The sequence below is a fragment of the Variovorax sp. genome (assembly GCF_035634955.1).
Taxonomy (GTDB): Bacteria; Pseudomonadota; Gammaproteobacteria; order Burkholderiales; family Burkholderiaceae_C; genus Variovorax.
In genome coordinates, this window is sequence record NZ_DASQBZ010000015.1 from 1 (window position 1) to 54257 (window position 54257).

Below are 54257 nucleotides of genomic sequence, written 5' to 3' on the forward strand. Positions count from 1 at the left end.
CTTGACGCTCTCGACGATCTCTTCCATGGTCCGGCCGGCTTCCGCCACCTGGCGGCTGCCCTCCTCGACCTTGCCGACCGAGTCGTCGATCAGCTGCTTGATCTCCTTGGCCGCCGAGGCCGAGCGCTGCGCCAGGCTGCGAACCTCCGAAGCCACCACCGCGAAGCCGCGGCCCTGTTCGCCGGCGCGGGCGGCTTCCACCGCCGCGTTGAGCGCCAGGATGTTGGTCTGGAACGCAATGCCGTCGATCACGCCGATGATGTCCACGACCTTGCGCGAACTGGCGTTGATCGAGCCCATGGTGCCGACCACCTGCCCGACCACGTTGCCGCCGCGCACCGCCACTTCGGACGCCGACGCCGCCAGCTGATTGGCCTGGCGTGCGTTGTCGGCGTTCTGCTTGACGGTGCTGGTCAGCTCTTCCATGGAAGCGGCGGTCTGCTCGAGCGAGCTGGCCTGCTCCTCGGTGCGCGACGACAGGTCCTGGTTGCCGCTGGCGATCTGGTTCGACGCGGTGGCGATGGTGTCCGTCGACGACCGGATCTCGCCGATGGTGTGCACCAGGTTCTGCTGCATCTGCCGCATTGCATGGAGCAGGCTGGTGCGGTCGTCCGGACGGACGTCCACCACGACGCCCAGGTCGCCTGCGCCGATCTGCCGCACGACCGACGACGCGTAGTCCGGTTCGCCGCCCAGCTGGCGGTACAGGTTGCGGGCCATGCTCCATCCCAGGCCGCCGATGACCAGCAGGAGCACGCCGCCGAGGGAGAGCAGCACGGCGGTGCTGCGCCAGAAGGCGTTGTCGATGTCGTCGATGTAGTCGCCGAAGCCGACGATCCAGTCCCATGGCTCGAACTTGATGATGGCGTAGAGCTTGGGCACTTCGCTCTTGGCGCCCGGGCGGGTGCCCAGCGCGGTGACGGTACCGACCGTCTTGCCGGCCAGCGCCGCCCGGTAGCGCTCGCCGGCCTCCTTGCCGACCTTCGGATCGACGATGCCGATGCGCTTGGGGTTGGGGTGCACGTAATTCACGTCGTTGGTGTAGCCGCGGACGAAGAAGTAGAGCTCGTCCTTGCGCAGGCTGCCGATGAGCTTCTTCGCCTCGGCCTGAGCCTGCTCGCGCGTCAGCGTGCCGGCCTTTTCCTGTTCGTGGAGCCGCTCGAGCGAGGCGTGAGCGAGCACCACCAGCGTGGACAGCTGCGCCGTTCGCTCCTTCATCATCGACCGGTGCAGCGTCGACAGCGAAACGGCAGCCAGGACAACCATGCCGACCAGCGCGGCGGTGCAAAGTAGAAGGATTCGGGTCTTGAGTTTCATGGGATCGATCGGGCCGAAGGAATGGGCCCACCGATCACTATCGGCAGCGGCGCGGAAAACTTGAGGGGCGCGCCCGCCCGCTGGCGAAGCCGGCCTACGGCGGGCAGCAGGCGCAGCGCGCCGGGTGCCGCAACCTCGGATAGGCGCCGCCCGAAGGCGCGTCGTCCTGGCGCGATGCGCGGCCCAGCACCGCGGGCACGCTCAGGGCGCGTTCGGACGGGGCGCCGCACGCGGGGCACGGCACCGGCCGGTCGAACTCCCGCAGCGGGCGCATGGCGCTGAACCGGCCGCAGGCCTGGCAGGCGTAGTCGTAGAGGGGCACGGCCGTCGCCTACCAGCCGCCGGATTCCCCGCGCGGGATGTACTGGCCGGCGCCGGTGCGGCCGAGCCACTGGTCGCCGTCGACGATCAGCTCGCCGCGCAGCAGCACCTTGCGCACCGTGCCGGTCACCTCGCGGCCCTCGAACAGCGTGAAGTCGCAGTTGCCGTGCTGCGTCGCGGCGCTGATCACGTGCGGCTGGCCGGCGTCGAACAGCACCACGTCGGCGTCGCTGCCGACGGCGATGGTGCCCTTGCGCGGATAGAGCCCGAACAGCTTGGCCGGCGCGGTGGCGGTCAGCTCGACCATGCGGTTGAGCGAGATGCGGCCGGCGCGCACGCCGCCGTCGTGGATGGTGGTCAGGCGCGTCTCGACGCCCGGAATGCCGTTGGGAATCTTCGAGAAGTCGTTGCGGCCGTACGGCTTCTGGTTCACCCGCCCGAGGTGCCCTTCCTTCATGCAGAACGGGCAGTGGTCGGTGGACACCAGCTGCAGGTCGTCGGTGCGCAGCGCGGTCCACAGCGCGTTCTGCGCCTCCTTGGAGCGCAGCGGCGGGCTCATCACGTAGCGGGCCAGGTCGAAGTCCTCGCTGTCGTAGACGCTTTCGTCGAAGAACAGGTAGTGCGGGCAGGTCTCGGCGAACACCGGCACGCCCATGTCGCGCGCCTCAACCACGTGCTTGAGCGCCTCCTTGGCCGACAGGTGGACGAAGTACACCGGCGCCTGCGCCAGCTCGGCGAGCTTGATGCCGCGGTGCGTGGCCTCGCCCTCCATGATGGCCGGGCGGGTGAGCGCGTGGTACTTGGGCGCGGTGTGGCCCTGGGCCAGCGCCTCCTGGATGAGCAGCTCGATGATGGTGCCGTTCTCGGCGTGCAGCGCGATCATCCCGCCGTGCTGGCCGACCATGCGCATGGCCTGGAAGATGGCCGCGTCGTCCACCATGACCGAGCCCGGGTAGGCCATGAACATCTTGAAGCTCGACACCCCTTCGTGCCGGATCGCGTGCTGCATGTCGGCCAGCGTCTGCTGGTTCACCGACGTGACGATCACGTGGAAGCCGTAGTCGATGCACGCGCCTTCGCGGCCCTTGGCCTGCGCGCGCTCGATGGCCTCGAGCACGCTCACGTCGCGCCGCTGGAAGGCGAAGTCGACGATGGTGGTGGTGCCGCCGAACGCGGCCGAGCGAGTGCCCGACTCGAAGCTGTCGCAGGTGGTGGAGTCGCCGAAGGTGTTGTCCATGTGCGTGTGGCAATCCACACCGCCGGGCAGCACCATCAGGCCGCTGGCGTCGATGACCTCGGTGTCCTCGCCCACCGCGAGCCGGCGGCCGATGGCGGCGATCTGGCCGTCCTCGATCAGGATGTCGGCGACGTAGTCGTCGATGGCGGTGACGATGCGGCCGTTGCGGATGATCTTGCGGGACATGGGCGGGGCTCCTCGTGGCTTCGGGGTTCGGTCAGGCGGTGACGCCGGCCTGGACCAGCGCACGCTCGAGCGCCGCCACCTCGGCGGCGGGCAGCGGGCCGATCGGCAGGCGCATGGTGTCGTCGGGAATGCGGCCGAGCAGCTTCAGGCAGGTCTTCAGGCGCGCGGTGGCCCAGCCGCCGGGCGCGGTGCCGTAGATGGCCTTGGCCAGGGGGTAGATGCGCTCGTTCAGGGCGCGGGCCTTGTCCAGGTCCTTGTCGCGCACGGCCTTGTCCAGGTCGATGACCAGCTCGGGCGTCACCGCCGCGAGGCTGACCAGGCTGCCCTCGGAGCCCACCATGAAGCAGGTGAACAGGTGCTCGTCGCCGGACGCCATCATCGCGACGTGGGGCGCCACCTGCTTGACCAGCCGCAGGTTGGCCTCGTAGGCGGCCGCTTCCCAGCTGCCTTCCTTGATGCCCACCACATTGGGCAGTTGCGCCAGCGCGGCCAGCACCTCGGGGCGGTAGGCCATCGTGCCGGCGTTCACGCCGGCCTGGTAGAGCATCAGCGGCATCTGCGCGTTGGCGTTGGCCACGGTGTGGTGCGTCAGGGCCATCTGCGCGTCCTGCGACAGGGCCCAGGAAAACGGCGGGAACACCAGCACCGCGTCCGCGCCGGCGGCCTTGGCGTCGTCCACGTGGCGCTGCGCCTCGCGGCTGTCTTCGGCATTGATGCCGCTGACCAGCACCGAATGGTGCCCGCAGACTTCCGCCGCGATCTGCGTCACGCGGCGCTTTTCCTCGCGCGACAACGTGAAGTTCTCGCCGGCATGGCCGTTGATCAGCAGGCCCGCCATGCCGGGCGCGAAAGCATTGGCCTCCAGGTGCCTTGCCAGTGTCTGCTCGTCGATGCTGCCATCGGCATGCAGCGGGCAGAGCGTGGCGGCGTAGATGCCGTGGAAGGGGTTCGGTCGGGAGGGGATCATGTGTTGCTGCGGCAGTGGTCAGGCACCCGGCATCGGCATGCCCAGCAGCCGTGACGGATCGAACAGGGGAAGGTCGGGGGTCTGGCCCAGCATCCGCTGCGCCAGGATGCGGCCCATGAAGGGGCCGCTGGTGTAGCCGGAGTGGGCGCTGCCCACGACCCAGGCGTCCGGCACGCCGGGGACTTCGCCGATGATGGGCATGGCGTCGGCGGTCTCGGCCTCGAGCCCGAGCCAGATGCGCGCCACGCGGGCCTCGGCCAGGGCCGGCACGGCGAAGGCGGCCAGGCGCATGTTGCCCACCAGGTTCTGCGGGCGGGCCTCGACGCCGCCGCGCTCGCGGTCGCCGTCGCCTTGCCAGCCGCCGCCGATGAGCACGGTGCCGTTGGCGAACTGCTTGAGCGACAACAGGCCGTTGGCCACGCTCAGCACCGTGCGCATCACCGGGCGGATGCGCTCGGTGACCACCAGCTGGTTGATCAGCACCTTGATCGGGATGTGCACGCCCAGCATGGCCAGCATGTTCTCGATCCACACCCCGCCGGCGAGCACCACGCGGCGGGTCTGCAGCGGCGACAGGCCGGTGGCCCCGGCCAGCACCACGCGGTGGCCGCCGTCGCCGGAATCGATCGCCTCGACCGGCGCGTTCTCCAGCACCGTGACGCCCGCCTGCGTGAGCGCATGCCGGAAGGCGCGGCCGGTGAGGTAGGCGCTGGCGAAGCCGTCGATCTCGCAATAGCCCGCCTTGAGCAGCGAGCCGTTGAGGCCGGGTTCGATCTGGCGCGCGCGCTGCGGCGAGATCACCTCGATCGGGGCGCCGAACTCGCGCCGCGCCTTGGCCCGGATCTCGACCAGCTCGCATTCGGCTTCGGTGAACGCGAGCGTCAGGCCCGGTACGTGCGTGGCCAGCACGCCCATGCCGAGCCAGCGTTCGGCGTCCATCCACATCTGCCAGGCACGCATGGCGTAGGGAACGAGCGCCGCGCGCGTCATGTGCAGCGTGAGCGTGCCGGCGTTCACGCCCGAGGCTTCGCGGCACAGCGCGCCGCGGTCGACCAGGGCGACGCGCATGCCGCCCTGCGCCAGGTGCAAGGCGGTGGAGCACCCCATGACGCCGCCGCCGATGACGACGGCGTCCCAGGGCCGGGCGCTGGTGGCTGGTGTGTTCATAGCGGCGCCGCCTTGGGGATCGGGATGTCGGCGTAGGTGTAGTCGCCGGCCACCTCGGCCAGCGACACCGGCCGCAGCGGCGCGCGGCCGGTGAAGCAGCCCACGGCCTCGCGGCTGCCCACCTGCGCGGCCACGAGCGCCGCGGCCACGTCGCCACAGGTGCGGCCCTGGCACGGGCCCATGCCGCAGCGGGTCCACGCCTTGAGCTGGTTCATGTCGCGCGCACCGTCGCGCACGGCCGCGTCGATCTCGGCGCGGGTGACGTCCTCGCAGCGGCACACCACGGTCTGCGGCGCAATGCCGGACACCGCGCCGTCGCGCAGGGCCATCAATCCGGCCATGGCATGGCCGAAGCGGGCGCTGCGTGCCCAGCGGGCCGCGAGCGGAGCGCGCTCGCGTGCATGCTTGGCTTCGTCGATGGTGCCCTGGTCGCGTGCGCAGGCCAGCGCGGCGATCTCGCCGTGCGCGCCGGCTGCGGCAGCGCCTGCAATGCCGGCGCCGTCGCCGGCGATGTACAGCCCGGCGATGCTGGTGCGGCCGTCGTCGTCGGCATCGGCGATCCAGCCGCCGCGCTCGCGCTCGAAACGGTGGCGCGCGCGCAGCAGGCGGGTGATGTCGGTGCCGGGCACCAGCCCGTTGCCGACCGCGACCGCGTCGGCGTGCAATTCGAGCGTGGCGGTGTCCGGCGCCGTGGGTGCGCCGTCCGCATCGACCGGGCCGATGCGGATGCGCAGATCGCCGTCGACGCCCGTGACCGAGCGGATCGCGTGGCGGTAATGCACCGGCACGCCGGCCGAGCGCAGCCGCCATTGCCATTCGAGGCCCTGGCGCACCAGGTCGGGCCGGCCGAGCAGCGAGGGGATGGTCCGCAGCCATTCGCCGCGGCTGGACAGGTCGACGACCGCCGCCATCTCCCCGCCGGCCTTGAGGATGCCGTTGGCCACCGCCAGCAGCAGCGGGCCGCTGCCGGCCACGACCGTGCGGCGGCCCGGCAGCATGTTCTGCGACTTGAGCAGGATGGTGGCCGCGGCCAGGCCGATCACGCCGGGCAACGTCCAGCCGTCGAAAGGCACCACGCGCTCGGTGGTGCCGGTGGCGACCAGCAGCGCGCGCGGATGCAGGCTGACCGAGCCGCCCGGACCGATCACGTCGGTGCGCAGGTCCGAGCCGATGTTCCACACCTTGTGGCCGAACAGGCAGGCGATGCCGGCGTCGCGCAGGTCGCGGCGCAGCATGTCGCCCTCTCGCGCCTCGGGCGTGGCCGCGGCGTCGCTGCGCCGCGCAAACGCGGAGGGCAGCGGCCGCCAGACCTGGCCGCCGGCGTCGGGGTTCTCGTCCACCAGCTGCACCGACAGGCCGCATGCCTTGGCGCGCAGTGCGGCGCGGCCGCCGGCAGGCCCGGCGCCGATGACGAGCAGGTCGGGGCGATCGGGGGCGCTCATCGGGCCACCCCGGTGGCGGGCGCGACAGCGCTAAGGCAGCCCGTCATGGCCGGGCCTCCCGCCATGCCAGCGACTCGACCTCCAGCCCTTCGCTCACGACCACCTGGCACGAGGGCAGCTTGCGCGCGCCGACCCACACCAGGCATTCCTGGCACGAGCCCATGAAGCAGAAGGCGCCGCGCGGTGCGCCGTCGCGCGGACTCTGGCGCAACGTGCGGTGGCCGGCCGCCATCAGCGCCGCGGCCACGCTTTCGCCGGCGAAGGCCTGCACGCGCTGGCCGTCCATCACGAAGTGCAGGGCTTGGCCACGCCGGACCGACGCGTCGCTGCGCAGGCTGGCGAGGGAAGAAGTCGCTGTTGAAGTCATTCGGCCGGGTCCTGGGGCGGGCCTGCAGCCAAGGGAAATGCCTGACTGGACCGCATCGGGTTTATTGTATACATTCTATATATCGATGTTATTTTATTTGCAGGCATCGCCGCGAACTGGCATCTGTCTTGCGTTCGTTCCCTGAGTGCGCGAGCGGTCCTGCAGGCCGCCGCACGTTCCCTTCAACTGTCAGGAGTTCCCTCATGAAGCAAATCAGGAATGCCAGCCGCCGCCGCGTGCTGCTTGCCGCCTCGGCGACGCTCGGTGCCACGCTGCTGGGCCTGCCCGCCGGCGCCTGGGCCCGCACGCTGGACGAGATCATCGCGAGCAAGAAGATCGTGTTCGGCGTCAACCCGACGCTGCCGCCGCTGGGCATCTTCAACGACAAGAACGAGATCGACGGCTTCGACGTCGAGGTGGCCAACAAGATCGGCGAACTGCTCGGCGTGAAGACCGAGATCGTCCAGGTGGGCTCGCCCGACCGCATTCCCTTCGTGAGCAGCGGCAAGATCGACGCGGTGCTCGGCGCCATGACCATCACGCCCGAGCGCCAGAAGGTGATCGACTTCACCGTGCCGGTGCACACCGAGGTGCTGGGCGTGTTGACCACCAAGAGCAAGACCTACAAGGACTGGATGGAGCTCAACGATCCGTCCGTGCGGCTGGTGGAGGTGCGCGGCGCCACGCCGGTCAAGCTGGTGCAGGAAAAGCTGCCCAAGGCCCAGCTGCTGCTGCTGGACAACTACCCCGACGCCGTACGCGCCATTGCGCAGGGCCGTGCCGACGCCATGATCGACGTGATGGACTTCATGACCGAGCACACCCGCAAGCACAAGGTGGACTGGCGCATCGTGGACGCACCGATCGAGGTGTACTTCTGCGCCATCGGCGTGCAGAAGGGCAACGACGCGCTGCGCGAAAAGCTCAGCGGCGCGATCAAGCAGCTGCATGCCAACGGCTTCATCGACGAGCGCTGGAAGAAGTGGTTCGGCGGCCCCATGCTGCACGACCCGCGCACGGCGCCCGGCTACAACAGCAAGTAGGCGCCCGGCCAGCCCGGGCATGCAGCGCGGCCCCGCCCTGTGCGCCGGGGCCGCGCTGCCAACTGACGCGACGCTTTCTCAATGCAGTTCGACTTCACCCCCGTGCTCGAGCGCCTGCCTTACCTGGCGGCCGGCGCCTGGCTCAGCCTGCAGATTGCCTTCCTGGCGTTCGTGCTGGGCATGCTGATCGGCCTGGGCGGCGCCTCGGTGCGCGCCTACGGCCCGCGCTGGGCGCGCCGCCTGGTTGGCGTGTATGTGGCCTTCTTCACCAACACGCCGCAGCTGGTCCAGATCTTCTTCATCTTCTTCGCGTTGCCCGATGCCGGCATTCTGCTGTCGCCCTACCAGGCGGTGCTGATCGGCATGACGCTCAACGCCGGTGCGTACCTTACCGAGATCCAGCGCGCGGGCTTCGAATCGGTGCGCCGGCCCGAGCTCGAGGCGGCCGAAACCCTGGGCTTCTCGCGCCTGCAGACCATCCGCTACGTGATCCTGCCGCACATCGTGCGCGTGCTGTTCCCGCCGCTGTCGAACCAATACATCCTGATGACGCTGGGCACCTCCATGGCGGCCGTGTTCGGCGTTGAGGAACTCACCGGGCGCGCCTACAACATCAACTCCGAGACGTTCCGCTCGATCGAGGTGTTCTCGGTCGCGGCCGTGCTGTACGTGATCATCACGCTGGTGGCGACCTTGTCGCTCGCGTTCGTGGGCAAGCGCTTCTTCCGCGCCAAGATGAGGTGGTTCTGATGCTGGACCAGATCATCGAGGAGCTGCCGCGCTTCTTCAGCTATTACAACCTGCTGTTCTTCGCCAAGGCGCTGGGCGTGACCTTCGCGCTGTCGGCCATCGGCTGCGTGGTGGGCTTCACGCTCGGCTTTGCGCTGGCGGCCATCCGGCTGACCACGCGGCCCGCGGCCGCGCCGCTGCGCGTGGCGGTGACGCTGTTCGTGGAGCTGTTCCGCCGCATTCCCTTCCTGGTCACGCTGATGCTGATGTTCTTCGTGTTCCAGGCCATGAACGCAGACCTGAGCATGTTCACGGTGGCGCTCATCAGCGTGTGCGTGATCGCCACGGCCTTCATCGCGGAGATCGTGCGCAGCGGGCTGGAATCGGTCCACCACAACCAATGGGACGCGGCCGCCACGCTCAACTTCAGCTACTGGCAGACGCTGCGCCTGGTCATCATTCCCCAGGCATGGAAGATCATCCTGCCGCCGGCGTTCGGCTTTTTCGTGCTGTTCATCAAGGACACGGCGCTGGCATCGCAGATCGGCGTGGTCGAGCTGGCATTTGCGGGCAAGACCATGAACAACAAGGGCTTTTCGGCCGCGCTGGTGTACGGCACGGTGCTGGTGCTCTATTTCGCGCTGTCGTATCCGCTCGCGCGCTTCGGCAAATACCTGGAGACCCGACTTGCCCCAACTCGAGATCGTTGACCTCAAGGCCAACTATGGCGCCCACACGGTGCTCGAACGCATCAACCTCAATGTCGAGAAGGGCGAGATCGTCAGCCTGATCGGGCCGTCCGGCTCCGGCAAGAGCACCCTGCTGCGCGTGCTGATGGGCCTGCTGCCGCCCATCTCCGGCGAGGTACGCATCGACGGCCGCAGGCTCGACTACAACAACCGCGCCCAGCTGCGCGACATCCGCTCGCAGATGGCCATCGTGTTCCAGCAGTACAACCTGTTCCAGAACATGACCGTGCTCGACAACGTGACCGTGGCGCCCATCAAGGTGAAAGGCCGCGCGCGCAAGGAGGTCGAGGACTACGCCACGCGCCTGCTGGAAAAGGTGGGCATGGGTGCCAAGCTCGGCGCCTATCCGGACCAGCTTTCGGGCGGGCAGCAGCAGCGCGTGGCCATTGCCCGCGCGCTGGCGCTGCAGCCGGGCATCGTGCTGCTCGACGAAGTGACCGCCGCGCTCGACCCCGAGCTGGTCAACGAGGTGCTGGACACGGTGCGCCTGCTTGCCGCGGACGGCATGACCATGTTCATCGTCTCGCACGAGATGGGCTTCGTGCGGGAAGTGTCCAGCAAGGTGGTGTTCATGGACGCCGGCCATGTCGTCGAGATGGGAAGCGCCACGCAGATCTTCGACGCGCCCACCCAGGCGCGCACGCGCGAGTTCGTCGGCAAGATCCTGCGCCACTGAGGCGGCGCGTCAGCAGCAGCAGCAGGCGGCGCCTCAGGCGCCCAGCTCGCCCACCAGCCCGTGGCTCAGTCGAGACAGCGTGTAGCGGCCGAGCTGGCGCAGATGCGCCACCACGGCTTCCTCGGCGGCCTTTGCGTTGCCTGCCTCGTACGCGTCGAGAATGGCCAGGTGCTCGCGCCGATCGTCCTCGATGCGCTTGAACGGATCGACCACTTCGAAAAGACGGCACAGCACGCGCAGATGCCGGATCGTCTCGGCCAGCATCTCGTTGCCCGACGCCTGGGCGAACATGCCGTGGATATGGTCGTCCGCCTGCCAGTGGCTCGAGCCTTGCTGGCTGGAGTCGAGCGAGAGAATGGCCGCGCGCAGGCGCGCCACCTCGTCGGCCGGAATGCGCCCCATCGCAAGCGCCACCGCCTGCGACTCGAGCCGCTCGCGAACCTGCAGGCACTGGAAGTAGTGCGACGCCGTGATGCCGCGCACCGCGTAGGAACGCGCATTGGCCCGCACCAGCAGGCCCTCCCCTTCAAGGCGCAGCAAGGCCTCGCGAAGCGGCGTGCGGGACATGTGCAGCCGCTCGGCCAACCGCCCTTCCACCAGCACCTGGCCGCCGGTGAGCTCGCGCTCCAGAATCAGGCGGCGCACCACCGCGTAGGCGCGGTCGGTGAGATTGCTCGGGCTCGGCGGAACATCCTGCGCCGTCTTGGGCGTCGAAGCCCGCTTGGCCGACGCAACGCCAGTCTTTGTCCGGGCCGGCACGGACTTGGCTACTTTGGCTCGCGCAGTCATTGTCTACAAAGTGTGTGCAATGGCTGGAGCATACGAGCTTTGGGGGGTGGGCGCTATGGTGGAAGTGGGTGGGGAGGCGGTTGTGCGGATTGATTGGAGTTGCTTGGGGGTCGGGCGCTCAGCCAAGCCTCATGGTTGCCGCGAGGCGCGGTGATTCGGGTGGTCGCGTCTTGGTAGATCGCAGTCGGATGTGGCCCGAGGGCCGGTTCAGACTGGTTGCAGACCTTTGACCTCGGCAGTCCTTAGGACCGCTTGGCTCGGGGTTGCGGATGAAGGTCAACGGGTGCAGCCGTCGAGTCTGCTGCAGACTGGGCGTAGTCGTCCGTCGTTGCTCTGTCGAGGGACAGCTGACGCGGCATCGCTGCCGGCGGTGAATCGCCCTCGGAAGGCGGCTCCCCCGACACACGGATACACGCCGCGGACCGTGTTCCGGACGCGGCCTCGATGCCATGTGATCGCGGCAAGGCATCTGATCACGCCTGGAGACGCAAGGTAGGCAGGAGAGGCTGCGCCCCGCGGACGCCTTCAAGGCAGGACACAGTTCTGCCGACGATGGGCGAATGGTTTATTGACTAGGAAACCCAGGCGAACGGCGCCGTCGCGAGAAGGGGGCCACAGTCGGCGGTGAGCTCCGCAACCTTGGCGCGTAGCGTGAGCTGAGCCTTGGCCTGCACGCCATGCGCGAAGCAGCTGTTAACTGACGAGTCCGCCTTCGCGTGACTTGCCACGGCTGATTGCACGGTGTCGAAGGACCATCGGTCGACTAGGTAGTCCATGGTCTGCTCGAGGCACGCGAGCTTACCGCCGAGGCGCGCCAGCGAAGGGCGGGTCTTGAGCGCTGAGCCCACGGCGCGCAGCGCCTTCTTATCCCCGGTATCGACGATGGCGGCGTCGAATTCGGCAGCTGCTGCGAAAAGCGCTGCCTCACCTGCGTCGATTAGTGGGATGTCCGACAACGCCTCCGCAAGTAGTGCGTTGTGGCTCTTAGCGACCCCGCACGCGGCAACGAAGCTCGTGAGCTGTTGCACTGCTGCCATGGAGCCCACGATCGCCGCGGCCTTGTCGGGGGTTGCCAACTTGAACTTGAACTTCAAAGTGCCGACCGTGAAGAGATCGGCACGACCCTGCTTTTGAAGATGAAGCGCGAATCGGCTGAGCAAGCCCCACTGCGCCAGCTTCACGGCGACATCGCAATCAATAAAGACCTTCATACGCCGCGCAGGTCCATTCCAGTCAGCTTGAAGATGTGGTCCAGACCGTCGTTGGGGAGCATCTCATGATGCATGTGACGCTTGGCGACGTCGTTGATGACGATCGGCGCAATTTCTGTGGTCTTGAGGAAGCGGAGTGCCAAGTTGGCAAGCTTCCAGTCTTCAGTCAATCGCGCCCAACTCAGGATCACCTGCCCCGCATCGAGTTCGGCCTTTTGCGCTTCACCTAGAGCAGCGGCTGCAAGGCTCATTTCGGAGTAAGCGGGTCCGACCAACTTCTTGCTGCTGGCGACGAGCGTGCTGCCGCCAAGTAAGTTCATTGCGTAGGCGTCCGCCTGCTTCTCGTCTTGGTCGAAGAAGCTTCGCTGGTTGTCCACTGGAAGCGTGTCGTCTACCAGTACCGCGTTCTCGTCGCTGCTCAAGTGCCCGCTCATGACGTGTCCGGCCTCGTGCGAGACCAAGTACGCGAGCTTGGCGAGCGCAGTTTCCTTGCGAACGACCATGACCACAGGCCGCCCGCTCGCGCGTACGCACATGGCGTCCGGGCGGCGTAGTCCATTGGGCCATCCAGTTACGTGCACGACCGGGATTCCCGCATTCCAGAGCCACTCGCACAGTGCGTCGAGGGTGACCGCTTTTCCACTCTTCAACAGCTCCTGGCGGAGCGTGTCCGCTTCGACTGGCGGCCGCAACGGCGTCGAGGCGCAAGAGCTTGCCAACAGTTGCGCGAGGCCATGGCCGATGCTGGCCGCAACAGCAAGCTGCGTCGAGCCTTCGGGATGCACAGTTTTAAAGCGCTGAGTTGTCGAGCGAAAGGCGGGCTGAGGCTGTTGCGACTGCAGACTAACAAGCGATACGTTCAGCCGTCGAGCCAGCAAGATCTGCAGTTCCAGCAGGCCGCCCTCATCGGTTGCCGCCTCGTCGTCCCACCAGTCCGGCATCAATGCGCGGACCTGGGGCGCGCTCAAGCCTAGCGCCTTGAAGGCGCTGAACAGTTTGCGTGCGGGACTAGTGGCGGTGGCCATTGGAATTCTTGGTCTTGGAGGCGCGTCGGGCGCCGTACGCCTCGAGCGTCGCGCCAGCTCTGAGCAGTCTAACGATAGATCGGGCGTGCTCGTCTGTGCCGTCCCAAACTTCCATCACGGTCTTCACGAGTTCGTCGTGCCGTAGCGTGCCCGACTCTTCCTGGTTCAATGCAATTCCCGCGAATTTGCATAGGAGGACGTGGGTCTTGGTGAGCCGCCGTGGATTGCGCAGCGCGCGGTGCAACGTCGACTGCGGTACGCCGGCTATTTTGGACAGGCGGCTCTCGCTATACGAATTTTCGTGCATGAACTCACGTAACTGCGTGACGACGTCGCTCACCCTCATGCAAAAATCTTAGCATAATGCATAACAACTACACTTCCACCCGCCCATTGTTGCGCGGCCCGCGTATTCTCTTGACCGACATGTCTGCCATCGCTCACGACCATCAACTGCGCGCACTGCTCAAGGTTCATCTGCGCGCTCGCGTAGGCGCGGACGACAGAGTCGTGGATGAGTTTGGTCTGCCATACGGAGCTGCTCGCGCGGACGTTGCCCTCGTGAACGGCCATCTAGAAGGCTTTGAAATCAAGGCAGGGCGTGACACGCTCAAGAGGCTGCCGGCGCAAGTCGAGGCGTATAACCAGGTCTTCGAGTTCTCTTGGGTGGTGACGACGCCGGGGCATCTGTCTGGTGTCCGCGAGGTTGTGCCGAAGGGGTGGGGGCTGCTGGTGGCCAAGACCGACGAGCGGGGCGGTGAACTCGTTCAAGTTCGACGCGCTCAGAGGAATGCCAAACGCAATGCCGAGCATCTGGCGCGGCTGCTCTGGCGCGAAGAGGCTCAGGCCCAGCTCGAAGCGCTCGGGCTGAGCAAGGGCCTAAAGTCGAAGCCAAAGATTGCACTGTTCGCAGCCTTGGCCGAGGCCATGACTGCGGACGCCCTGTCGACCTACGTCCGAACGTGCCTCAAGTCGCGGGCAAACTGGCGATTTGATGCAGCACCACGTGTATGTGATGATTCGTCGCGTCCCGCCGCCAGTGCGTAGCATTGCCGGGCCCCGTCGCTGGATTGGCCGCGACGTCTGAGTAGTTCCGGTCTCCGTGACTGAATGCGGCTTTCAGGTAGATCGGAAGCAGCACAAGGACTTTGCAGATGTCTCGGTACTGACCGAATCCAAAATCTTTCACGCTCTTGCCCTTGATGACGAACCACTTGTCCCAATGGGTGTAGCGCAGATTGGCGCTCATCTTGAGTAGACGCGGGTCTTCATCGAAAGCGGTGACGTGACTGATGCCATAGTCGCCGTAGACGAGGTTCTCACCTTCCAAGACGGAGTCCAGGCGCGCCGCAAGGAACAATGCCCAGTCTGTTCGCGGTATCTGGTGCGTCCCCTTTGGGATGCCGGCCAGATTGACGGGGAACGCGCCAGCGGCCAACACGACGTTCCTCCAACTCTTCGCGCTGAAGATGGCCTGCAGGATCGCGGCATTGCGAGTGGCTTGAGCAGCTAGATCGGAGTCGGTGACGAACGCAGCGTCGAGAACTGCGTCGACTTCGGCTGGTGAAGCCTTGATCTTGGCGGCCGTGCTGACGAACCACTTGGCCACGTCCGCGGGAGCCGGACTCGGGTTGTCCACGTCGATGACGTAACGCAGCACCCACCGACCGCGCTTGGCCGCCGTCGAGGCCGCCACGAGTGCGGCGATCTCCTTGGTGCCAGCGTACGAGGAGATGACCGGGACGGCTTGAACGTTGGCTGCCCAGAGCTCTGCGAAGAGGAACTCCCAGACCGTGCCCGCGGACTCAGCGAGCTCGTCGGCTGATGTCAGAGGCTGGTCGAAGGCAATTTCGTGCTTAGTGCCCCAATGTTTGGCAGTCGCCTTGGCGACGTCGCGGATGTGCTTGTCCCAGGTCTTTGTGTATTTGTCCTTTGCCCAGTCAAACGGGCGGTCCTGTAGTTCTGCGATGGGAAGAACCGATGCCTTCTGCGTCGGAGAAAGTGGTTGAACTGCGGACTGCTCGCCGAGTTTCCATTTCAAGACAGGCACGTACGCGATCTGATTTTTCGAATTATCCAAGACTGTGTCTCCTCGTTGATAGCGGTTGAACTGATCCACGGAAGCGGCAATGCATAACGCACGATCTACTCAAAGTTCAAATCCGCGCTTGATTTTGGAAGTACTTTGTTCGTAGCCAAAGGAACTATGTCGCGGAGATTTGGAACGGTGTCTCATCAAGTTTGATGAGGAAACCGTAGCGCCTCTCGCTTTGAGACATGCCGAATGCAAGAAGCCTGGGGATACCGCTTCATCCCCGTGTGTGGTGCATGGCTTGCCGGAGATCCCAAGAGCGGTTGGCTAGCTTCCTATGACACTGCTCGACATCTGACCGATATGGTTACGAGGGCGCGCGACAAATGTCCGCAGACTGCCGGCATGAAGCCATCCGCGCATGATGAACTATCAGTCCGCTTTCGCTGCGGTCCAGCGGCTCGAGTCGGCCAGAAGCAGGCGTGGTCCAGTGTCTGCTCATGAGGCTGAACAGTTGCGGCTTGCTGATCCAGGGCTTCTCTTGCAACTGACGCAATTTGGCAGGTGAACTGGTCGCGCTAGGTGTCCTTGAGGTGCCTCGACTGGAGACCGCGCTGACGTGGCTGAAATGCTGAGCGGGCCAAGTCCGCTCTAGAAATGTCGAGGCGACCAGGGCCGTCTCAAGCGCGCGGAGGCAGCCAACCCGCAACAGGCCCGACGTGAATTGCGATGCCGGCCGCGAAACTGTCTTGTTGGTACGGTGCTCCGCGATACAGGATGACGTCGACCTTTGAGGCAAGCTCGCGATAGAGCTCGTTCGAGGTCGCGCAGCTGTAAAGCAGGGCGACCGAGAGACGCCTTTCAGGAGTTGTCGCGATCGCGATAACAAAGAGCGCTGCCGGATCTGGCTCGGTGACAGTTACGTTCCAGCCGGCGTCTCGCAGGGGACGGACCAGATCGTTGATGGCATCTTCAGAAAGCACGGCTTTTCGCAGGGTCACGCCGTTGTCGGTGGGCAGTTCGGGCACTAACCGGCCGTGAGCCTGGAACTCGGCTTGCTCATGCAGATTCAGCGCCATCTGAAGTTGACCGCGGATCAACGCCTGCTGCCACAGTAGCTTGCTGTCTTGATCCATGGCCGGGAACAGCAAGGGAACGACGTTGGTTTCGTCGTGCCAAGCTTCAATCACACCGAGCATCGTGATGGCCACGACCAAGCGAGAAAAGTTTGATGGTTGCTGCCAGTCGGTGGACTTGCCGTGGGCGAATAGGTGTCGATTGAGGGAAGTCGTCCCGCTGTAGCTGTCGATATTCTGGAAGAAGCAGGTCTCGAGCCACCGACGGAACGTCTCGAAAACCATAACCCGCTCGTCCTGGCCGAACAGGAACTCAATTGACCGGTATTCCTGCGGCACCCACATCCTCTCGAAGTACAGATCGGCGGCCAGATCGCACGCGCGCTTGATTGTGTGGTTGATCGCATCATGCGAATTCAGATGGGGCGTCGCGCTGGCGATCCGATGAACACCGCCTTCGATAACTGGGATCAGCGCGGCGACGCTTGCGGCGCGCTGCCCGCTGTAGAAGGCGAGGTATGCCTCGCGTGCGAGCGGAGCGAATGGCGCCAAGCTGCGTGTTCGAGGCAGGAGCCGTGCGATGCAAATAGCCTGGAAGGGCAGGGTGTAGACCGTCGACAAGTGATAGTCGAATTGACTGATGGCGTCGGCGCCACGCCGATGCTCCACCGCAGCCAGGAGCTGCGCCATCTTTTCATTGCTCACCCAAAGCGGGGCGAACCATTCGACCCGCGCCCAGAGGTCGGCGACGCGATCAGCAGTCGAGCGGTTGGCCTGCCACTCATGGCTGTCCTTGGAGATCAACGGAAAGCAAGCCTTGGCACCGTTTGCGGTCAAGACCACCGCGGGAATCGGACGGAAGAGGCCGACCCGCCGCTCCTGGACATCGGCAACGTCGAGTCCCCTGTCCTTGGCCCACGCCTCGATGTTCGCGGCGGACATGGCTCGAGCCCTTGGCGCCTGAGCGCGCCGCCAAAGCCCCTGAAAATGTTCCTCCACTACGGTTTTCAAGCACTCGCCCTCCCAGGCCTGTTGAGACGAAATCAGTAAGGTACCGTTAGAAATCCATTTCGTACCTGCAACGACGCATCACCCCAGAGAGTGGCGGCAATTCGGCAGATTGTGACGTTGAACGACGGGTTTCAGCGGGGGATCCGGCCGGATATACGGCTGCATTGAGCACCCACGCGACGTCCAGCGGGATTACTTGGGGGGCGGGCGACGGGAACGACCGCAGAGCGCGAGCCTTCGGACATCCCCGTTCACCAACTTGTACGTCCGCAATCGCTACGAAGCAGCCACCTCAGATAAGAACGATCGCCAATCCGCTTGACGGCCCTCATCCGCCCTAGATCCACCCCCTCCGACAGGCAACCGTCGGCCATTCCCCAGGAAGCAACGCCTCCATCGCCCCCGACAACGCCAGCACACCCAGGTCATCCAGGTGACCGCCCATGATCTGTAGGCCCACGGGTCGGCCGTCATGCGTCAAGCCCACGGGCACCGACGCGGCCGGCGCCCCCGTGAGATTCCCCAGCGCGGAAAAGGCCAGCCAGGCGCTGCCGGCCTCGACCTGCTTTCCGTCGATGACGTCAGGGCCCGGCACATTCAGAGCGAAAGCGGCGCTCGCCGTGGTGGGGGTCAACAGGAAGTCGTAGCCCTCCATGAATCGCCAAGTCGCATTGACGATGCGCTTTCGCTCGAAGATGGCCCTGGTGAATTCGTCCGCGGTCCACTCGCGCCCGACCAGGCTGGCGAGCCATCCTTCGAGTTGCACGCCGTGCTGCTCCGCCATGCGTCGCAATCCCTCGCGGTCGGTGTCCATGGCAACCAAGGCTTCGAACGCGGCCGCGTAGTTGCCGATGTCCGGGTGCGCCAATTCGACGGTCGCGCCCAACGCATGGCCAAGGCGCAAGGCCGCGGCCTGGGTCAGGGCGCGTACTTCGGGATCCACCGCGGCAAAGCCCAGGTCCGGGCTGAACGCGATGCGCGCGCCGCGCAGCGTCTCTGGCGGGCGCACGGTCCATTGACCGACCTCGCTGGGCAACGAGAAGCGGTCCTTCGGTGTCGGCCCTGCAAGTACGGACATGGCCAGCGCCGCGTCGGCAACCGTTCGCGTCAACGGCCCGATGTGTTCGAGCGATTCCCAACTGGAGATGCCCGGATAGCGTTCGTCGCGGCAACCAGGGTACGCGGGCACGCGCCCCATTGAAGGCTTGATTCCGTAGATGCCGCACAGCGCGGCCGGTGCCCGTATGGACCCGCCGCCATCGCTGCCGATGGCCAGCGGCACCAGGTTGGCTGCGACGGCCGCGCCCGAGCCCGCGCTCGATCCGCCCGGCGTGAGCTCGGTGTTCCATGGGTTGCGCGTGGTCGGGAAGAGCGCGTTGTGTCCGAATGCCCCGTAACCAAACTCGGAGGTGTTGGTCTTGCCGATGATGACCGCTCCGGCCGCCCGCAGGCGCTCCACGACCACGTCGTCCTCGTCGGGCACGTGGTCCTTGTACAGGCGCGAGCCGAAGGTGGTTCGCAGCTGCCTTGTGCAGATCAGATCCTTGACGGCCACCGGCACGCCTGCGAGCGGGCCTGCGTCTTCTCCTTGTGCGATGCGTTGGTCGATTCTCTTTGCGGCTGCAAGGGCCCCTGCTTCGTCGAGCGTGCAGAACGCGTGCAACGACGGATCGAGTTCGGAGATCCGGCGCAATGACTCTTCAGCGAGGGACGTGGCGCTGACCTGTCCGGCCCTCACGGCCTGCGCGATCGATGCCAGGCCGGAGCCCGGCGTGCTTGAAGAAGCGGTGTTCGAGGTCATGCCGTCGTGGGTCGGGACAAAAAGCCCAACAGCATCTGGTGGGATTGTGCGTGGTGGTCGGCTTGCCACTGGTGGCAGAGCAGATCGGTGCCGAAGATGCGCGACAACGTCGGCGCGTGGGCGCGGCTGTAGTAGGCCAGGCTCACCATTGCGGTGTAGAGATGGAGTGCGTCAATGCCGGGGCGGAACACGCCGGCCTGCTCCCCGCGTCGCAGCAGGTTGGCAATGTGGCCCAGCACGGGGGATGCGGCATCCCGGATGACCGCAGAGCGATTGAGGTGCCGGGCCTGGTTCATGTTCTCGAACGCGAGAAGGCGCCTCAGCTCAGGCCGCGCCCCGAAATGCGTGTCGATGAAGTCGAACATCTTGAGGATGCCGTCCGTTGGCTCCATGGATTCAAAGTCCAGTTGCAGCTCCGCCGCTCGAAGGCGCAGCAGCACTTCTTCCAGCACGCGGACGTAGAGCGCATCCTTGCCACCGAAGTAGTGGTACAGCATGCGGATGTTCGATTTGGCGCGCGTCGCAATCTGCACGGTGCGTGCGCCGCTGTATCCCTTCGCGGAAAACTCCGCGATGGCTGCCTTGAGGATGCGGGCGCGCGTCCTGGCAGGGTCGCGCTGGACGATCTTGCGGGTAGGCTCGGTGGCAGTGGCCATCGGTTCAATCTGCATCTTGGCTTCTCAAGCTGGCGGGGCCTGCAGCGCGGCCAGCAGCGTGGTTGAGTCGGTCACAAAGCCAAAGCACTTCTTGACGTTCCAGATCGTCGCCTGGGTACAGAAATCCGGCGACGAGGTGGCGCAGCAGTCCTCCAGCATGACGCAGCCGTAGCCCAGGAAGTTGGCGTCGGTCAGGGAGTGCAGCACGCACTGGTCCGTATTGCATCCTGCGAACAGGATGGTCTTGACGCCGAGGTTTCGCAGGATGCTGTCCAGCGGCGTGTCCCAGAAGCCGCTGATGCGGTGCTTGTCCACCAGAATGTCGCCGGGCAGCGGCGCCAGTTCGTCGACGATGGCTGCGGCCCACGAGCCCTTTTCCAGCACGTTTCCCCGACCATCGGGCAACGGATCGCCCAGCCCTGTGCCGCTGCCGCTGTTCTTGTACAGGTGGATCTGGTTGGGCGGCATGTTGGCGAGGTCCGGGCGGTTGCCCCAGTTCACCCAGACCACCGGCACCTGCGCCTCTCGCAGTGCGGGCAGCAGCGCCTGCAGCGGTTCGATCGCCGCACGGTCGGCGGCAAAGTTGCCGCCAATGTGATCGACCCAGCCGCCCGGGGCGCAAAAGTCGTTCTGCATGTCGATGACGACGATGGCCGTGCGCCGCAGATCGATGACGAGGTTCTGCGGTTCGGCGTTCAGCCGCAACGGACGCGGCGCCGGCGCCGGCATGGCCATGTCCACCTCTTGCTCGGTGGCACGCCAGTGGTAGTGCGGGAAGACGCCGAGGACGCCGCCTTGCTGGGTCTTGTTCGACTGCATTGCTTGAAGCTCCAAGTTGGTGAATGGTTTGGCACCGCCGCGGTGCCCGCGCAAGCGCCGTCATGGTGCTCATCGGCGCGGCCAACGACACGTTGCGCGCACTTGCAAATGACGAGTTCCACCGGTTCTCCCAGCGTCAGCCGCGTCATTTTTCGAATGGCACCGTTCTTGCAAACGCCCGGTCCCGTCTGGTCCATCTGGTAATCGTTCATTTACTTAGCAGTCGCCTTAAGCGAAAGGAATGCCAATGTCGAAAGCGCTCTCCAAGTTCACATCGTTTGCCTTCGGCTCGGTCGCCGCCATGGCACTCGCAACCGCCGCGCACGCCGCAGATCCACTCACCGTGGGTGTGCTGATTCCGGGCTCCAAGTCCGACAAGGGCTGGATGGAGTCGGGGTATGACGGCCTGACCGCGGCGCAGAAGACCTACGGCGACAAGCTCAAGGTGCAGATGATCGAGAACATCAACTACGCCGACATGGAGCAGGCGCTGGTCAACCTCGCGTCGAAGAACCAGCTGGTGATTGGCGTGGGTGGCCAGACGCAGGCGGCAGTCATGAAGGTCGCCAAGCGCTTTCCCAAGACCAAGTTCTCGATCGTGGGCGGCAACAAGGGCGACGTGGTGCCCAACGTGGCCGGCTACGACGTGAAGCAGGCCGAAATTGCATTCGTGGCCGGCGCCGCCGCCGCCATGTTGAGCAAGACCGGCGTGGTGAGCTACGTCGGAGGCATGGAGATTCCGTCCATCGTCAATGCCGGCAAGGAGTTCGGCAAGGGCGCGGCCTACATCAATCCAAACATCAAGTACGTCGAGAACTACACCGGCGACTTCGACAACGTCGCCAAGTCGAAAGAGGCGACGCTCGCTGCCATCGCCCAGGGTGCCGACGTCCACTATCACATCCTGAACCTGGGCCTGCGCGGCATGGAGCAGGCCGCGAAGGAAAAGAACACCCACATCATCGGCAGCTACACCGACCGCTGCGGCACCGACCCGCTCTACCCCGCCTACAGCATCACCGGCGTGGGCTACCAGGTCGAGTACGCCATCAAGGAAGCCGAGTCCGGCAGCTGGAAGGCGGGCTACAAGCCGTTCGGCCTGGCCATGGGCCCCAAGGCGTCGGACATGGTCATCTGCGGCGCCACGCCCGAGATGAAGGCCAAGATCGATGCGATCAAGAAGGACATCGAGAGCGGCAAGATCAAGGTGCTCGAAGGTTGATTCGATGACCGCGGTGCCGTTGCTCGAATTGCGAGGGGTGGGCAAGCGCTTCGGCTCCCTTCAAGTGCTCGACGACGTGTCGTTGACGCTGCAAGCTGGCGAGGTGCATTGCCTGCTTGGCGAAAACGGCGCGGGCAAGTCGACGCTGTGCAACCTCGTCTTCGGCGTGCATGCGCCAGACGCCGGGGACATGCTTCTTTCCGGCCAGGCGTACCGGCCTGGCCGCCCCGCCGACGCACTGGCCCAGGGCATTGCGATGGTCCACCAGCATTTCAGCCTGGTGCCGGACGTGAGCGTGGTGGACAACCTGCTGCTGGGGCAGTCGCGCGGATTGCTGCGCCGATCGGAGTGCGCCGCCCGCATGCGCGAGCTCAGCGAGCGCTATGGCATGCCGCTGGAACCTTATGCGCTCATCAAGGACTTGTCGGTCGGCGAGCGGCAGCGCGTCGAGATCGTCAAGTGCCTGATGCGCGAGCCCAGGCTGCTGGTGCTGGACGAGCCGACGGCGGTGCTGCTTCCGGAAGAGATCCAGGCCCTGATGGAGGTTTGCGAGAAAGTCGCCGCCCAAGGCTGCGGCGTGGTGCTGGTCACGCACAAGCTGGCGGAAATACGCCGGGTCGCCCGCCGCGCCACCGTGCTGCGAGGCGGCAGGATCGCGGCGCGCTCGGACGCTCCGGCGCAAGAGATGGACGCGCTGGTACGCGCGATGATTCAGCGTGACCTGGCAGACCCGAGCGAGACGGTGCCAGCGGGGCCGGCACGCGTCGCCCCGGCGATTGGGCAGGAGGTTCCGGCGCCTGCGCTGATGGTCGACGGCCTGACCGTGCGCGACGCACAGGGCACAACGCGCCTGGACAACTTCACCGTCTTGCTGGCACCGGGTGAGATCGTCGGAATTGCCGGCGTGGAAGGCAACGGCCAGGTCGAGCTTGCCGGCGTGCTGTCGGGGCTGATGCCCTCCACCCAGGGCCGCTTCTTCGTGAGCGGCGTCGAACTGACCGGCGAAAGGCCGAAGGCGATCACCGCTGCAGGCGCCGGCATCGTGCCGGAAGACAGGCACGCGTCAGGATGCGTCACCGCGATGAGCGTCGCAGAGAACATCCTGATCAACCGGCTGGGGGACTATCGCCGCTGGGGCCTGTTGGATCGCGCTGCATTGCGGCGCGATGCGCAGGATCTCATGCACAAGTACGACGTGCGAGCGGCTGGGCCCGACGTGGCCTTTGGCGGTCTCTCGGGCGGCAACCAGCAGAAGGCAGTGCTGGCGCGCGAGCTCACGACGCCAGGGCTGCGGTTTCTGCTCGCCGCGCAACCTACGCGCGGCCTGGATGTCGGCGCGGTCGAGGCGGTGTATGGACACATCGTCGGCGCCTGCCAGAACGGCGTGGGCGTGCTGTTGATCTCTTCCGAACTGGACGAACTGCTCAAGGTCGCCAACAGGATCGTGGTGCTCTATCGCGGCCGAATCATGGGGCAATGCGAGGCAAGCCCGTCCCAGCGCGAACGCATTGGCGCATGGATGGCAGGACACACCGAATGAATCAAACTGCTCTTGCGGCGAGGATGCACGACCAGCGCCCCGTCCTTATTTCGCTGGCGGCCGTCGTCGGCGCGCTGGTCATCGGCCTTGTGCTGGTTGCCGCGATCGGCGTGTCCATTCCTGATGCCGTCGCGGGGTTCGCCGAAGGCGCATGGGGATCGCCCTACGCGCTGGCAGCGTCCATCAACCGCAGCCTCGTCTTCGCGCTGGTGGGCCTGGGCTTCGTGCTGGCCGACCGGGCCAACCTGACGAACGTGGGTGGCGAGGGGCAGATCGCCGTCGGCGCCATCGCCGCCACGGCGGTCTGCCTGCATGGTGGTGTTGCGGGCCTTCCCGCCGGCATGAGCTTCGTGCTGCCGATGCTGGCCGCATGCGTCGTAGGCGGCATCTGGGGCGGGATTGTCGGCGTGCTCAAGGTGAAGGTCGGCACCAACGAAGTGATCAGCAGCCTCATGCTGTCCTTCATCGGTGTCTGGCTGCTCTACGGCAGCGTGCAGAGCGAGGCGCTGCTTCGCCAGCCGATGACCTCGTCCAGCACCCTGCCGGAATCGCTGGAGATCCCCGATCCGACCAAGCTCCCGCTCTTGACAGGCGACGCCGGCATGCCGTTGCACATCGGCCTGCCGATAGCGCTGGTACTGGCCGTGCTGGTCGCAGTGGTGCTCCACAGGACGGTGTTCGGGCTTCGCCTGCGTGCCGTCGGACTGAACGCACTCGCGGCACGCAAGGCAGGCATTGCCATCGCCCCTTCGGTGATCGGCGTGTTCTTCGCAGCTGGGGCGCTGGGTGGCCTGGCGGGCTCGATGATGTTGCAGGGAGAGCAGTACTCGCTCAAGGCCGGCTTTTCCTCGGGTTACGGCTTCGATGGCCTGGTCGTGGGTCTGCTGGCGCGCGGCTCTGTAGTGGGCGTACTTGCGGGCGCGGTACTTTTCGGCTTCATCCGTTCGGGCGGCATCAACATGGAAATGGTGGCCAACGTGCCCAGCTGTCTCGTGCTGGTGATCCAGGGCATCATCATCGTGGCGCTGGCCGGGTCGGCACGCTGGATGACACGAAAGGCAGGTGCGCGATGAGCGACACGGCCAATGGCGCGATGGTCGCCGTCTTTGCGGGGTCGACGCTTCGACTGGCAGTTCCGCTGATACTGGGGGCCACCGGTGAACTGGTCAGCGAACGCGCCGGCGTGCTCAACATGAGCGTCGAAGGAATGATGCTGACCGGGGCGTTCGCCGGAGCGGTGGGCGCCATTGCCACAGGCAGTCCGGCCCTGGGACTGCTGATCGGCATTGTTGCCGTGCTTCCCGTCGCACTGTTGCAGGCGTTTCTCAGCATCACGCTGCGTGCCAATCAGGTGGTCACGGGCATCGGCATCAACATCCTGGTGCTTGGCGCAACAACGCTCGCCTACCGCGAAATCTTCGGTGGTCGTTCGCGCGAGCAAGTGCCCGGCTTCGACAAGTGGCACCCGCCGCTGCTGTCGGACATTCCGCTGTTTGGCGACGCGCTGTTCACGCAGGTCTGGCTGGCCTACCTTGCGCTTGCGCTGATGGTTCTGGTGGCCTGGACGCTGCGCAACACGGCGCTTGGCTTGGCCGTGCACTCGGCAGGCTCGGAGCCGAAAGCCGTCGACAAGTCGGGCCTGTCGGTGACGACCGTGCGCTACGGCGCGGTTCTTTTCACGGGTGTGCTGTCAGCCATTGGCGGCTGCTTCCTGTCGATCGGAGACATCCACACATTCACCGAAGGCATGACCAGCGGCGCCGGCTACCTCGCCATCGCAGCGGTGATCTTCGGCAACTGGAAAGTCGGCCGGATGTTCCTGGCATGCCTGCTCTTCGGCGCCGCCACCGCGCTGCAGTTTCAGCTACCGGCGTTGGGCATCGAAGTTCCCAACGCCCTGCTGATCATGCTGCCCTATCTGATGGCGCTTCTGGCCGTGGGAGGGTTGGTCGGCAGGCAGAGTGCGCCTGCCTACCTCACGCAGCCGTATGTGCGCTGACTGGTCGCCCTTGGGAGTTGCCGAGGGCCTAAAGCTGAAAATGCCTGACCGACGGTTGTGGGCGAATGTGCGGATCGATGAGACGGCGCCATTGCGGATAAGCCGGTGACCCGCGGAAGCGAACCGTATGGTCCTCGAGGGTGTTCCACCAGATCATGAGCAGCGCGCGCCCCGGCTCTTCAAGGCACCGACCGGCCTGGTGCCCACAATAGCCCGGCGCGGCCCGCAGCAACTCCGCAGCCGCGCCAAGCGCCGTTTCGAATGCCGCTTCGCCAGGCTCGGACAGTTCGACCAGGACAACCTCAAGCACGCGCCCCGGGCCTGCGGACTGCGCCAGGGCATCCGCATCGGTTTGCGCTCTCACTCGATGACGCGCCCGGTCTTCAGGTAGTACAGCGCAAAGAGCAGATAGGCCGTTCCCCAGATCAACTCACTGCGGTTGGCGTACTTCTTGGGCTGATTGAAACACCCATTCAGCAGCACGCCGCGCGGATGCTTGTCGGAAGCCTTGTTGATTGGGGTCAGATGCTCCAGCAAGCCATCGAGCATGGGCGCAAGCCTGTCGGTGGCGGTACGAGCGGCAGGGTGAAGCGACGGCAGGACGGCCATGCGAGCCAACTGCTCGACCACGACGGCCGCCGCGGACGTGTCCAACGGCACCGACGCCCGATCCTGGCCGAGGGCCGGATCCTTGAAGTCCCAGGGCGGAACGCCCGATTCGCCCGTCTGGCCGATCCAGTAGTCCAGCAGGTGATTGCCGATTGCGAGGTATCGCTCGTCGCCAAGCGCTTCCCACGCACGCAGGTACCCCGCGACAGCCCAGGACTGCCCGCGCGACCAGCAGCTTTCGTCGTGAGCACCCAGCAAGGTGTAGTGGCGCAGCTTCTGTCCGGTTGCAACGTCGTAGTCGATGAACTCGATCGTTGATCCATCCGCCAACACGAAGTCTCGGGCGGTCAGGTCGAGGTGCCGTCTCGCTCCCTGAGCGAAGGCTTCGTCGCCGGTCTGCTTGTAGGCCCACCAATCGAGGATGAGGTTGGGGTGCACGTTGTCCACGCACACCTTGTCCCGACCGGAGAGCTGCGTTGAGCGAACCTGCACCTGCGTACCGATCGGCATGCCGCCGTTCGACGGGATGGCCATGGATCGCACCGCCCACGCGGCTGCCAGGGCGAGCGTGCGGTACTTCGATTCGCCCGTCCAGGCGAACTGGCGAGCGGCGGAGTAATAGAAGCGATGACCGCGAAACATGTCGTCACGTTCAAGATAGCGGCGCAGGCGTTCGGTGCGCTCGGCCGATTCGTCGAGCAGGCGCCGGTCGCCCGTCAGCTCGCCGACGATGCGCAGGCACTCCACCCAATGGCCGCCGCACCAGTCGCCGTCATCGGTGGTGTCCCACTCTCCGGTCGTCGGATCGCAGTGGTAGGGCCACGCCTGGCCGGCAGCATCGCGAATCTGCAGCACCCGCTCACACAACGAATCCAGTGCCGTTTGCCAGCGGGGTTCGAACTTGGACATTTCCATTCCTCCTTTTGGTTCAATTACTCGTCAAGCGTGAAACCAGTCGACATCACGACGGGCTTCCAGAATTCGCGGGCCGACCGAAGGCTGGCCGCAAACTCCGAAGGAGATGCCTGGGCCGGCACATAGCCCAGCTCCGCCAGGCGCTTGCGGACATCCGGCTTTTGCATGGCGTCCCTGACGCTTGCGTTGATACGGTTCACAAGCTCCGGCGACGTGCCCGCGGGCGCGAACAATCCGAACTGCTCGCTGGCGATCAGCCCCTTGTAGCCGAGTTCGACGAGCGTCGGCACATCCGGCATGAGCTCGGAACGCTTGGCCCCCGTCGTGGCAAGCACGCGGACCTTTCCCGACTCCCGATAAGGAAGGAATTCTCCGAGCACGTTCACGCACGCAGGGACATGGCCGCCGATCAAGTCTTGCATCGCCGGCGCGGACCCCTTGTAAGGAACGTGCTTCAACGGGATGCCCGCTGCCGTGGCAAGGGCTGCGCCAGCAAAATGCGGCGCTGCGCCCGCCGCGGGCACCGCATACAGCCCGTACACGTCCGGGTCCTTCTTCACCGCCGCGATGTATTGAGCCAAGGACTTGATCGGGCTGTCTCCCGGCACCGCAATCGCAAACTCATAAGAGACGACGGGCGCCACGGGCAGCAGATCCCCTTCAACCTTGTAGTCCAGCTTCGTGTAGACAAAGGGGTAGATGGTGAAAGGCGAGATCGACGTGAACAGCAACGTATGACCATCAGGCGCAGAGCGCTTGACGAGGTTCAGCGCGATGCGCAACGCAGCCCCCGGCCGGTTGTCCACGATGATGGTCCCCAGGGACGGACGAAGCTGCTCGGCAACCAGCCTCGCCGTGCTGTCCATCCCCCCGCCCGGCGGCACGGGAACGACCAACGTGACGGGCTTGCCGGACTGGCCGAAGCTCAGTCCGCATGCGCTGCCAGCCACTGTGGCCGCCAAGGCCCGCAGCGCGCCACGGCGCGAGATGATGGTCGATTCAGTCAAGGGTGGGCTCCTGATAAGATTTCAAATGAAAGTTTATTATTATTTTCATATGAAACTAGATCGGGTTTCTACCGAGGGGCGCTCAACATGAAGGACTCGTCCAAACGCCTGCAGATGGAGGACTACGTGCCCTATCAGCTGGCCCTCTTGTCCAGCCGCTTGAGTGCAGCGCTGGAAGAGGTCTGCAAGCGAGAGTTCGACATCGTCAGCACCGAGTGGCGGGTGATGGCGCTGGTTGGGCAGGTCGATTCGTGTTCTGCGAGCGAACTGGTCGAAGCCTCGACCATGGATGCCGTTGCGATCCACCGAGCCGTCAAGAGACTCGATGCGCTTGGCTATCTGTCCCGTTCAGCGGCGGAGCACGACCTGCGGGTGCGCCTGTTGAGCCTGACGGCCGAGGGACGCAAGGTCTACCGGACGATCGTGCCCTATGCGATCGAGCTGCAGCATCAGTTGCTGCAGGGGCTGGCGAAGGAGGACGCACTTCGCTTCAAGGTCACGCTGACCCAGCTCGCCCGGGAGAAGGTGGATTTCGACCTCGGTGCGCGCAAGTAGGTGGGTACGGTGCTGCCGCCGTGCCCGGGTTCAAGGGCTTTGGGGTCATCTATCATTCGCACTTCCTGCGCAACTGGCGATAAAGGTGAGTACCACCGTGGAGCGCAGGTGAATCACTGCCGCTCGCCTGGGCACCCAACCATTTTTCTGCAAGGAGGCGGAAATGAACGGTGCTACCAGGTCCGAATGCGTCGTGCTCGACGGCAAGACGCTCGCAGCGCGGCGAGAAGTCCAACTCACGAACGCGATTCGTGGGTTTGCGAATCGCCATCAGGGCCGCGTGCCCACGCTGGCCACCATCTTGGTCGGCGACGACCCTTCGTCGGCAGTCTATGTCCGCATGAAGGGCGACGCGTGCGGGCGCGTCGGAATGCATTCAAGAGCAATTGTCTTGCCTGCATCAACCAGTACGCAAGAGTTGCGTGGCGTCATCGACGCGCTCAACCAGGACCCCGATGTCTCCGGCATCTTGTTGCAGCATCCAGTGCCACAACACATCGATGAACGCGCCTGCTTCGATTGCATTCGAATCGACAAGGACGTCGATGGTGTCACGTCTCATGGGTTCGGCCGCATGGCGCTGGGACAAGAAGCATTCGGCTCGGCGACCCCCTCTGGAATCATGAGGCTCCTGTCTGAATACGGTATCGAAGTTGCCGGCCGCAGAGCCGTCGTGGTTGGCCGCAGCGACATCCTTGGCAAGCCATTGGCGTTGATGCTGTCCAACGCCGACGCCACGGTTACGCTGTGCCACTCTCGGACGCAGGATTTGGAGCAAGAAGTGCGACGCGCCCAGATTGTTGTTGCCGCATTGGGCAAGCCGCAGTTCATTCCCGCCGATTGGGTTGCCGACGGCGCCGTCGTTGTCGATGCGGGCTATCACCCAGGCGGCATCGGTGACATCGAACCTGGCAATCTTGTAGAGCGGTGTTCGGCCGTCACCCCGGTGCCTGGCGGCGTCGGGCCGATGACCATATCTGTTCTACTTGAACAAACGCTGCGCGCGGCCGAGTTGACTAGCGCATCGAGGTGATCACAATGACAATCGACATCATCACAGAGCGTCTGCATCTTCGGCAGTGGAAAGATGCCGACCGCGAGCCTTACGCCGCCTTGAACATGGACCCGGCGGTCATGCGGTTCTTCCCCGGCCTCGTACCCCGCGAAGGGAGCGACGACGACATCGCGAGGTGGAGCGCCCAACTCGATGACCGTGGTTGGAGCAACTGGGCTGTGGAGGCTCGCGAATCCGGGAAGTTCATCGGCTTCATCGGGCTGACCGTTCCCCGGCGTGCATTGCCTTTCATGCCGTGCGTGGAACTGGGCTATCGCTTGGCCCGGGAGCATTGGGGCAAAGGGTATGCCACCGAGGGGGCCAGGGCAGCGCTCGGAATCGGGTTCGACCGACTGCAACTCCAGGAGATAGTCTCGTTCACGGCGATCATCAATCTTCCTTCACGTGCGGTTATGGAGCGCGTTGGGATGACCAACGCCGATGCAGACTTCGACTACCCGAACCCGGCGTTGCCGAACGAGCTGAAAAGGCATTGCTTGTATCGCCTTGACCGCGAAAGGTGGCTTCGGCGTGGCAACGTCTGATGCGACACGCTTGCCGAGCGGTGACCGATTGTGGGCAGCCAAGTGGAGGACACCTCAAACCCGGTTGCCTTGTTCAGTCGAATCAGCTTGAACTGAGCATTGGGGCAAACTACAGTCGGCGAATCCAATTCACCCAAGCCAAGTGTGGCGCTTCACCGTGTCAGGAGTTCCATGGCAGAGACAACCAAGGTCAAAGGACCGGCTTCGTACTTTCCCTCCATCGAGAAGACCTACGGCAAGCCAATAGCGCATTGGATGGATGTTCTCCAGAGCGCAGGTCCGCTGAAGCACATGGAGCTCGTCAACTTCTTGAAGGTTGAACACCAGATTGGACACGGGCACGCGAACGCGCTGGTCGCGGTGTATCTCGCGAAGAAGTAGCAAGCGCCGAGCATCAAGAACTGGACCAGTCCTTCGCGATCGCAATCGTCCATATCTCGGAATCGACCGTGTAGTCATTCGCGCAGCCTCGAAGAATTCGGCGGCAAGAATGAAAGGCAAAGCGTGAGCATCGGAGTCCTGTTGTTCCTCAATCTCCTTTCGTCCCGTTTCTCTATGAGGCTGAAGTACTCATGTCTGACGGGCAGAGGGCTCCCCGGCTAGCTGAAGTGCTGAGGCTTCGAGCTGCCAGAGCTCACGCTGGACCAAGGGCTAGCTTGTGTTCATCCTCTGGTCGGGAAATCTCTCGTCTCGGCAGCGCCACACTTTGTTCGACAGCGGCTGTCCGATAACCCGCGCAACTTCTGGCCGCATTGAGAGGCTCTCATTCGCTGGTGACGGCGAGAGTCAATGGCGAGCCGGTGCCAATGTGGACATATGCGGGCACAGAGCACTGAAGGCAGCCAGCGGCCAAGGGCTGCCGTCCAGTTGCGCGGACGGTCCGACGTTCATGCGTCGGCTTGCCCCGCAAGCAGACATACAGTTGGAGACGATCACCTCTTGGCCATGCGCCTCATGACTCGGTCTCGTAAACCAGCCCGTAGCTCCCGCTCGTTCGCTTGATCCGCGCGAAGCCGAGTTCTCCCAAATGCATGCCGGCGATCAAGAGTCTCTCCGAGCTGACCCTGTCCAGAAGCAGTGATCGAGTGGTGGCCGCCATGGAAGCGTCTTGATCGAATGCAATCGACACGTCAGGCCGACTGATCTGGATGTGAGGAAAATGAACGATATCTCCCCAGACAAGCAAACCTTGAGCATGGGACTCGAGCAGGTATCCGGTGTGACCATCGGTGTGTCCGGGTAGCGGCATCGCGCTGATGCCGGGGAGCACCTCCGCGTCATCATCGAAAGCACGGAGCTTGTCGCGATAGGCGTCGAACACCTGGCGCGCGATCAGGAAGTTGCCTCGTGCTCGCGCGCTGGCACGACTCAGGTTGGCGTCATCCTGCCAAAACTTGAGCTCGCGCTCGTGGGCAACAAGCTCCGCATTCGGAAAGGCCGATTGCCCGGCTGCGTCCACCAGCCCTCCGACATGGTCGGGATGGGCGTGCGTCAGCAAGATGGTGTCGATCTCCGTTGGCTCCACACCGGCAAGCGACAAATTGGTTTTCAGGTAGCCGCCCCATTGCTTGATGCCCCCGGCGCCACCGTCGATGAGAATCGTGCGGCCCGCTCCGCGTACCACGTAGCAGTTGATATGCACAGCCGAAGGTTCCTTCTGCCCTGCATCGCTTTGGATTCTGGAGGCCTCGGACAGATCGATGTTCGAAAGGAAGTCAAGGCTGGCGTGGAGGTAGCCATCGCTGATGGCGGTGATCGTGAAATCTCCGGCTTGCTGACTTGGAAAGGTGACGATAGACACGATTCTTCTTCTAGTTCCGGGCGTGGATGTTCGACGCGGCATGACCAAAACAGCGGATGCGCGCCGTGAGACCCGTGTGTTGTGCGATGGCGTCGTCAAGGGCCTCCATGAACTCGTTCATGACTGAGGGCGTGCGAATCGTCTCGACGCGATATTGGACTTCCGCGAAGACGGGATGTCCGTGCCCATGCCGAACTTCGACAAAGTTGACATGAACGTTCTTGAGTGCCGCCTCAAGGACAGTGGTACAGAGATTGACGCAGTCGCGTGAAAGCTCGGTGAGCTTCTCATCAGACGGCATTTGCCCCGCGGGCAGATGGAAGGTGACATTGGGCATTGCGTACCTACTTTTCCTCTTCGGTCGAAACCGTGTTCGCGGTTGTCAGTTGTTGCGTCATGGGTGCGTAGAGGTGGACGCCTTCAGGAATGTTCTCGCCAAGTCGAGCGTGTCGCCGAGGCAGTTTTGCAAGCCAGCGGCGTTCGGGAAACCTGTCTAGCGCAACTGCTCGCATGGGCAATGGCGTGACGCCCATCCGGATCAGCGCTTCAGGGCCGCAGCCGCAGAGTGCGAGGAGTTCGTCTGCGTGCACCGCCGGCGGGAGGCCGATATCGCTGTAGAGGTTTCGGTGCCAGTCGATGATGTGGCGCTGCCATCTTGAGAAGTTGCCGCCGCCTTTCTGGCGGTATTCCTCACCCGTGAGCACATCGAGACCGTCGATCGTGTGGACGGCCAGGTAGACCGGGCAACCATCGCTCAACGCCTTGAACCGCTGCGACGTGCGAAAGCCAGTCACAGAGATGAGGGCGGGCAGTTTCTCAAGGCTGTAGAAGTCATTCCATTCTGCTTCGCTGCGAGGATCGGCGAAGCTGCATTCAACGGTGTAGATCAAGGCTCATCCTTCCTGGGCTGGTGTGCTTGTTGCAGCAAACGGTTCGCGTTCATTGCAAAAACGTAATGATGGGGCGCGAATTACGGTACGTAAAACCATATAAACTCACGCTTCAGTGACGTTTGCTCAAGCTGGCGTCGAACGTCCACCGGCGACCCTCCATGCGACGCAAGATTCCAAGCAACTCCGCGCTCTTGGCCTTTGAGGCCGCGGCTCGACACGGCAGCTTCGCCCGCGCGGCCGAGGAGCTATCGCTGACCGAGGGTGCTGTCAGTCGACAGATCGCTCGACTGGAGGCGTTCCTCGGTGTCACGCTGTTCGGGCGCGCGGGCAATCGGGTGCGGCTCGCACCCAGCGGCATGCGATACGCGGTGCAGGTCCGCGAGATGCTGGATCGGCTGGAACGGGACAGCCTCTATCTGATGGGGCAGCCTATCGCGGGCGCGAGCATCGACATCGCCGCCATTCCGACCTTTGCCACCCGTTGGCTGATCCCTCGGCTGAAGCGCTTTCAGGACAAGCATCCGAACATCACCGTGCATATCGCCGAACGCATGGATCCCTTCATATTGGCCGGTAGCGGCTTCGACGCGGCAATCCATTTTGAGCATCCCGCATGGGCAGGCATGCGCCTGCATCGACTGCTGGAAGAGGTGCTTGTGCCCGTCTGCAGTCCGGTGCTCCTCGCAGGGGCCGGAGCGAACATATCGCTCGATGAGCTGCCACGCCTTCACAGGCGACAGAATCCGGACGCGTGGCAGCTCTACGCACAAGAGACAGGCATCGTGCTGACCAATTCGGCGGTTGGCGCCCGTTACGACCTTCATTCCATGCTGATAGCGGCGGCCGTGGCTGGCTTGGGTGTTGCGTTGGTGCCGCGTCTGTACGTCGGGGCAGAGCTTGAACAAGGCCATCTGGTCGCGCCTTGGCCGGACAGCAAGGCGATTACCAAGAACTTCTGCCTCGTGCTTCCTGAGCCGGTCGGGTTGAGTGAAGAGCCACTACAGGCATTTGCGAAATGGATTCTTCACGAAGCGCAAGGCTTAACGCCTTGAGGCGCTTCGACCTACTGTCGCTTCCTGCGCGACGCCAAACAGCACGTCGATCGTTCGCTTCAAGCCCCCGTACCCCGTGCAGCGACATAGATTTCCGCAGGCGAGCGATGCCGCCTCTCGCGCGTCCGGGCGCGGTTCGCGCAAGTGCAGGTGAGTGAGCGTCATGACCATGCCTGCACTGCAGTAGCCGCATTGGACGGCGCCACACCGGGACAGCGCGTCGCGTACAGGTTCACTGGACGGCGCCGCCGCCAGCGCCTCGATTGTGGTGACACGCCTGCCTTCGAGTTGCCATGCCATCACCAGGCAAGCATTGACGGGCTCGTCGTCGAGCCAGACCATGCAGGCGCCGCACCGCCCGATTTCGCAGCCGGGTTTGGCGCCGGTCAGTGCGAACTCCTCGCGAAGAAGGTCGAGCAAGCGCCGCCCGGGTGTGCAACTGCAGGCGACGGCGTTGCCGTTGAGTACAAAGGACAGGTCCATCATTCTGCGAACTCCAGCACGTCGAGCACGTGATCCGGCGTGACCGGCAATTGCCGGACGGGCGTGCCGAGCGCCGCGCCGATCGCATTGGCAATGGCCGGGGCAGCGATGTTCACGCCAATCTCGCCCGCACCTCGCGGGCCGATCATGTCGCCTTCGGGCAGGTCTTCGATGGGCAGGATCTCCATGTCGGGCGCATCGGCCAGGGTGGGAATCAGATAGCCGTCCAGGTTGCGCGCCAGGTATCGACCGCCTTGCATCGCCAGCGATTCGGTGGTGACCATGCCCTGCCCGATCACGGCGCCGCCTTCCATCTGCCCAAGAAAGCCCATGGGCGAGACGACGGGTCCGACCGCCGCGGCGATGACCACGCGCTCGACCCGCACGGCGCCGGTCCACGTATCGAGCGAGACTTGCGAAAGCGCGGCGCACGCTCCGAAGACGTAGTGCGCGGATTCGACCTCGCTGGGCGTTTCCTCGCCATGCAGTTCGATCAACAGCTCGGGCAGGTTGCCGTCGAGCAGGCTCGCCAGCTCTGTGTAGCCGATCTTCAGTTCGTCGGCAACCCACAGGCCGCCCGGTCCGGTGCGCAGCGATCGGGCGTCAAGCCCGAGCGCCTTGGCGCCCGCCGCGCAAAGCAGGCTGCGCCAGCGTTGGCCATCGGTTGCCAGCGCTTGCCAGACCAGCGTGGTTGCACGTGATGCAGCCACCGGTCCGGCGTCCGGCGCGAGGGCAGAGTCTCCGATCACTGCCCGGATGTCGCGAGCGTCGCAGCCGAGCCAGCGGACGCCAAGGGCCCGGATGCTGCCCACCAGGTTCTGGCCCAGTTCGGTGAAACCTGTGCGGACCTCGAGCGCACCGTCCTGCGCCAGTGCCAGTACGAGGCGCGTGCCGTTCGGCCCGCCGCGGCCAAAGCCGTCGCTGCGATGCACCAGCGCCAACCCGACTCCGCGCCGCCAGCGTCCATCGGTCCAACTTCTCTTGCCTTGCCAGAGCGGATGTCGGGCAACGGCGTCCAGCGCCAGGCGCGGCCCATTGAAGGGCGCCACCACCTGTCCCAGGGGACCGGGTCCGTCGAAGGCCTCGAGGTTCATGCGGCGGAACTCGGCGCCGTCCATGTCCACGGCCCGTGCAAGCTGGTCGATCTGCTGCTCCAGCGCGAACTGGACCTGGACCGCGCCAAAGCCGCGAAAAGCGCCGGCGATGCCGTTGTTGGTGTAGGCCAGCCGGCCTTCGATGGCGACCGCGTCGTAGCGATAGGGCCCCACCGCATGCTCTTGCGCGGCGTCCAGAACCTCGGGCCCGTGCGTGGCATAGGCGCCGGTGTCGGCGAGTATGTTCACTTCGTGCAGCCGAAGGCGCCCTTGCGCGTCGCATCCGGTGCGCATGTGAATGCGCATGGCGTGGCGCTTCACGCCCAGGTCGACCGATTGCGGGCGTTCAAGGTGCAGGCGCACCGCGCGGCCTGCTTTCCAGGCGAGCAGCGCCGCAATCGGCTGCACCGTGAGCTCGTCCTTGCCGCCATAGGAGCCACCGACCGGCGTGCCCACGACCCTGACCCGCTCGGGCGGCAGCGCCAGCATCGCCGCGATGAACTGCCGATCCCGCTCGGGGTTGTGGCAGCCGAAATGCACCACCCAGCCGCCCCGCCCGTCGGGCTCGACCACGCCGCCTTCGGTCTCGAGGTAGGCATGCATCTGGCGCGGTGTCTCGTACACGGCCTCGACGACGTGCGCGCAACCCGCGCGTGCCGCCTCGGCATCACCGCGCCGGTGCTCGGTGCGATGCAGCAGGTTGCCGCATTCGTGCAACGGTGTGCAGTCGAGCGCCAGGGCGTATTCGGCATCGTCAACCAACGGCAGCTTGGCGTAGTCGACGCGAATCAGCGCCAGGGCCTGCTCGGCCAGCGAGCGTGTTTCCGCCGCGACCGCGGCGACCGGATCGCCGATGCAGCGCACACGCCGGCTGCACAGAACAGGCCGGTCGACCACGCGCAGGCCGTAGCGCGACGCTCCGGGAATGTCGGCATGCGTGACCACCGCATGGACGCCGGGCAGCGCACGCGCGGCGCTGGTGTCGATGGACACGATCTCCGCATGCGGATGTGGACTGCCGAGGATGGCGCCGTGCAACTGGCCTTCGCGTACGCGGTCGCTTGGATAGCCCGGATTGCCGCCAAGCTTGGCTTGCGCATCGGGTCGGACCTGCAAGGCGGGGATGTTCTTCATTCGCGCATCTCCAGCCAGCCGGCGATCAATGCACTGGCGATGCGCGCAAGCGCGGTGTCGCCATCGAGGTCGCGAGCGCATGCGATACGCAGCGCGCTGCGGTCGATGGCTCTTGCACCGCCCGACGCCAGCAGCTTCTCGGCTTGCAGCATGCGGCGCGCGCGAAGACCGGCACCGGACGCGGCGACGCGCAGCGCATGCAGTGCGCCATCGGGGGCGGCGTCCGCGCAAAGGGCGAGTGCCAGGCGGGTCGGAGAGAAGGCGGCGCGACGGCCGACCTTCTCGTAGCAGGCAATGGTCGACGTGTGCCCGACGTCCATTCTCAGCCCGGCCACCAAAGGCAATGCCCCAGCTTGCGCTGCAAGCAGCGCGTCGAGCGGAACGCAGCGGCCGTCGGCAAGCTCCGCCTCGGCCTGCATCGCGAGCAGCACGGCGAGCGTGTCGCCCTGGCCCCAGCCCACATTGCCGCCGAGCGTGGCCAGGTGCCGGACCGACAGCGCCGCAATCTGCTCGCAGGCCGCGGTCAGCAGCGGCGCGTGCCGCGCAACGAGCGGATCGCGCCGCAGGGGCTCCAGCCGAACGGCTGCGCCGACGCGCAGGCAAGTACCGGTCAGCGAGATGCCTTGCGAGCCGGCGAGACGCGAAACGTCGATAAGCGTCAGATCGGGCGTCGTGCCGCCCCAACCCAGTTGCAGCACGGTGCCACCGCCGACGAATGCGCCGCGCGCGCCAAGCTGCCCGGCGCGTTGCTCGGCCACCTGCCCATCGACCGGGTGCTCGATGTCGAGCATCGATGAAGGCCTTCAGCGATGCGCCCAGAAGGCGCGCTGCATCTCGATGGTTTCCTGCGCGATCTCCTGGACCGGCCCGATCAGCTCGACCGGCTTCTGGCAGTGGTCGAAGACATAGCGCGACGGCACGCTCATGGTGGGGTTCTCGGCATGGTCGCCGGTCTCGGCGAGCAACTGGGCCTCGGTCATGCCGAACACCACGCGGCCGATGTTGGCCCAGTAGGCGGTGCCGGCGCACATGCAGCAAGGCTCAACCGCCGTGTAGAGCGTGCAGCTCCAGAGGAACTCGGGCGTGAAGTTGGTCGCCGCCACACGCGCCAGAGTGGATTCGGCATGGTTGACCGTGTCGATGTTGCATTGTTCGAGCAGCACGGTTTCGTTGTCGGGGCCGACCAGCACGGCGCCGAAGGGATGGTGGCCCAGGCCGATCGCGCGCTGCGCGACCTCGTTGGAGCGGCGCAGGTGGCGCAGCATCTGCTCGTGCGTGGGTGTCGGGTTGCGGGCGGCGAAAGATGCGTTTTCGTGGGACATGGTTCTGTTCTATTCAGGCGGGTGAGGTCAGGCTCCACGGGAACAACCGGCGATGCAGCCACAGGATGGCTCCATAGAGCAGCAGGCTGCTGCACACCAGGATGGCCAGCGAGGCGAAAGCCAGCGGCACCTTGAAGGACGAGGTGGCGAACAGGATCAGGTAGCCCAGCCCCTGTTCGGCGGCCACGAACTCTGCCACGACTGCGCCGATCACCGCCAGGGTGATCGACACCTTGAGCGCCGAGAAGATGTACGGCACCGCGTGCGGCAGGCGGATCTGCGTGTACTCGCGCGAGCGGGGGGCCCGCAGCGAGCGCGACAGCTCGATCAGCTCCGGGGGCGCGGAAGCCATGCCCGTGGCGCTGGAGATTACCAGCGGAAAGAAGGCGATCAAGGTCGTGATGACGATGCGCGGCAGGTTGCCGGCGCCCAGCACCACCACGATGATCGGCGCCACGGCGACGATCGGCGTCGACTGCACCACCACCAGCCAGGGCATGAGCGTGCGCGACAGAAGCGCCGAATTGGTGAGCGCCACCGCCAGCGGCAGCGCAATCGCGATGGCCACGAGATAGCCGGCCAGGGCCACCTGCAGGGTTGCCGTCAGGTGGCTCATCCAGCGCGCAAGGCCCAGGTCGAAGGCTGCGGCGACGATCTGGCTGGGCGCGGGCAGCACGAAAACCGGGATCGGCAGCGTGCGGCAGGCCAGTTCCCAAAGAAGGAGCACGCCGATGAAGGTCGCGAGCGAGGCGTGCCGGTTGAGTAGAGCCTTCATCGCATTCAATCGGGTTTGCGCGTGAACACCTTCACGCGGATGTCATTGGCCAATTGGGTGAAGACCGGGTTGGAAAGCGTGGCCAGGTTGCGCGGCCGCGCGAGTGGCACGTCGATGATCTCGGCCACGCGTCCTGGGCGGGCGCTCATGACGACGATGCGGTCCGACAGCAGCAGCGCTTCCTGGATCGAATGGGTGACGAACACCACCGTCTTCGGCCGCTCGCCCCAGATGCGCAGCAGTTCGAAGCTCATCTCGTCGCGCGTGAGCGCATCGAGTGCGGAGAAGGGTTCGTCCATCAACAGGATGTCGGGATCGTGCAGCAGCGCGCGCGCAATCGAGACGCGCTGCTGCATGCCGCCGGAAAGCTCGGAAGGCCGCTTGCGTGCGAAGTCGGTCAGGCCAATCGTCTCCAGCAGGGCCTGCGCGCGCGCGCTGTCGCGTGCGTCGACGCGGCCGTACTTGTGCTTCATCGGGAAGGTGATGTTGTCCACCACGTTCAGCCAGGGCAGCAAGGTGGGCTTCTGGAACGCAAAGCCCACTTCGTCGCGCGGCTCGCTCACCGGCATGCCGAAGATCGACACCGTGCCCGACGTGGGCTTGAGCAGGCCGCCCACCAGGCGCAGCAGCGTCGACTTGCCGCAGCCCGAGGGGCCGATCACCGACACGAACTCATGCCGGCGCAGGCTCAGGTTGACGTCCTGCAATGCCTCGACGGGGCTGCCGTCACTGGAGACGAAGCGCTGACCGACGTTGCGCAGCTCGATCGCCGCCACGGGTTCGCTGGCCTTGGATGCGGACGCGGGCCCGGCCTCGGTCACTGAAGAAGGCATTGCAATCACCGCCGGCTGATCCTTACTTGGCCAGGAAGCTGCGATCGACCAGCTTCTCGGGGTCGACCTTCGACGCCGCGAAGTTCATCGACTTGGCGACCCAGGTCCACGTGGCGGCCAGCAGCTTGGGCTCGAACGCGCCCATGCCGTCACGCTTGGAAACTTCGTTCTGCAGCAGCGGCACCGAGGCGCGGAATTCGGCTGCGACCACGGCTTCGTCGGCTTCGGGCACCACGGCCTTCAGGTCGGCGGCGGACTTCTCGGGGTTGTCCAGTGCGAACTGCAGTGCCTTGTTCAGTGCCTTCAGGTAGCGCTTGAGGACTTCGGGGCGTTCCTTGATGATCTTGTCGCTTGCCATGGCGGACCAGCCGTAGCCGTCGAGGCCATAGGAGGACCAGGGCACCACCACCAGCTCCTTGCCAGCCTGCTTGAGCACGGATTGCACCGCTGGCGCGACCGTGACCCAGTTGATGGTGGCATCGACGCGGCCTTGCGCCAGCATGGGCGCCAGCGTGCTCGGATCGACCTTGAGCAGCTTGACCTTCGACGGATCGATGCCGTTGCTTTCCAGGATCACGGGCCACAGCGCGTTCGACGACGAGAAGGTAGAGGTGGCGACCGTCTTGCCGACAGCATCTTTCAGCGACTGGATGCCGCTGCCCTTGGCGGTGAAGAGCGCGTCGGGCTGCTTCGAATAGAGCGACATGACAGCCTTGACCGGCACGCCGCCTTCGGCCGCCGCCATCATCAGCGCCGAGATGCCGCCGAAGCCCACGTCGGCCGCGCCGGTGGCCACCTTGGTGATCGCGTCGGCCGAGCCGCGGCCCGGCAGGATCGTGACGTCCAGCCCTTCGGCAGCGAAGAAGCCTTCCTTGAGACCGGCATAGACGAAGCTCTTGTCGCCACCGGGCAGCCAGTCGAGCTGCACGGTGAGCTTGTCGGCCGCATGGGCGGCGGCGCCGATGAATGCACTGCCGGCAAGCAGCAGCGACGCGATCAGGGGACGGAATGGCTGTTTCATGGGAGGTCAGTCGTGAAGTGGCAAAGAGGAAAGCGATGCATGACGCGCCAGCAGCGCGTCGAATTCAGGAAGCAGCAGTTCCGTCAGGCGCTGCGGTTGCGCCAGCTGCGGCACATGGCCGCACGGCATCGGGATGCGCTTGGCGCCGGGGCTGAGCGCCTGCATGCGTTGCTGCACCGGCAAGGAGACGGACTGGTCGTCACGGCACTCGACGTAGATGCGAGGCACGGTGCCGAAGCGTTCGGCGCTCAGTCGGTTGCGCATGGCGCGCCCGGTTTCGGGCTGGGGCCGCAACAGCGAAGCGGCCTTGCGTGCTGCGGCAGGCTCGCAGTCCTGCACGAAGCACTGCAACGCGCCTTCGATGCGCACAGTGCTCGCGCTGCGGTCTTCGTTCCAGTCGAGCCAGGAGCCAATGCCCGCGAAGTCCGCGCCAGGGTCCGAAGCCGAGAGGTCGTTCAGAACATCCACGTAGCTCATGCCCGAGGGCAGCATCATCCCGGCCAGGTAGACCACGCCGGCGATTCGCCTGTGCAGTTCCTCGGCCACCTGAGAAACCGTGATGCCGCCGCCGCTGTGGCCCACCAGGATCACCGGTGCATCGATGGACAACACCACGCGTGCGACTTCGGCGACATACGAATCCAGGTTGGCCGGCGCCTGGCCGAGCGGCGGCCAGCCGTTGCCCGGCAGGTCGACCGCGTGGGCCTGCCAGCCTTGCGCGGCGAGCAATGGCGTCCACGCGTCGAAGGCCCAGCTGCCTTGCCAGGCGCCGTGCACCAGCACCGCGTGGCGCATGTTCGATGTATCAGCCATAGGTCCGCCGATAGCATTCGCGCAGGTGCTCCTCGACCGTGACGGGCGGGAAGCGCGGGGCCTCGCCGCTCTTCAGGCAGGTGGGCAGGCATTCGACGAGATGCGTCGGGTTGCCGGTGAAGAAATAGGGCACCGAATGCCGCTCGCGGCCAGATGCGTTGATCACGCGGTGCAGCGTGGAGTGATAGCGGCCATTGGTCCAGCGCGCGAACAGGTCGCCGATGTTGACCACGTAGGTGCCGGGGACCGGCGGCGCGTCGATCCATGCGCTGGCCTGCGCGTCCCAGACCTGCAGGCCGCCCGAATCGTCCTGCAGCAGGAGCGTGATGCCACCGAAGTCGGTGTGCTCGCCGCAGCCCTTTTCGCGCGGCGAAGGGTTGGGCGGCTGCGGCGGGTAGTGCAGCAGGCGCAGGGTTGCCGCCGCGTCGGTCAGGAAGCCATCGAAATGGTCGGCCGGCAAGTCCAGCGAGCGGGCCAGCGCACGCACCAGCAGCGCGCCTAGCGCATGTGCCTGCTCGAAATATTCGCGCATGGTCTCGTGGAACCCGGGCAGCTCTTCCGGCCATTGGTTCGGGCCCGTGTTGAATCGCCCGGCCTTCACGCGCGGATCGTCGGCCGCCACTTCCTCGCCGATGTAGAAGCTTTCCTTGAGATCGGGCGGAGCGCCGGCTTCGAGCGTCTGTGCGCGAAGCGGCTCGTAGCCGCGGTTGCAGCTCGAATGCGCCTTGTCGAGCCGCAGCTTGTCTGCCATCGGCAGGTCGAAGAAGGCTTCGGTGAAATGGAACACGCGCTCGATCAGTTCCGCCGGCATGCCGTGGTTGCGCACATAGAAGAAACCGCGTTGCTCGCAGGCGGCCCGCAGGCTGGCTGCGACCTCTTCCTGTGCGGCGACGCTGTCGCCGCGCAATGCGGCGATGTCGATCATCGGAATGCCTGCGACGGGCGTTTGCGAGATCTGGGCGGCGGTGCTTGTCATGGTCTGCTTCGGATCGGCATTCGATTCGAGGCAGTCTATGAATGGCGCCCTGCGCGCGATAGCACTGATTTTTGCACAGGGTGATGCCGAAACGGCATCAGCTGCCCGCGCGGGCCAGGTTCAGGCGGCTTCTTCGGCTTCGCGACGCTCGATTTCCTCGGCCAGGATGCGGATGAAGGCTTCGACGGCCGTCGGGAGCTTTCGGCCGGCGCGCACATAGACGCCAAGCTCCGTGGTGAGCCGGATCTGCGCCTTCAACGGCACATGGACCAGTCGGCCATCGGCCATCTCGCGTTCCAGCCCGAGCCGAGTCTGGAAGGCGACCCCGACACCGCGCCCCGCCATCGTCTTGGCCAGTTCGACCGATGCCGTTTCGAGCAGCACTGTCAGTGCACGCTTGTGGTGGGCGAGCAGGGGCTTCATGAGCGCGTGAATCGACAACTGCGGCGCCGCAAGGATCAAGGGATAGCGCGCACATTCGGCGAACGTCACTTGCGACAGTTGAGCCAACGGATGGTCGTGCCTGACGACTGCGCCCAGCGCGAAGCGCCCCACCGCGCATTGGCGCAGTGCATCGCTGCGCTCGAACGCAAAGCCGATGGCGACGTCTGCATCGCCCTGCACGACAGCCGCCGCCGTCTGCGCGGAGCCGGCGGATTCGACCTGCATGCGGATGGTGGGGTAGCGCGTGACCATGCGCTCGAGGCAAGTGGGCAAAAGGTCGGCGTTGAGCCCTTCCACCGACATCACGCTGATAGAGCCACGCCGGATGCCGCGCAGCATCTCGAGTTCGCTGACCATGCGGCGCTCGTCCTGCAGGACGGTGATGACGTGCAGTGAGAACACCTCGCCTGCCGGCGTCAGCTGGAGCCCCGTGCTCATGCGCTCGAACAGCGGCGTGCCCACCTCCTCCTCCATCTGCAGCAGCTGGCGATTGACCGCCGAAGAAGCCACGTGCAGGCGCCGGGCAGCCTCACGGATCGAACCGCAACGGCGAATCATGTCGAAGTATGTGAGGGCGCGGGCGTGGATGTGCATGGTCAGACGCAATGCTCTCATTTTTCGAAGAGCATCTCGCGCTTCACGCGGCCCGGAGCGTCGAATGGGCGGATACCTTCACCGCGCCGCCTGTCGAAGGCTACCGAGGGCGAATGGCTGGGATGGATGCTGCTAGCGGCAGAGTAGTGCTCCGGCGCTGGGGCGGCACCATCGTGTGCTCGTGCCCGAGCAGCACGACTGAGATTGCTCTCAGGCTGGCCCGCGACGCGGCGCCGTGTTTCGAGCGACAGCCCGAGAGGAAGCTTAGCTGCGGCCAGACGAGGGAAAGCTTGCCGAGCCGGGCTCGGCCGGTAAGCGCAAAGCGTTTGTCAGATAGCTGACAGTGCGATAGAAACCGGCCAGCATGAGCAACTCGAGAATGCCCTCGTCGCTGAACGACGATTTCAGCGACTGCCATAGTGCGTCATCGACAGTGCAGTGGGCGTGAAGCACATCGCAAAGCTCCATCAGGAGCCTGTCCCCAACTGACCAGCAGGCATCTTGCGGTTGGCCGGAGGCGAGCGAGATGACCTGGGCTTCATCGAATCCGACCTGCGATGCGAAGAGTGCGATGTGGACACCCCATTCGTATTCCGACCTGCACAGCGCCGTGGTGCGCGCGATGACGAGTTCGCGCTGTCGCACCGTTAAATTTCCGCGGTCAAGCAGCCCGCCAGCGAAGAACTTCTGAAACAGGCGAGGGTCCCTGGCGAGCGTGGTGAAGAGCACCAGAGGCGGTTTGCCACGCATGAGGCTATCGAGGGAAGACTGGATCCCGGCGGGAAAAGGCGGCTCCGCGGGAGTGATACGAGCAGTCATGGGTTGACCTCAAGCGTCTGCTACATTTTCTAAAGCATTGAACTCTAGCAAAGTTGCTTTGAAAAGTAAAGCATGACTGTTCCAAAGGTTGGCGCCCCTGTGCGCGGTTCACGGACGGGCCGCCCTCTCATGGTAGCTCTGGACCTACTGGGTCGAAGGTCGACGCTACGGATCCTTTGGGAACTCCGCGCGGAGCAGTTGACGTTTCGCGCTCTTCAGGAGGCTTGCGAGACAAACTCCAGTCTGTTGAACACGAGGCTGGCAGAGCTACGAACGCTTGGGTTGATTGAGCATGCCGAGGGCGGCTACGGGCTCACCGATGAGGGGCGCAAGTTGAGTGCAGCGCTGACGCCTCTGAGCGATTGGGCGCGTCAGTGGAAGCCCATGACGCGCTGACTCGGGCGCCTTCGATGCCCGGGGTGTCGGGCCGAGTTCGGCCAGAACCGTTCATTGGCTGTTGTGGCAGGATTTGCAAAGCCGCTGTGGGAAGGCGGCAAAACGCACCTGCAGGGCTTCTGGTCTCCAGGCTTGTCCATCCAGACATTTCACACCGCCGATGAGCGACCTCCAAAAGCGAATCGCCGACAGCTTCAACGCGCAGGGCCTGATGACCACCATCGGCGCGCGCCTTGTCTTCGTTGCAGAAGGCGAGGTTCATATTGAGTTGCCCTTCTCAACCGGTCTCTCCCAGCAGCATGGGTATCTTCACGCCGGTGCGACCACAAGCATTGTCGACAGCGCATGTGGTTATGCGGCCTTGACGAAGGCGCCGCCTGGTTTCGAGGTGGTCACCGCAGAGTTCAAAATCAACCTCATGCGACCTGCTCTCGGTGAGCGCTTCTTGGCCATTGGACGAGTGCAGAGCTCGGGCAAGCTGCTGACCGTCTGTAGCGGCGAGGTCCGAGCGTTCCCAAGCACTGCGGAGGCATACAAGGTGGTAGCCCTCATTCAGGCCACCATCGTGAATGTTGGACGCTGAGGCGCGGGCCAGGAGCAGCCGCTCATCGTTGCGGCAGAATCCCGCGAAAGCGGACCTTGAATTCATACATGATTCGCCCCAACTCTCCGCGCTTTCGTATTCTGATAGCTGCGCTTTTCTCCGGACTGCTCTGCTCATGCCGAGACGCGCCCTTGCCCCCTCGAATTGAGAAAGCGGCGACCGATGTAAAGGGCTTCGACCTAGTATTTGACGGCTCTGCAGCGCCAACGGCGTTCGGCCTGTTTGAAGTCGGATATGCCATCAAGGCCAACTACGGCTACTTTACGTATCGGGGGAAGCTGTACAGCTCCGTGGGAGGTGGCAGTGCCTTGATTCGTCCCGTCACCAGTTCGCCTGCTGCCTTCACGGTTCGCGAGACCGCTCAAGCAACAGACGAGCATGGAAATGCCACCAAGTCACTGCTCCAAATTTTGGACAAGAACAACGGGCAAGAACTTGCACGTCGTGTCTTAGTGGCACACGCTGTTGAAGATGGAACAGGGTGGACTGGAGACCATGCAGTCAAGTTTGTTCGCGAAGTTCTGAAGTCGCCCCAAGCGCCCGGGCGACCCTGGGGAGTTGCCGACTACCGACCGACGGTCGCCCAAATTCAACTCTCAGAACCGCTCACCTCGTCGCCGTATCCGAGACAGGTGGAACCCGAGCACTGCCCGGAGACCCTAAGAATTGAGCGCCGACGTCACAGCAGCACGATTCGTGGGGAAGGATTTGAGTTTCTGCCATATCACCCGCTGAACCTAGTCGCGTGTGATTCGGGGCGCGTCCTCGTCACGTCGGGGGTCTATGCGTCCGACTTTTACTTTGATGCTCTGACCTTGGACGGCGAACATATTTCCCAGGGTCACGTTCGCCTGCCTCTCCCTCTGGAGGCCAGATGGGCGGCGTTGAAGGAAGTTAGTCTCGATGGACGAACCGTCAGAGCGACGCTTCTCGTTAACCAGCAAGCAGACTTTAAATCCGCAGTATCTGCACATCGACTCGTGCAGATTCAAGCTCTCCTAGAGTGACCCAAGAGTTTGGGTGGGCGTCGATGTTGCTCCCCTGGACACCCGACCGCTTCCACAAGGACAAGCAATGGTGCTTGCCATTGAATGGGTGACAGGCCGTATTCGGCGCAACGCGCGTTGTGATGCTTGAACGTCTGCTTTTCCGGATGCCGCTACTTCCGCTCAGGGCCCAATACAGCCGTTCGCGCCATAGCCCGGCCTTCCGGATCCAACTCGTCCAGCCGGGCGTTCCCTCTGGGCAGCGGGTGTTCTACAGGGTGGCGCGTGGAGATGTAACAACCGCCCCCCACCGATCCGTTTGCCCCTCGCCGATCGTCTAGACACTCGCGGGCCCACCGTTTCCGGGCTCGAGGAGCAATCTCGATGACAACATTGAACGACCTGCACGTGCTGGTCACCGGTGCCGGCCAGGGGCTGGGCTTTGCGATGGCCAAGGCGCTGCTGGCGCGTGGCCCCCGGGTGACCGCGATCGTGCGCACTGCGGACCGGCTCGCGCCGCTGCGGCAACTGGGCGCCGACGCGGTCGTCGGCGACGCGGCCGATGCCGCCCTCATGAACCGGGTCGTGGGCGACCTGCAGCCGGACGTGCTGATCCTCAATGCCGGGGCCCGGCTGCCCATGAAGCCCATCGACGCGCAGACCTGGGACGAGTTCTCGGCGACCTGGAACACGGACGTGAAGGCAGGCCTGGCGGGCATCCAGGCGGCGCTCAACACCCCGCTCAAGCCGGGCGCGCGGGTGCTGGCGATGTCCAGCGGTGCGGCAATGGTGATGAGCGTGCCGTTCATCGACCCGGCGGGCCTGCGGCTGTCCGGCGGCTACGTCGGTGCCAAGCGCATGCTGTGGTTCATGGCGCACCAGGCCAACGCGGTGTCGCGCGAACGCGGGCTCGGGTTGCACTTCCAGGTGCTGGTGCCGGGCCAGGTGATTCCGGGCACGGCGCTCGGCCGCGAGGTGGCCTCGGCCTACGCCGGGCTCGAAGGTGTCAGCGCCGAGCAACACGTGCTCGACCGCTACGGCTCGATTCTCCAGCCGTACCGGTTTGGCGATATGGTCGCCGACCTGATCGACGATCCCCGCCATGCCGGCGGCGTCGCCTACGGCCTGCGCGCGGACGCCGGGATCTTCCCGCTCGACGTGGCGCTGGCCCGCAAGGAGAACTGATTGACCGCCACCATCGCCGCCGCCGACCAGGCGTTCGAGGCCAAGCTGGGCGCGATGCGCCCGCGGCTGCACCGCTATTGCGCGCGCATGACCGGCTCGACCATCGACGGCGAGGACGTCGTGCAGGATGCGCTGATGAAGGCGTTCGCGGCGCGGGCGTCGTTCGGCGCGCTCGACAATGCCGAAAGCTGGCTGCTGCGCATCGCCCACAACGCGGCGCTCGACTTCCTGCGCCAGCGCGCGCGCCTGCCCGCGATGGACGATGCCGGCGAACTGGAGGAGATCGCCGCCCCCGACCTGCCCGACCCCGAGATTGCCGTGACCAGCCTGCGGACCTTCATGCGCCTGCCGGCGCTCCAGCGCAGTGCCGTCATCCTCAAGGACGTGCTGGGCCATTCGCTCGACGAGGCCGCGCAGATCACCGGGGCCAGCCCGCCCGCGCTCAAGTCCGCGCTGCAGCGCGGCAGGCAGCGGCTCCGCGCGCTGGCCGGCGAGCCGGAAGACTTCGGCGTGGCGGTGGTCGGCGAAGCCGCGCGCGCGCGCCTGTGCGCCTACGTCGACGGTTTCAGGTCGGGCGACTTCGACGCCGTGCGCGAGCTGCTGGCCGAGGATGTGCGGCTCGACCTCGTCGCCAGGCTGCAGCGGCGCGGCAAGGGCGAAGTGGGCGAATACCTGGGGCGCTACGCCGCGGCCGTGCAGTGGGCGTATGCGGCGGCCGTGGTCGATGGGCGTGCCGGCATGCTGGTCTACGACCGTGCGGTGTCGCTGGACACGCCGGCGTATTTCGTGGTGCTGGCGTTCGACGGTGGCCGCGTCGTCTCGATCCGCGACTTCCTGTTCGCGCGCTACGCGCTCGAAGGCGCGGAGATCCACCTGCTGTAGATGGGCGGCGACGCCCGTCGTGAAGGCCGCCGGTCGGTGAGCGCGGGACAGGCGTCCCCGATCTGGCAGCGTCCGCCGTGCCCGGCGGGCAAGGTCGGGACATCGGGCTCATGCGCGCGGCCCGCCTTTGGCGAACGATGCATGCACGTTCATCCGATCGCCAACCCAAAGGAGCCGCCATGACAGCCGTGCAGACCTTTACCGACACGCAGCGCTATGCCAGGACGATCGAGGCGTCCAAGCGGGTGCGCTGGGACATCGACCAGGACGTCATCCGGGGGCGCGAATTCGACCTTGCCCAGAAATTCCTGCCCGAGGGGCTGTCGCTGGTGGACGAGCTGCCCTGGCTGAGCGAGCGCGAGCGCCTCTTCATGAGCCAGGTGCAGGGGCGGACCTACGCCAACATGTTCGGACTGGTCGAGCGCTTCATCGGCGCCAAGATGCTGGAGCTCAGCCGCGATCATTGGCTGGGCGACCAGAACGCGCTGGAGGCCATCGTCCGGTTCACCGACGAGGAGCTCAAGCACCAGGAACTGTTCCGCCGCCTCGAGCGGCTGGTGGCCGCCACCATGCCGGCGGGCTACCGCTTCGACGTCGGCGCCAACGACGTGGCGGCTTTCGTGCTGGGCAAGTCCACCTGGGCGGTGCTGGCGCTGACCTGCCACATCGAGCTGTTCTCGCAGGCGCACTACCGCGCCAGCATCGAGCATGCCGAGGGCCTGTCGCCGCTGTTCAAGGACGTTTTCCTCTACCACTGGAAGGAGGAGTCGCAGCACGCGATCGTCGATGAACTGGAGTGGCAGCGCGAAGACGCCCGGCTCGCCTCGGAGGCCGAGCGCGACCAGGGCGTGGACGACCTGATCGCGCTGGTGGCCGGTGTCGACGGCATCCTGCAGGGTCAGGCGCAAGCCGACGCCGCCTACTTCCTGGACGTGTGCGGCCTGGCCGGCCACGACGCGCGCTCGGCGAGCGTGCGCGAGACCCTGCTCAAGGCCTACCGCTGGCAATACATCGTCTCGGGCGCCATCGAGCCGCGGTTCCAGAAGATGCTCGCCGCCCTGGCCGGCGAGGCCCGCATGCAGCGCATCCAGGCCGCGCTGGCGCCGTTGACCTACGCCATGCCGCGCAGTGGCGGCGCGGGCGCGTCACTGCGGCATTGACCGGGCCGGCGCCTTCGCGCCCAAGTCAGGCGCCGGCGCCGCGAACCTGGTCGAGCGCGGCCAGAGCGTCATCGCGCTTCATGACCGCCGCGTACTTCTGCGCCATGTCGAAAAGGTTGGCGTCGTGCGGGGCAAGGGCGCGGTCGCCGACGCAGTCCGAGACGACCAGCGGCCTGAAACCGTGGGACATCGCGTCCACCACGCTGGCGCGCACGCAGCCGCTGGTGACGGCACCGGCCACCACCAGCGTCTGCACGCCGCGCTGGCTCAGCCAGGCCGCCAGCGACGTCCCGAAGAACGCCGAAGGCACCGTCTTGCGAACCACGAGCTCGCCGGCTTGCGGCGTCAGCTCGGGGACGATCGCGCTGCGCGGGTCGTCCTCCTTGAGCGTGAGCATGCCCGGCACCTTGAGCGAGAAGATGTTGTGGTCGGCGCCGTCGTCGGCATAGACGATCCGGCTGTGCGCGACGGGCCATCGGCGTTCGCGGGCCGCGGCCAGCAGCGCAACGGTGTTGCCGATCGCCTGGGGGATGTTGCCGCCGCCGAACACCGCCGGGTCCGCGAAGCCGTTGACGAAGTCGACGATCAGCAGGCCCACCGGGGCGCGCAGCTCGAGCGCGGTGCCGAATCCCTGCCGTTGATAGGTCTCGATCTCAGCGTGCATTGGCGTGCTCCTCGTTGTCCAGGACCTTGCCGTCCTTCACCACTTCGGCGCCGTCGAGCCTGACGGTGCACTTGCGCAGCGGAATGTCGATGTGGCAGGCCGTGGTGCGCTGGCCGCCCGCCTCGTTGTTCGGGCCCAGCGAGAACAGGAAATTGCCCTCGTACGCGCGCGCGTCCATGCCGATGGTGGCCTCGCGGTCGTACAGGCCCAGCGTGGACCAGCGCGCCCGCGGCTGCAGTCCCCAGCCGATGTGCGAGATCGCGTAGGCCTCGGGGTCGTTGAAGGACGCCATGTAGTCGGTGAGCAGCTCGGCGTCGAGCCCGCCCTCGATGCGGGTCGCGTAGCCGTTCTCCACCGTGAGCACGATCGCATCGGACACGTACGACTTCTGCGGCAGCAGGATGTCGCCGCGGTCGATGACGATGCGCCCGCTCGCGCCGCCCTCGTCGGGCCAGGTCAGCGCGAAGCCGCTGGGCCAGTGGTCCCAACGGCCGGGCTCGTCGACGAAGCCGTATTCGCTGATGGCCGGGAACTCGCCCATCCGGCAGCGCAGGTCGGTGCCGGCCGCCGATGTCACGTGCATCTCTCGCGCCGCGCCCAGGCGGGCCGCCGCGGCCCGGACCCGCTCGCGGTCGGCTGCCGTGGGCACCATGCGCACCAGCACTTCCGGCGGCTCGACGGCCAGCAGGATCTTGGTGCCGCCGGCGAGGATCTCGTGCTGCTCCGGCGAGAACAGCAGCGTCATCAGGTCCAGCACCAGGTCGCTGGCCTTCAGGGCCGCGATGGCGGCCCGGTTGCCGGTCAGCGGCGTGGTGCCCAGGTAGGCCAGGCTGTCGCGGCTCAGGGCCTTCTCGGCGTTGACCGGCGGCAGGTCGAGGCGGTTGGCGATCGCACCCATCTGCTGGCACGCGACGAGCGCGCAAGACAGCGTCTGCGGATGCGTGGCTGCGCTGGTCAGCACGGTGACGGTCTGGCCGGCCTCGAGCTTCGACAGCGTCAGCACCTGTTTCCAGGCGTCGATCAATTGATGGTCGCTAACGGGCATGGCAGTCTCTCCTTGTGCTCAATGTGCCGAAAGGGGCGCGCCCAGGAAATCGCCGAACGCGGCATGGAAGCCCGCCTCGTCGTCCCAGGGAATCATGTGCCCCGCGGTGGGCACGTGCACCGTCTGCAGCTGCGGCAGCAGGCGCTGCAGCTCGTCGATGTCCTCAGGCCGGATGACGTCGCCGCGGCCGGCCACCATCAGCAGCGTGGGCACCTTGACCGCGGGCAGGTCCGCGTGGATGTCGTCCTGGTGGAAGCCGTCGTACGAGGCGACGATGGCGCGCTCGTCGCAGGTGTGCAGCCATTCGGACCGCAGCTGCAGCTGCGCGTCGGTCCAGGTCGGCGAGAACGGCCGCAGCGCCTCGACGCCGGCGCCCTGACGCATCAGGCGGATCGAGTCGATGTACCAGTCGAGCTTCGCCGGGTAGGCGCGCCGGCCGGGGCCCGAAACGGGCGGGTCGATCAGCACCAGGCGTTCCAGCCCGGCCGGGTGCCGCCGCGCGGCGCGCACGCCGATGCGCCCGCCCATCGAGTGGCCGACCAGCGCGTAGCCTTGCACGCCGAGCGCGGCCGCGAAAGCGCCGACGTCGTCCGCGCAGGCGTCGAGCCCGTAGTCGAGCGACTCCGAGGCTTCGGAAAGGCCGCGGCCGCGCACGTCGAGCACGTAGGTGTCGAAGTGCCGGCCGAAGCGCTCGGCCACGAAGCCCCAGGTGACGGCGGGGCTGGTGATGCCCGGCACCAGGATCACCGGGCGGCCCTTGCCGCCGTAGCGCAGGTAATGCTGGCGGATGCCGTTGGCCCGCACGTTGGCGCCGTAGAGGAAGGTGCTGCTGGTCATGGCTGCGGCCGCCTTCTCAGTACGCGCCCGACAGCAGCACGCCGGCGCCCGGCACCACGGGCTCGAGGTCCAGCGCCTTGAGCATGGCGTAGGTGGTGGCGATGGCGGCGGTGATCACCGGCTTGCCGGTCAGCGCCTCCACCTTGGCCACGGAGGGCAGCGAGGGCATCTGCACGCAGGCCGACAGGACGATGGCGTCCACGTCGCGCGTGTTCATGCCGGCGACGATCTCGGGCAGGCGGGCCGGGTCGTGGCGGCCGACGGCCAGGTTGTCCGGAATCTCCAGCGCGCGCCAGTCCACCACCTCGTAGCCCTCGTTGCGAATGTAGTCCACGACCAGCTCGGTCAGCGGCTTCATGTAGGGCGCGACCAGCGCGATGCGCTTGGCGCCGATGACCTTGAGCGCGTCCACCAGCGCGCCGGCGCTGGTCACCACCGGCGCGTTGCCGTCATTGGCCTCGGTGTGCTCGCGCAGGCGCTTCTCGGAGGCCCGGTGGTAGCCGTGCCCCATCGACATGATGGCCACCAGGCAGGCGTAGCCCAGCACGTCGACGCGGGCGTCGCTCAGCTCCACCGCGCAGCGGTCGGACTCGGCGTCCATGGCGGCCAGCTCCTCCTTCTTGACCGTCTTCATGCGCATGCGGCTGGAGTGGAAGGTGAAGCGCTCGGGGCGGATCTGCTCGCGCATGCGCAGCATGGCGGGAATCTCCGTCTCCATCGTCGTGTTGGAACTCGGCACGATCTGGCCGATGCGGTAGGTCTTGGACATGGGATCTCCTTGTCGTGAGGGAAATGGACTGGAAGGCTCAGCGGTCGAGCTTGAGAATGCGTTCGGCATTGCCGTGGCACACCAGCGCGCGGGTGCGCTCGCTCATGGGCGCCGCCTCGATGAAGTCGGCGGCCACCGCGGTGGACTCGTACGGGTAGTCGACCGAGAACATCACCGCTTCCTCGCCCATCTCTGCGATGGCACCGGCCAGCGCGGCGGGCGAGCAGACGCCGGAGGTGGTGATGACGATGTTGCTGCCGATGTATTCGGACGGCGCCCGCTGCAGCCGGATGCCGTGCGGGTAGGCGGCGAAGCGGCTGTCGAAGCGCCAGCGCTGGAACGGCAGGCCTTCGCCCATGTGGCCCAGGATCAGTTTCAGCCCGGGGAAGCGGTCGAACACGCCGCCGAACAGCAGGCGCAGCGCGTGCGTCGCGGTCTCCACGCCCCAGCCCCAGGTCGCGCCGTTGAGTTCGGCGTGGCCGGCAAGGGACACCGGAACCACCGGGAAATCGATCGGGTGCAGGTACAGCGGCACGTCCAGCGCCTGGAAGCGCTCCCACACGACGTCGAACGCCGGGTCGTCGTAGTAGCGGCCGAGCGTGTGGCCGTTGACCAGCGCGCCCTTGAAGCCCAGCTGCTCCACGGCCCGGCTCAGTTCCGCCGCGGCGGCCTCCGGGCTTTGCATGGGCAGGGCGGCAAAGCCGGCATAGCGGGTCGGATGGCGCGCCACCTGGCCGGCCAGGAAGTCGTTGTTCTCGCTGGCGCTGGCGATCGCCTTGGGCGTGTCCTGCTCGCCCTGCACGCCGGGGCCGGTCTGCGACAGCACCGTCACGTCGATGCCGGCGCGGTCCATCTGCGTCAGGCGCAGCTCGTCGAAGTCCGCGAGGCGGCTGGCCAGTTCGGCGTAGGTGGCCTTGTCGATGTGCTGCAGGAAGGTCTTCGAGTAGCGCTCGAAGCCCGGTGCCATGAAATGCTCTTCCAGGGCGATCTTGCGAATTCTTGTCATGGGAATTTCTCCGCGTGGTGTGAAAGTGGGTGGACCTACAGGTCGAACAGGAGCACCTCGACGTCCGGCGTCGTGGCCAGCAGCTCGAAGGCCTCGCGGTGCGTGAAGCGCAGGCCGTCGCCCGGGCCCAGCTGCAGTGCGGGCCCGACGCGCACCGTGCCGGCAACGACATGCAGGTAGCCCAGCCGGTGCTCGGCCAGCGCATAGGCCAGCGTGTCGCCGGCCGAGGGGCGGCCGAGGAAGATCATGGCGTTCTGCTGGACCGTTGCCGACCCGTCCCGGCCGTCGGGCGACGCGATCGGCTGCCACCCGCCCTGCCCCCGCGCCGGCAGGCGGGTGAGCGAGCAGCTCGGTTCGATCCGGCGCGAACGCGGATAGAGCCAGATCTGCAGGTGGCGCTCCGGCTCGGTGGCCGAGGCGTTCATCTCGCTGTGCTCGATGCCGGTGCCGGCGCTCATGCGCAGCAGTTCGCCTGGGCCGAACACGAAGTCGTTGCCGAGGCTGTCGATGTGGTGGATGCGGCCCTGGATCGGGTAGGTCAGCGACTCGATGTCGCGGTGCCCGTGCCGCGCGAAGCCGGCGCCGGCGGCCACGCGGTCCTC

At 65.6% G+C, this 54257-nt stretch carries 59 protein-coding genes and 1 riboswitch (1 of these 60 running past the window's edge); of the genes, 20 read left to right on the forward strand and 39 right to left on the reverse strand.

What is annotated here, in order from left to right; genetic code table 11:
* The 7 genes from VES41_RS04970 to VES41_RS05000 all read right to left on the reverse strand — a co-directional run.
* A partial coding sequence (locus tag VES41_RS04970) for a methyl-accepting chemotaxis protein (RefSeq protein WP_324813762.1) occupies nucleotides 1–1317 on the reverse strand: 1317 nt, incomplete at its 3' end.
* A gap of 94 nt (nucleotides 1318–1411) precedes the next feature.
* On the reverse strand, nucleotides 1412–1639 hold the full coding sequence (locus VES41_RS04975; protein ID WP_324813765.1) for a zinc ribbon domain-containing protein: 228 nt from the start codon (nucleotides 1637–1639) through the stop codon (nucleotides 1412–1414).
* A 9-nt stretch (nucleotides 1640–1648) separates the two neighbouring features.
* Nucleotides 1649–3061: a dihydropyrimidinase gene (gene hydA, locus VES41_RS04980; protein WP_324813767.1), complete on the reverse strand. Its 1413-nt coding sequence runs from the start codon at nucleotides 3059–3061 to the stop codon at nucleotides 1649–1651.
* 31 nt (nucleotides 3062–3092) lie between these two features.
* Nucleotides 3093–4028, reverse strand: coding sequence for a dihydrodipicolinate synthase family protein (locus tag VES41_RS04985; RefSeq protein WP_324813770.1), 936 nt, complete (start codon nucleotides 4026–4028; stop codon nucleotides 3093–3095).
* A gap of 18 nt (nucleotides 4029–4046) precedes the next feature.
* On the reverse strand, nucleotides 4047–5195 hold the full coding sequence (locus VES41_RS04990) for an FAD-dependent oxidoreductase (RefSeq protein ID WP_324813772.1): 1149 nt from the start codon (nucleotides 5193–5195) through the stop codon (nucleotides 4047–4049).
* Nucleotides 5192–6637 carry an NAD(P)/FAD-dependent oxidoreductase gene (locus VES41_RS04995; RefSeq protein WP_324813774.1) on the reverse strand — a complete coding sequence of 482 codons (1446 nt, stop codon included), beginning with the start codon at nucleotides 6635–6637 and terminating at the stop codon, nucleotides 5192–5194. The genes VES41_RS04990 and VES41_RS04995 overlap by 4 nt, the downstream gene beginning before the upstream one ends.
* A 43-nt stretch (nucleotides 6638–6680) precedes the next feature.
* Nucleotides 6681–7004: a (2Fe-2S)-binding protein gene (locus VES41_RS05000; protein ID WP_324813777.1), complete on the reverse strand. Its 324-nt coding sequence runs from the start codon at nucleotides 7002–7004 to the stop codon at nucleotides 6681–6683.
* Between the two features lie 203 nt (nucleotides 7005–7207).
* On the opposite strand from VES41_RS05000, the gene VES41_RS05005 reads away from it, so the two are divergent.
* The 4 genes from VES41_RS05005 to VES41_RS05020 all read left to right on the forward strand — a co-directional run bounded on the left by VES41_RS05005 (nucleotide 7208) and on the right by VES41_RS05020 (nucleotide 10201).
* On the forward strand, nucleotides 7208–8047 hold the full coding sequence (locus VES41_RS05005; RefSeq protein ID WP_324813779.1) for a transporter substrate-binding domain-containing protein: 840 nt from the start codon (nucleotides 7208–7210) through the stop codon (nucleotides 8045–8047).
* An 81-nt stretch (nucleotides 8048–8128) separates the two neighbouring features.
* Nucleotides 8129–8797: an amino acid ABC transporter permease gene (locus tag VES41_RS05010; protein ID WP_324813782.1), complete on the forward strand. Its 669-nt coding sequence runs from the start codon at nucleotides 8129–8131 to the stop codon at nucleotides 8795–8797.
* Complete coding sequence (locus VES41_RS05015; RefSeq protein WP_324813785.1) at nucleotides 8797–9486, forward strand: amino acid ABC transporter permease; 690 nt, start codon at nucleotides 8797–8799, stop codon at nucleotides 9484–9486. Before VES41_RS05010 ends, VES41_RS05015 begins: the two co-directional genes overlap by 1 nt.
* A complete protein-coding gene (locus tag VES41_RS05020) occupies nucleotides 9464–10201 on the forward strand; it encodes an amino acid ABC transporter ATP-binding protein (protein WP_324813789.1) in 738 nt (245 codons plus the stop codon). Before VES41_RS05015 ends, VES41_RS05020 begins: the two co-directional genes overlap by 23 nt.
* A gap of 33 nt (nucleotides 10202–10234) precedes the next feature.
* On the opposite strand, the gene VES41_RS05025 is transcribed toward VES41_RS05020, so the two are convergent.
* The 4 genes from VES41_RS05025 to VES41_RS05040 form a co-directional block, all read right to left on the reverse strand.
* Nucleotides 10235–10960 carry a GntR family transcriptional regulator gene (locus VES41_RS05025; protein WP_324813791.1) on the reverse strand — a complete coding sequence of 242 codons (726 nt, stop codon included), beginning with the start codon at nucleotides 10958–10960 and terminating at the stop codon, nucleotides 10235–10237.
* A 602-nt stretch (nucleotides 10961–11562) separates the two neighbouring features.
* Nucleotides 11563–12201: a hypothetical protein gene (locus VES41_RS05030; protein WP_324813793.1), complete on the reverse strand. Its 639-nt coding sequence runs from the start codon at nucleotides 12199–12201 to the stop codon at nucleotides 11563–11565.
* Nucleotides 12198–13226: a hypothetical protein gene (locus VES41_RS05035; RefSeq protein WP_324813795.1), complete on the reverse strand. Its 1029-nt coding sequence runs from the start codon at nucleotides 13224–13226 to the stop codon at nucleotides 12198–12200. Before VES41_RS05035 ends, VES41_RS05030 begins: the two co-directional genes overlap by 4 nt.
* Nucleotides 13210–13572 (reverse strand): hypothetical protein, encoded by a 363-nt coding sequence (locus VES41_RS05040; RefSeq protein WP_324813798.1) that lies wholly within the window; start codon nucleotides 13570–13572, stop codon nucleotides 13210–13212. The genes VES41_RS05035 and VES41_RS05040 overlap by 17 nt, the downstream gene beginning before the upstream one ends.
* 80 nt (nucleotides 13573–13652) lie before the next feature.
* Between VES41_RS05040 and VES41_RS05045 the strand changes: the two genes are divergently transcribed.
* A complete protein-coding gene (locus tag VES41_RS05045; protein WP_324813801.1) occupies nucleotides 13653–14273 on the forward strand; it encodes a sce7726 family protein in 621 nt (206 codons plus the stop codon).
* On the opposite strand, the gene VES41_RS05050 is transcribed toward VES41_RS05045, so the two are convergent.
* From VES41_RS05050 to VES41_RS05070, 5 genes are all read right to left on the reverse strand, one after another.
* Nucleotides 14194–15306: a beta family protein gene (locus VES41_RS05050; RefSeq protein WP_324813803.1), complete on the reverse strand. Its 1113-nt coding sequence runs from the start codon at nucleotides 15304–15306 to the stop codon at nucleotides 14194–14196. The two genes, VES41_RS05045 and VES41_RS05050, sit on opposite strands and share 80 nt — an antisense overlap.
* Nucleotides 15307–15938: 632 nt before the next feature.
* The gene (locus VES41_RS05055; RefSeq protein ID WP_324813805.1) at nucleotides 15939–17276 is read right to left on the reverse strand and encodes a hypothetical protein; all 1338 of its coding nucleotides are present in this window, start codon (nucleotides 17274–17276) and stop codon (nucleotides 15939–15941) included.
* Nucleotides 17277–17682: 406 nt separating this feature from the next.
* A complete protein-coding gene (locus tag VES41_RS05060) occupies nucleotides 17683–19146 on the reverse strand; it encodes an amidase (protein WP_324813807.1) in 1464 nt (487 codons plus the stop codon).
* Nucleotides 19143–19817, reverse strand: coding sequence for a TetR/AcrR family transcriptional regulator (locus VES41_RS05065; RefSeq protein WP_324813810.1), 675 nt, complete (start codon nucleotides 19815–19817; stop codon nucleotides 19143–19145). The genes VES41_RS05060 and VES41_RS05065 overlap by 4 nt, the downstream gene beginning before the upstream one ends.
* Before the next feature lie 9 nt (nucleotides 19818–19826).
* Nucleotides 19827–20621: a cysteine hydrolase gene (locus VES41_RS05070; protein WP_324813812.1), complete on the reverse strand. Its 795-nt coding sequence runs from the start codon at nucleotides 20619–20621 to the stop codon at nucleotides 19827–19829.
* A 247-nt stretch (nucleotides 20622–20868) separates the two neighbouring features.
* On the opposite strand from VES41_RS05070, the gene VES41_RS05075 reads away from it, so the two are divergent.
* The 4 genes from VES41_RS05075 to VES41_RS05090 are packed head-to-tail and all read left to right on the forward strand — an operon-like array spanning nucleotide 20869 to nucleotide 25382.
* Entirely contained in the window at nucleotides 20869–21843 is a 975-nt protein-coding gene (locus VES41_RS05075) for a BMP family protein (RefSeq protein WP_414719032.1), read from the forward strand.
* A gap of 4 nt (nucleotides 21844–21847) precedes the next feature.
* Nucleotides 21848–23383, forward strand: a complete 1536-nt coding sequence (locus tag VES41_RS05080) for an ABC transporter ATP-binding protein (protein WP_324813815.1) — start codon at nucleotides 21848–21850, stop codon at nucleotides 23381–23383.
* Nucleotides 23380–24456, forward strand: coding sequence for an ABC transporter permease (locus VES41_RS05085; RefSeq protein WP_324813817.1), 1077 nt, complete (start codon nucleotides 23380–23382; stop codon nucleotides 24454–24456). The genes VES41_RS05080 and VES41_RS05085 overlap by 4 nt, the downstream gene beginning before the upstream one ends.
* On the forward strand, nucleotides 24453–25382 hold the full coding sequence (locus VES41_RS05090; protein ID WP_324813819.1) for an ABC transporter permease: 930 nt from the start codon (nucleotides 24453–24455) through the stop codon (nucleotides 25380–25382). Before VES41_RS05085 ends, VES41_RS05090 begins: the two co-directional genes overlap by 4 nt.
* Nucleotides 25383–25410: 28 nt before the next feature.
* Here the strand turns inward: VES41_RS05090 and VES41_RS05095 are convergent, their stop codons facing one another.
* Genes VES41_RS05095 through VES41_RS05105 form a run of 3 tightly spaced genes read right to left on the reverse strand, consistent with a single transcriptional unit; the run spans nucleotide 25411 to nucleotide 27913 of the window.
* Nucleotides 25411–25692 carry an antibiotic biosynthesis monooxygenase family protein gene (locus VES41_RS05095; protein WP_324813822.1) on the reverse strand — a complete coding sequence of 94 codons (282 nt, stop codon included), beginning with the start codon at nucleotides 25690–25692 and terminating at the stop codon, nucleotides 25411–25413.
* Nucleotides 25693–25742: 50 nt separating this feature from the next.
* The gene (locus VES41_RS05100; RefSeq protein WP_324813825.1) at nucleotides 25743–26900 is read right to left on the reverse strand and encodes a hypothetical protein; all 1158 of its coding nucleotides are present in this window, start codon (nucleotides 26898–26900) and stop codon (nucleotides 25743–25745) included.
* Nucleotides 26901–26923: 23 nt separating this feature from the next.
* Nucleotides 26924–27913, reverse strand: a complete 990-nt coding sequence (locus VES41_RS05105) for a tripartite tricarboxylate transporter substrate-binding protein (protein ID WP_324813826.1) — start codon at nucleotides 27911–27913, stop codon at nucleotides 26924–26926.
* An 87-nt stretch (nucleotides 27914–28000) separates the two neighbouring features.
* On the opposite strand from VES41_RS05105, the gene VES41_RS05110 reads away from it, so the two are divergent.
* The 4 genes from VES41_RS05110 to VES41_RS05125 all read left to right on the forward strand — a co-directional run bounded on the left by VES41_RS05110 (nucleotide 28001) and on the right by VES41_RS05125 (nucleotide 30448).
* Complete coding sequence (locus tag VES41_RS05110; RefSeq protein ID WP_324813829.1) at nucleotides 28001–28468, forward strand: MarR family winged helix-turn-helix transcriptional regulator; 468 nt, start codon at nucleotides 28001–28003, stop codon at nucleotides 28466–28468.
* Between the two features lie 59 nt (nucleotides 28469–28527).
* Nucleotides 28528–28608: riboswitch (ZMP/ZTP riboswitch) on the forward strand.
* A 23-nt stretch (nucleotides 28609–28631) separates the two neighbouring features.
* Nucleotides 28632–29501, forward strand: a complete 870-nt coding sequence (locus VES41_RS05115) for a bifunctional 5,10-methylenetetrahydrofolate dehydrogenase/5,10-methenyltetrahydrofolate cyclohydrolase (RefSeq protein ID WP_324813832.1) — start codon at nucleotides 28632–28634, stop codon at nucleotides 29499–29501.
* A gap of 5 nt (nucleotides 29502–29506) precedes the next feature.
* Nucleotides 29507–30067, forward strand: coding sequence for a GNAT family N-acetyltransferase (locus tag VES41_RS05120; protein ID WP_324813835.1), 561 nt, complete (start codon nucleotides 29507–29509; stop codon nucleotides 30065–30067).
* Nucleotides 30068–30238: 171 nt separating this feature from the next.
* Complete coding sequence (locus tag VES41_RS05125) at nucleotides 30239–30448, forward strand: DUF4287 domain-containing protein (protein WP_324813837.1); 210 nt, start codon at nucleotides 30239–30241, stop codon at nucleotides 30446–30448.
* Nucleotides 30449–31019: 571 nt separating this feature from the next.
* On the opposite strand, the gene VES41_RS05130 is transcribed toward VES41_RS05125, so the two are convergent.
* Genes VES41_RS05130 through VES41_RS05140 form a run of 3 tightly spaced genes read right to left on the reverse strand, consistent with a single transcriptional unit; the run spans nucleotide 31020 to nucleotide 32758 of the window.
* Nucleotides 31020–31868, reverse strand: coding sequence for an MBL fold metallo-hydrolase (locus tag VES41_RS05130; protein ID WP_324813839.1), 849 nt, complete (start codon nucleotides 31866–31868; stop codon nucleotides 31020–31022).
* A 10-nt stretch (nucleotides 31869–31878) separates the two neighbouring features.
* Nucleotides 31879–32205, reverse strand: a complete 327-nt coding sequence (locus VES41_RS05135; RefSeq protein ID WP_324813841.1) for a hypothetical protein — start codon at nucleotides 32203–32205, stop codon at nucleotides 31879–31881.
* Between the two features lie 7 nt (nucleotides 32206–32212).
* Nucleotides 32213–32758: a sugar ABC transporter gene (locus VES41_RS05140; RefSeq protein WP_324813843.1), complete on the reverse strand. Its 546-nt coding sequence runs from the start codon at nucleotides 32756–32758 to the stop codon at nucleotides 32213–32215.
* A 161-nt stretch (nucleotides 32759–32919) separates the two neighbouring features.
* Between VES41_RS05140 and VES41_RS05145 the strand changes: the two genes are divergently transcribed.
* Nucleotides 32920–33813, forward strand: a complete 894-nt coding sequence (locus tag VES41_RS05145; protein WP_324813846.1) for a LysR substrate-binding domain-containing protein — start codon at nucleotides 32920–32922, stop codon at nucleotides 33811–33813.
* Here the strand turns inward: VES41_RS05145 and VES41_RS05150 are convergent.
* The 11 genes from VES41_RS05150 to VES41_RS05200 all read right to left on the reverse strand — a co-directional run bounded on the left by VES41_RS05150 (nucleotide 33802) and on the right by VES41_RS05200 (nucleotide 44121).
* Nucleotides 33802–34299 (reverse strand): (2Fe-2S)-binding protein, encoded by a 498-nt coding sequence (locus VES41_RS05150; protein WP_324813848.1) that lies wholly within the window; start codon nucleotides 34297–34299, stop codon nucleotides 33802–33804. The genes VES41_RS05145 and VES41_RS05150 overlap by 12 nt on opposite strands.
* Nucleotides 34296–36524 (reverse strand): xanthine dehydrogenase family protein molybdopterin-binding subunit, encoded by a 2229-nt coding sequence (locus tag VES41_RS05155; RefSeq protein WP_324813849.1) that lies wholly within the window; start codon nucleotides 36522–36524, stop codon nucleotides 34296–34298. Before VES41_RS05155 ends, VES41_RS05150 begins: the two co-directional genes overlap by 4 nt.
* Complete coding sequence (locus tag VES41_RS05160; RefSeq protein WP_324813851.1) at nucleotides 36521–37315, reverse strand: FAD binding domain-containing protein; 795 nt, start codon at nucleotides 37313–37315, stop codon at nucleotides 36521–36523. Before VES41_RS05160 ends, VES41_RS05155 begins: the two co-directional genes overlap by 4 nt.
* Before the next feature lie 12 nt (nucleotides 37316–37327).
* On the reverse strand, nucleotides 37328–37846 hold the full coding sequence (locus VES41_RS05165) for a nucleoside deaminase (protein ID WP_324813854.1): 519 nt from the start codon (nucleotides 37844–37846) through the stop codon (nucleotides 37328–37330).
* Nucleotides 37847–37859: 13 nt separating this feature from the next.
* Complete coding sequence (locus VES41_RS05170) at nucleotides 37860–38621, reverse strand: ABC transporter permease (RefSeq protein ID WP_324813856.1); 762 nt, start codon at nucleotides 38619–38621, stop codon at nucleotides 37860–37862.
* 5 nt (nucleotides 38622–38626) lie between these two features.
* A complete protein-coding gene (locus tag VES41_RS05175; RefSeq protein WP_324813859.1) occupies nucleotides 38627–39454 on the reverse strand; it encodes an ABC transporter ATP-binding protein in 828 nt (275 codons plus the stop codon).
* A gap of 22 nt (nucleotides 39455–39476) precedes the next feature.
* Nucleotides 39477–40475: an ABC transporter substrate-binding protein gene (locus VES41_RS05180; RefSeq protein ID WP_324813861.1), complete on the reverse strand. Its 999-nt coding sequence runs from the start codon at nucleotides 40473–40475 to the stop codon at nucleotides 39477–39479.
* 6 nt (nucleotides 40476–40481) lie between these two features.
* Complete coding sequence (locus tag VES41_RS05185; protein ID WP_324813864.1) at nucleotides 40482–41288, reverse strand: alpha/beta fold hydrolase; 807 nt, start codon at nucleotides 41286–41288, stop codon at nucleotides 40482–40484.
* Nucleotides 41281–42264 carry an isopenicillin N synthase family dioxygenase gene (locus VES41_RS05190; RefSeq protein WP_324813866.1) on the reverse strand — a complete coding sequence of 328 codons (984 nt, stop codon included), beginning with the start codon at nucleotides 42262–42264 and terminating at the stop codon, nucleotides 41281–41283. The genes VES41_RS05185 and VES41_RS05190 overlap by 8 nt, the downstream gene beginning before the upstream one ends.
* Before the next feature lie 120 nt (nucleotides 42265–42384).
* Nucleotides 42385–43323 (reverse strand): LysR family transcriptional regulator, encoded by a 939-nt coding sequence (locus tag VES41_RS05195; protein ID WP_324813868.1) that lies wholly within the window; start codon nucleotides 43321–43323, stop codon nucleotides 42385–42387.
* Nucleotides 43324–43566: 243 nt separating this feature from the next.
* Nucleotides 43567–44121, reverse strand: coding sequence for a carboxymuconolactone decarboxylase family protein (locus VES41_RS05200; protein WP_324813870.1), 555 nt, complete (start codon nucleotides 44119–44121; stop codon nucleotides 43567–43569).
* Between the two features lie 72 nt (nucleotides 44122–44193).
* On the opposite strand from VES41_RS05200, the gene VES41_RS05205 reads away from it, so the two are divergent.
* The 6 genes from VES41_RS05205 to VES41_RS05230 all read left to right on the forward strand — a co-directional run bounded on the left by VES41_RS05205 (nucleotide 44194) and on the right by VES41_RS05230 (nucleotide 49334).
* The gene (locus VES41_RS05205) at nucleotides 44194–44517 is read left to right on the forward strand and encodes a winged helix-turn-helix transcriptional regulator (RefSeq protein WP_414719033.1); all 324 of its coding nucleotides are present in this window, start codon (nucleotides 44194–44196) and stop codon (nucleotides 44515–44517) included.
* 160 nt (nucleotides 44518–44677) lie between these two features.
* A complete protein-coding gene (locus tag VES41_RS05210; protein ID WP_324813874.1) occupies nucleotides 44678–45100 on the forward strand; it encodes a PaaI family thioesterase in 423 nt (140 codons plus the stop codon).
* Nucleotides 45101–45168: 68 nt separating this feature from the next.
* Nucleotides 45169–46128, forward strand: coding sequence for a hypothetical protein (locus tag VES41_RS05215; RefSeq protein ID WP_324813876.1), 960 nt, complete (start codon nucleotides 45169–45171; stop codon nucleotides 46126–46128).
* A gap of 363 nt (nucleotides 46129–46491) precedes the next feature.
* Nucleotides 46492–47292: an SDR family oxidoreductase gene (locus VES41_RS05220; RefSeq protein ID WP_324813878.1), complete on the forward strand. Its 801-nt coding sequence runs from the start codon at nucleotides 46492–46494 to the stop codon at nucleotides 47290–47292.
* Nucleotides 47293–48174: a sigma-70 family RNA polymerase sigma factor gene (locus tag VES41_RS05225; RefSeq protein WP_324813880.1), complete on the forward strand. Its 882-nt coding sequence runs from the start codon at nucleotides 47293–47295 to the stop codon at nucleotides 48172–48174.
* A gap of 179 nt (nucleotides 48175–48353) precedes the next feature.
* Complete coding sequence (locus VES41_RS05230) at nucleotides 48354–49334, forward strand: hypothetical protein (RefSeq protein WP_324813881.1); 981 nt, start codon at nucleotides 48354–48356, stop codon at nucleotides 49332–49334.
* 25 nt (nucleotides 49335–49359) lie between these two features.
* On the opposite strand, the gene VES41_RS05235 is transcribed toward VES41_RS05230, so the two are convergent.
* The 6 genes in view from VES41_RS05235 to VES41_RS05260 are tightly spaced (at most 37 nt apart) and all read right to left on the reverse strand, a layout consistent with a single transcriptional unit that may run on beyond the window.
* A complete protein-coding gene (locus VES41_RS05235) occupies nucleotides 49360–49998 on the reverse strand; it encodes an N-carbamoylsarcosine amidohydrolase (protein WP_324813884.1) in 639 nt (212 codons plus the stop codon).
* Entirely contained in the window at nucleotides 49988–51043 is a 1056-nt protein-coding gene (locus VES41_RS05240; RefSeq protein ID WP_324813887.1) for a 2,5-dihydroxypyridine 5,6-dioxygenase, read from the reverse strand. Before VES41_RS05240 ends, VES41_RS05235 begins: the two co-directional genes overlap by 11 nt.
* Before the next feature lie 18 nt (nucleotides 51044–51061).
* Nucleotides 51062–51880, reverse strand: coding sequence for an alpha/beta hydrolase (locus VES41_RS05245; protein ID WP_324813889.1), 819 nt, complete (start codon nucleotides 51878–51880; stop codon nucleotides 51062–51064).
* A 16-nt stretch (nucleotides 51881–51896) separates the two neighbouring features.
* On the reverse strand, nucleotides 51897–52649 hold the full coding sequence (locus VES41_RS05250; RefSeq protein WP_324813891.1) for an Asp/Glu racemase: 753 nt from the start codon (nucleotides 52647–52649) through the stop codon (nucleotides 51897–51899).
* A 37-nt stretch (nucleotides 52650–52686) separates the two neighbouring features.
* Nucleotides 52687–53655, reverse strand: a complete 969-nt coding sequence (locus VES41_RS05255; RefSeq protein ID WP_324813894.1) for an amidohydrolase family protein — start codon at nucleotides 53653–53655, stop codon at nucleotides 52687–52689.
* 35 nt (nucleotides 53656–53690) lie between these two features.
* Nucleotides 53691–54257 carry the 3' portion of a pirin family protein gene (locus VES41_RS05260; RefSeq protein ID WP_324813897.1) on the reverse strand. It continues 168 nt past the right edge of the window, so only the last 567 of its 735 coding nucleotides appear in the window; its start codon lies off the right edge, out of view; its stop codon occupies nucleotides 53691–53693.

Excerpts from the sequence above, each read along its gene's own strand:
- hydA (WP_324813767.1), bottom strand. The coding sequence starts at position 3,061 with ATGTCCCGCAAGATCATCCGCAACGGCCGCATCGTCACCGCCATCGAC.
- VES41_RS04985 (WP_324813770.1), bottom strand. The coding sequence starts at position 4,028 with ATGATCCCCTCCCGACCGAACCCCTTCCACGGCATCTACGCCGCCACG.
- VES41_RS04990 (WP_324813772.1), bottom strand. The coding sequence starts at position 5,195 with ATGAACACACCAGCCACCAGCGCCCGGCCCTGGGACGCCGTCGTCATC.
- VES41_RS04995 (WP_324813774.1), bottom strand. The coding sequence starts at position 6,637 with ATGAGCGCCCCCGATCGCCCCGACCTGCTCGTCATCGGCGCCGGGCCT.
- VES41_RS05000 (WP_324813777.1), bottom strand. The coding sequence starts at position 7,004 with ATGACTTCAACAGCGACTTCTTCCCTCGCCAGCCTGCGCAGCGACGCG.
- VES41_RS05005 (WP_324813779.1), top strand. The coding sequence starts at position 7,208 with ATGAAGCAAATCAGGAATGCCAGCCGCCGCCGCGTGCTGCTTGCCGCC.
- VES41_RS05010 (WP_324813782.1), top strand. The coding sequence starts at position 8,129 with ATGCAGTTCGACTTCACCCCCGTGCTCGAGCGCCTGCCTTACCTGGCG.
- VES41_RS05015 (WP_324813785.1), top strand. The coding sequence starts at position 8,797 with ATGCTGGACCAGATCATCGAGGAGCTGCCGCGCTTCTTCAGCTATTAC.
- VES41_RS05030 (WP_324813793.1), bottom strand. The coding sequence starts at position 12,201 with ATGAAGGTCTTTATTGATTGCGATGTCGCCGTGAAGCTGGCGCAGTGG.
- VES41_RS05035 (WP_324813795.1), bottom strand. The coding sequence starts at position 13,226 with ATGGCCACCGCCACTAGTCCCGCACGCAAACTGTTCAGCGCCTTCAAG.
- VES41_RS05040 (WP_324813798.1), bottom strand. The coding sequence starts at position 13,572 with ATGAGGGTGAGCGACGTCGTCACGCAGTTACGTGAGTTCATGCACGAA.
- VES41_RS05045 (WP_324813801.1), top strand. The coding sequence starts at position 13,653 with ATGTCTGCCATCGCTCACGACCATCAACTGCGCGCACTGCTCAAGGTT.
- VES41_RS05055 (WP_324813805.1), bottom strand. The coding sequence starts at position 17,276 with ATGTCCGCCGCGAACATCGAGGCGTGGGCCAAGGACAGGGGACTCGAC.
- VES41_RS05060 (WP_324813807.1), bottom strand. The coding sequence starts at position 19,146 with ATGACCTCGAACACCGCTTCTTCAAGCACGCCGGGCTCCGGCCTGGCA.
- VES41_RS05065 (WP_324813810.1), bottom strand. The coding sequence starts at position 19,817 with ATGCAGATTGAACCGATGGCCACTGCCACCGAGCCTACCCGCAAGATC.
- VES41_RS05070 (WP_324813812.1), bottom strand. The coding sequence starts at position 20,621 with ATGCAGTCGAACAAGACCCAGCAAGGCGGCGTCCTCGGCGTCTTCCCG.
- VES41_RS05075 (WP_414719032.1), top strand. The coding sequence starts at position 20,869 with ATGTCGAAAGCGCTCTCCAAGTTCACATCGTTTGCCTTCGGCTCGGTC.
- VES41_RS05080 (WP_324813815.1), top strand. The coding sequence starts at position 21,848 with ATGACCGCGGTGCCGTTGCTCGAATTGCGAGGGGTGGGCAAGCGCTTC.
- VES41_RS05085 (WP_324813817.1), top strand. The coding sequence starts at position 23,380 with ATGAATCAAACTGCTCTTGCGGCGAGGATGCACGACCAGCGCCCCGTC.
- VES41_RS05090 (WP_324813819.1), top strand. The coding sequence starts at position 24,453 with ATGAGCGACACGGCCAATGGCGCGATGGTCGCCGTCTTTGCGGGGTCG.
- VES41_RS05100 (WP_324813825.1), bottom strand. The coding sequence starts at position 26,900 with ATGTCCAAGTTCGAACCCCGCTGGCAAACGGCACTGGATTCGTTGTGT.
- VES41_RS05110 (WP_324813829.1), top strand. The coding sequence starts at position 28,001 with ATGAAGGACTCGTCCAAACGCCTGCAGATGGAGGACTACGTGCCCTAT.
- VES41_RS05115 (WP_324813832.1), top strand. The coding sequence starts at position 28,632 with ATGAACGGTGCTACCAGGTCCGAATGCGTCGTGCTCGACGGCAAGACG.
- VES41_RS05120 (WP_324813835.1), top strand. The coding sequence starts at position 29,507 with ATGACAATCGACATCATCACAGAGCGTCTGCATCTTCGGCAGTGGAAA.
- VES41_RS05125 (WP_324813837.1), top strand. The coding sequence starts at position 30,239 with ATGGCAGAGACAACCAAGGTCAAAGGACCGGCTTCGTACTTTCCCTCC.
- VES41_RS05135 (WP_324813841.1), bottom strand. The coding sequence starts at position 32,205 with ATGCCCAATGTCACCTTCCATCTGCCCGCGGGGCAAATGCCGTCTGAT.
- VES41_RS05145 (WP_324813846.1), top strand. The coding sequence starts at position 32,920 with ATGCGACGCAAGATTCCAAGCAACTCCGCGCTCTTGGCCTTTGAGGCC.
- VES41_RS05150 (WP_324813848.1), bottom strand. The coding sequence starts at position 34,299 with ATGATGGACCTGTCCTTTGTACTCAACGGCAACGCCGTCGCCTGCAGT.
- VES41_RS05155 (WP_324813849.1), bottom strand. The coding sequence starts at position 36,524 with ATGAAGAACATCCCCGCCTTGCAGGTCCGACCCGATGCGCAAGCCAAG.
- VES41_RS05160 (WP_324813851.1), bottom strand. The coding sequence starts at position 37,315 with ATGCTCGACATCGAGCACCCGGTCGATGGGCAGGTGGCCGAGCAACGC.
- VES41_RS05165 (WP_324813854.1), bottom strand. The coding sequence starts at position 37,846 with ATGTCCCACGAAAACGCATCTTTCGCCGCCCGCAACCCGACACCCACG.
- VES41_RS05170 (WP_324813856.1), bottom strand. The coding sequence starts at position 38,621 with ATGAAGGCTCTACTCAACCGGCACGCCTCGCTCGCGACCTTCATCGGC.
- VES41_RS05175 (WP_324813859.1), bottom strand. The coding sequence starts at position 39,454 with ATGCCTTCTTCAGTGACCGAGGCCGGGCCCGCGTCCGCATCCAAGGCC.
- VES41_RS05180 (WP_324813861.1), bottom strand. The coding sequence starts at position 40,475 with ATGAAACAGCCATTCCGTCCCCTGATCGCGTCGCTGCTGCTTGCCGGC.
- VES41_RS05185 (WP_324813864.1), bottom strand. The coding sequence starts at position 41,288 with ATGGCTGATACATCGAACATGCGCCACGCGGTGCTGGTGCACGGCGCC.
- VES41_RS05190 (WP_324813866.1), bottom strand. The coding sequence starts at position 42,264 with ATGACAAGCACCGCCGCCCAGATCTCGCAAACGCCCGTCGCAGGCATT.
- VES41_RS05195 (WP_324813868.1), bottom strand. The coding sequence starts at position 43,323 with ATGAGAGCATTGCGTCTGACCATGCACATCCACGCCCGCGCCCTCACA.
- VES41_RS05200 (WP_324813870.1), bottom strand. The coding sequence starts at position 44,121 with ATGACTGCTCGTATCACTCCCGCGGAGCCGCCTTTTCCCGCCGGGATC.
- VES41_RS05205 (WP_414719033.1), top strand. The coding sequence starts at position 44,194 with ATGACTGTTCCAAAGGTTGGCGCCCCTGTGCGCGGTTCACGGACGGGC.
- VES41_RS05210 (WP_324813874.1), top strand. The coding sequence starts at position 44,678 with ATGAGCGACCTCCAAAAGCGAATCGCCGACAGCTTCAACGCGCAGGGC.
- VES41_RS05215 (WP_324813876.1), top strand. The coding sequence starts at position 45,169 with ATGATTCGCCCCAACTCTCCGCGCTTTCGTATTCTGATAGCTGCGCTT.
- VES41_RS05220 (WP_324813878.1), top strand. The coding sequence starts at position 46,492 with ATGACAACATTGAACGACCTGCACGTGCTGGTCACCGGTGCCGGCCAG.
- VES41_RS05230 (WP_324813881.1), top strand. The coding sequence starts at position 48,354 with ATGACAGCCGTGCAGACCTTTACCGACACGCAGCGCTATGCCAGGACG.
- VES41_RS05235 (WP_324813884.1), bottom strand. The coding sequence starts at position 49,998 with ATGCACGCTGAGATCGAGACCTATCAACGGCAGGGATTCGGCACCGCG.
- VES41_RS05240 (WP_324813887.1), bottom strand. The coding sequence starts at position 51,043 with ATGCCCGTTAGCGACCATCAATTGATCGACGCCTGGAAACAGGTGCTG.
- VES41_RS05245 (WP_324813889.1), bottom strand. The coding sequence starts at position 51,880 with ATGACCAGCAGCACCTTCCTCTACGGCGCCAACGTGCGGGCCAACGGC.
- VES41_RS05250 (WP_324813891.1), bottom strand. The coding sequence starts at position 52,649 with ATGTCCAAGACCTACCGCATCGGCCAGATCGTGCCGAGTTCCAACACG.
- VES41_RS05255 (WP_324813894.1), bottom strand. The coding sequence starts at position 53,655 with ATGACAAGAATTCGCAAGATCGCCCTGGAAGAGCATTTCATGGCACCG.